The following is a 57,671-nucleotide window of genomic DNA, read 5'->3' on the forward strand; positions in this document are numbered from 1 at the left end:
GTCCAGACGCGAGCGAAGTGGTGTTGTAACTTGCCCATAGGTCAGCAAATGCCACAACGTAAACGCCGAGCTTGAAGTCGGCGTGCACTTTGGCGCTTGTATGCTCTACCTGTGGAGCGAGTGACTGGGCTTTGGCGCCGTTCTGGGAGCACACCGTGCCGGGCGTCTGGGTCTGCAGGTTATTTGCCGCAGATGTCATCAGGCCGGTCGGCCCGCATGGACTCAGTGCCTGCGGGCCCGAAGCTGTCGTGAAGAAAGAACTGGGCTGAGCGAAGAGGCCGCCAGGCAGCTCAGCGTAGTTTTCATTGCTCGTCATACCCCGTTGCGCGAGGGTGACGCCGCTGGCGTGATAGACATCAAGCGCCGCCGTCACATTGAAACGGTCCACATTCAAATCGCCGATGCCACCCAGCAGGCTGAAGTTCGTCATACCCTGGCCACCATGCTGCGCGCCCCCAAGGCTGCCACCGAGCTGAAGGCCCTGGAAATCCTTCTTTGTGATGATGTTGACGACGCCGGCAATCGCGTCCGAACCGTATTGCGATACCGCACCGGTTTTGACAATCTCGATGCGGTCGACCGCATTGATCGGCACCGTATTGATATCGAAAAATGTATCGGTGCCTCCAACTCCAAACGCGTAGGGCGCGGCACGCTGACCGTCTATCAGCACGAGGCTGTATTTCATGCTCATGCCGCGCAGCGCGATTCCTGCGCCGCCTGGCGCCTGGTTCATCAGCACCGTGTCCTCGCCCCAACTGCTAGCAGAATTGGCGCTGATGTCTCGAAGAAAATTCGACACCGTGGTGGCGCCGCTACGCTGGATGTCATTCTGCGTGACCGACTGAACCTGGTTGAAGCCAGTCCTGTCCGAACTGCGGATGAGCGAACCGGTCACCTCGACCCCTTGCAGCTGGGTAACCTTATCGCCGGATGGTCCCGTGGTCGCAGCGCCGGAAGGCACGGCCAAGGTCGACGCTGCCGCCGACACGCTTGCGGAAGCGCCCTGCAGGCTCTGCGCCAACACGGGCGCAGCAAATACGACCGATGACGTCAACTGGGCCAGGATCATTTTCTTGATGACTGCCATCCCCTTTTGCTCCATTTTCGACTCATCGCTTCTCAAGGATTAAGGCGGCGAATGCCGCTTCGAGAGCCGCGCCCACGTCGAGGCCGCGTCGGTGGAAAGACCTGACAATCCACGGGTTCGCGCTATCTCACGAACTGATGCTGCCGACGCGGTTGGCGACCTTCATTGCGGACTGAAAGGCTGCTTGCGCGGGTGTCACCACGCTAACCACTCGACCGACAGGGCGCGTCATCCTTTCGAGGAGGCGGCAATCGTTTCGAAGGAGGTGTGCCAGCTACCCCTGAAGGGCTACGCCTTGGTGTTGGTCTGGTCCGTATCGACCGCTGCTGCGTATTTCATCGATACCAGGGGGAGCGCTTTATAGAAGCTCACGCCGCGATACACGGGCGGAAGATCTCCAGCTACCGAGGAAAATAGGCCGCCCGCGTGGCTTCAGCCATCGAAAACCGTTCCAGCGTCAAGAATCGCTTTAACGCGCAAGAACTGGCATGAACTCTCCGGGACTCTGGCTACGTCGGCCTTTTGTCATGGCCAGCTACCTACCCGGCGAGCGTTTCAGCCACCCAACGGCAGCACCGCGCCTGATGGTCCGTGCTTCCACAGGAACCCTTCGTGAGGGAGGTAACTGCGCACGTGAAGCCGCCAAAAATCGCTGGTGAAGCGTCCACGAGCAGAAGCCCAGCCTTGCGCCAGGGCTTGCCTTATGGCGCCGTGATGGCCACCGCCGGCGCATCGAGCATGGCTGGTCGGTGCGGGTTGCCGAGTCTGGTTGCGCCACTGCTCGCGCTGGCCGTGCTGCAGGCAGTGTGGATACCGGTAGCCGGCACATTGCGGCATCGGGCCGAGTTTCGTTGTGGATGGGCGTCCTGGCTGGAGATCGGCCCCGCAAGCGAGCACACGGGAATCCACACCGTGCCGCTTGGCATGGCGGTGATTACCAGCGGAATGTCCGGGTTGAACTCCAGCCTCGCTGCATGGCCATGGTTGCCACCACCATTTGCGTGGCTGGTCGCGACATGGCTGTTGACGGTCGCGGGGGGCGGCCGATTCGCGTGCTCGCTGGCAGTCCATGGCTTGCAACTGAAGGCGATGGATGGAACGTGGTTCCTGGTGCCGGCCACCCTCCTGGGTGCGGCGATAGCCACGGGCGATGTCGCCACATTCATGTGGGGACATGCATTCGCCACGCTGGAAATACTGGCCCTGATGAGCGTCGCACTCGGCTGGCTCGGTTACTGCGCGGTCGCCGTCGTGGCGTTGGCGCGATTGCGGCGCTTCGGTTTGGAGAACGCGCCGCTGGCGCCGTGGTGGATTGCCATGGGTTGCGCGGGCCTGGCAGCGGCTGCGCTGGGCCGGGTGTCCCACATCGTTGCCGGTGAGGTGCACCTGCGGACGCTACTTTCGGAAACCATGGTGGCAACCAGCATCTTCTCCATCGCCTTGTGTGTGCCAGTGCTACTCGGCAGCGCACGGTTTTTACTCCGCTACTGCCGGTTTCGTAACGCGGCTGTCTGGACACCCACTTTTTCGACGGCGGTATTCGCACTGGGAAGCTTTCAAGTAGGGAGCGACCTGCCCTCGGCGTTCTTTCGGTCGATCGGGTTCGCGGCAGGCCTGGCTACGCTCGTGTTCTGGACGGTCACGGCAGGCTGGAACCTTCCAAGGCGTATGAGCATGTGTTGATTGCACGCTGCCTACTCCTTTCGGATGTGGCGACTCGCGGCGAGCCACCTTTATAACTGCCGCATGAAAGCAGGCATGACTCGCATACCAGGTGCCGAACTCGGCAGCATCGTCTTTATCGGTGTTATCGCGGCGGCTGCACGAATGACGGGTTTTGACCTTCTGATGTTTCCGGAGTTCGGAGCGCTCTCCAACGACATCATGAAGCGCCCGTACGGCACCTGGGCGACGGCGCCCGTCATGCTCGTCATTACGCCGCTGGTTACTGCAGTGGCGGGACTCTGGATTACCGATCACCTGGCGTTCGGAGTGGCGTCCGTGTTGCTCGACGTGGTCGTTACCATGGGCGTGATCGAGTTGATTCAGTCACCGATCGCTCCGGGCATTTCCGCCGGTCTGCTGCCGCTGGTTCTTCAAGTGCACAGCTGGTGGTATCCCCCTGCCATTACGGTGGGCACGGGCGCGCTGGCCATCACCGGCATCGTCCATCGCAGGTTTCAGCCGAAGCCTGCGGTTTCCCTGGCGCGCGATGAAGTGGACGACGACTTGGAAAAGGCCGCAGCGAAGCCAGTATGGCTACTGCCCTTTGCACTCGTATTGACTGCCCTCGCTTATTTGGCAACGTGGACCGGGCGGCACTTTTTGCTGTATCCACCGCTGGTGGTCATTGGCTTCGAGATGTTCGCGCACCCGCTCGTATGCCCGTGGGCAGATCGGCCTTGGCATCTTCCTCTGGCCTGCACCCTGAGCGCGTTGATCGGGGTGAGTCTGGTTACCTGGCTCGGAGCGGGCGTGCTGGCGGCGATGCTGAGCATGGCTGCCAGCGTGGTGACGCTGCGGGTACTCGCTTTGCGCGCACCGCCGGTGCTTGCCGTAGGCCTGCTGCCGATGGTGCTGAACTCGCCCGACTACAGCTTTGCCGCCAGCGTCCTGGTCGGCACATTGATCCTCACCATCTCATTCCGTCTTTGGCAAGCCACCTGCTTGCGCTTTATGGGACTTCACCTGCCGGCAGACCGTTGATCGCCCACAAGCTCAGCCATCCTGGCCAACCAGCATCTCCCAGGCCCCGCTGCAAACAGGGATGTCAAGGATGGCACCGCGCCTCGGCGCCGGTCACGTCGCCCCATGGCGCCGAAAGGAAGCCGGGCTCGTGCCTATCCGACGCTGAAAGGTCTTGATGAAGGCCGACACGGATTGGTAGCCCACCTGCTCGGCCACCGCATCGACCGACAGGTTGCCGGTAAGCAGCAGATCGCAGGCCAGCTGCATGCGTATCGAGGTGAGCAGGTCCATCGGCGACGCATCCGCTTTCTCGGTGAAGTGCCTGGCGAAGGTTGCGCGCGACATGTTGGCCTTGTGCGCGAGCGACTCGACCGTCCAATCGCGACCGGGCTCCTTCATCATGGCCAGCAACACGGCGCTAAGGCGATGGTCGATCAGCAAGCCAAGCAGCGAAGGGGCGAGTCCCTCCTGCGAGATGTAACGGCGCAGCGCAAGCACGAACAGCACTTCGCTGAGTGCCTTGGTGATGGCAAGCGAGCCCTGATCCAACCGGGCGGCTTCCCGGCGCAACGTGGTGACGATGCTGTCCAGCAAGGCCATGCCTTCCAACTCGGCCATCGGGACATACAAGGCGTCCGGCAAGGTATTCATCAGCAACTGCGCGCCGCCGTGGCCGTAACTGAAGTGGCCGCACAACAGATCCATATCCACGGGACCCGCGGTATTGCTGCGCTCCGGCAACGGCCCGTCGTTGTCCACGCCCGCTTCCGCGGAGGCGCCATGGCCGGTGCCTTGCACCACGTGAGCCGCGCCACGCGGCAACAACACGAAATCGCCGGTATGCAACTCCAGCATTTCACCCTTGGGCAACAGCAATTGCGCCGTGCCCCGCAGCATCAGATGGAACGGTGCCTTGCCGGGTTCGAGCTGCTCGTGATCCAGCGCGAAGCTGCCCGCCATGCGGCAGCGCAAGTCCAGGCTGCCTTGGACACCGGACACTGCGATCAGCTTGCTAAGCGCATCCATGAGACGATTGAGCCACTTATTGAGATAAAGACATGCTAACACTCTCCGCATGGCGTGAAAAACTATCCACACCTGAGAGGCCGAAGGGTCGGTCTCCACCTGATAGAGGGCATAGCCATGTTGGATTGGAAGAACTACCGCAAACAGCTCGTCGCCCGGATCGGCGAAATCGGCGCCAGCAGCCCGGACACGCTGGCCGGCTACCAGACGCTTTCCAAGGCCGGCAACAAACACAACCTCCTCGGTGCCAAGACGCGCGAGTTGATTGCGCTGGCGGTGGCGGTCACCACCCGCTGCGACGGCTGCATCACCGTGCACGTCGCCGAGGCGCTCAAACACGGTGCGACCCAGGAAGAGATCACCGAAGCGCTCGGCGTGGCGGTGGCTCTCAACGCGGGTGCCGCGATGGTGTACTCGGCGCGGGTCATCGACGCCGTCAAATCGCACGAAGCGGCGTGACCGGGAATCCGGAAACCCGAATCGTCAATTCGCATCCTGATCGTCCTATCGGCCAAGGATGGCCGGTACGACACTCCAGAAATACACCATCAACCTGGGCTTCACCATGGCAAACGAGATGTCCATGCGAGCGGCGGTGCTCGAGCAGCACAACGCACCGTTCAAACACGCGCAGATCGCCCGGCCGACCATCGCGCCCGGGCATGTGCTGGTCCGGGTCAGGGCAAGCGGCGTCAATCCGCTGGACCTGAAGATCCGCGCCGGAATGGCGGCCCATGCCAAGCATCCGCTCCCGGCCATCCTCGGCATCGATATGGCCGGGGTTGTCGAGGCGCTCGGCGAAGGCGTGGCGTCCTTCAATGTGGGCGACGAGGTCTACGGCATGACCGGCGGCGTCGGCAACGTGCAGGGCTCGCTCGCGCAATACGCCGTGGTCGATGCGCGCCTGCTGTCCGTCAAGCCGAAATCGCTGAGCCTGCGACAGGCAGCCTCCATGCCGCTGGTCTACATCACGGCATGGGAAGGCCTGATGGATCGCGCAAACGTGCGCGAGGGGCAATCGGTGCTCGTGCAAGGCGGCGCCGGCGGTGTGGGCAATGCGGCAGTCCAGCTTGCCAGGGCCGTGGGGGCACGCGTGTTTGCCACCGGCTCGCCGGGCAGCGCGGACATCATCCGTCATTACGGCGCCATCCCGATCGACTACACCAGCGCCACCGTCGACGAGTACGTGGCCCGACACACCGACGAGGTGGGCTTCGATCTGGTGTACGACACCGTCGGCGGCAGCAGCCTGGACGCTTCATTTTCCGCCGTGCGCCGGTTTGGGCACGTGGTGAGCTCGCTGGGATGGGGCAGCCACGCATTGGCGCCGCTTTCATTTCGCGCCGCGACCTATTCCGGGGTTTTTACGCTGCTTCCCTTGCTGAGCGGACAAGGCCGCGAGCATCACGGGGAGATCCTTCGTGAAATCGCCAAACTGGTCGACGCAGGGAAAATTCACCCACGCGTCGACGAACACCGCTTCGGCCTGGACAGCGTGCACGACGCACACGCTCTGCAGGAAAGCGGCAAAGCCGCTGGAAAGATCGTGGTCGACATCGACTGACATTCGGGGAGCCGGCTCTTCGGGCACCTCGCCGTCGGCCGCCCCGCGAATGAAGCGTAGCTGCGTAGAGATACCGCACACCTGCTCCACTCTGCCCTGGGGAAGCCTGGCGGCATCCGTTATCCAACCACAGGGGTAAATTCCATGCCGTTCGTCAACGTAAAGCTCGTCGATGGTGTGTTCACCAGCGAAGAAAAGCATGCCATGGCCAAGGACCTCACCGACGTGATGGTGAAGTACGAGGGATCCGAGGCCTTTCGCGAGGTCGTATGGGTGCTGATCGAAGAGCTCCACACGGATGGCTGGCATATCGGAGGCCGCCCATTCGCCGGACCGAAGTCGCTGATGGAAAACCTTGGCAATTCGAAGAAAATCTACGAGATGATCGACGGCAACCCTGCCAGCAGGGAAGAGTTCTCCGCGATCCTTCCGCCGCACAAAAAATAGGCGCATGCGCACCTGGCCTCGCTGCCGCATCGGAAACAGGCAGCGAGGTTCGCGCCGACGCTCAGCGCTCGATAATGCCCCGCCTTTGGGCAATCTGGACTGCCTGCGTGCGCGAGATCGCGCCAAGCTTGCCCAGGATGTTTTTCATGTGGACCTTGACTGTCGCTTCGGAGATGCGTAGCAGCTCCGCCACGTTGCGGTTGGGCAGTCCGCTGGCAACGTGCTTCAGGACCGTGGTTTCCCGCGAAGTGAGGTCCTCGTCGATGGCGTGGTCGGCAATCGCGGCCGCTATCTCGCGCGGGATCACTCTCTTGCCGGAATGCATGGTCCGGATGGTATCGATCAGGTCGTGCCGCACCGAGCTCTTGAGGAGATAGCCGCGCGCTCCCGCCTTCATGGTGCGGAGCGCCTGCGCGTCGCCGCGAAACGTCGTCAACACCAGGATGACGACGGCAGGAAATTCCTCGTGCAGGGTGCGGATGGCTTCTTCACCCGACATGCCCGGCAGCTCCAGGTCCATCAACACGATGTCCGGCCGGTGTTTGCGGTATTGCTCGATCGCCTCTTCGCCTGATCCCGCGGTCGCGACGAGCTTCATGTCCGGCTCGATCTCGAGCACCGCGGCAAGACCATCCAGCATGATCGGATGGTCGTCGACCGCGAGGATGCAGATGATCGGATCAGGCGAGCTCATGGCAATTCCCCACTTGACGTCCAAGACTAGTCGGGGGCATCCGGTTTGCTATCCCGCCCTTTGTTTTCACGCCGATGTTGCGCCCGATCGAGACCTTTTTCCAGCCATTGCTCCGCCCGATCCAAGGCCTCGGCCAGCTCCTTACGGATGGGGTGGGCCGGCGGCAATCGACGTGCGATGGCTTCGAAGCGAAGCAGCATGCCCTGCCCGGACTGAAGCAGGGACTCCTGTTCCGCGTTGGCCTCGCATTTCAGCGCAGCCTGCTCGGCGCGCGATTGTGCCTCAAGCCGCGCGTGCCGGCGCCGCCAGCGGATCAGTGCCCCAAGCATCAGCAGCATTCCCAGAGCACCCAGCAGACTCGCTACAACCCACCACGCCCCAGGACAGGTCCACGTAATGGCATGCATGCTGATACTCCTCTCGCTCCCGTGCTTGATACCTCTCGCCACTCAAATCGGGATCACCCGGAAGTGGTAGCCGACGTGCTTTCCGGCCAATGGCCGCGCATCGCCGCACGATCCCGGCAACGGTAGGCACCGGGGCTCAGGCCCAGTGTTTTCAGAAACACATGACTCATGTGGCTCTGATCGCAGAAGCCGCATTCGGCGGCAACAGCCGCCAGACTTCGACTGGCGTCGCGCAACAGCTGCTGCGCCCGCTCCAGGCGCTGCATCACTATCCATCGGTGGGGGGGCATGCCTACCGAACGCCGAAACGCCTTGCCAAAATGCGATTTCGACAAGCCGCAGGCCGCGGCGACATCGGCAAGCAAGGTCGAGCCGTCCATACCCGAGATCAACATGTTCTTGGCCAGTGTTGCTTGCCAGGGGCGCAAGCCCCCACTTTCTGTTTGGGAGTCGCCGGCGACGGCGTGGGCCTGTCGCAGGGAACACAAGGCAGTCACCAGGTGGCGGACGAAGGGTTCGGCGCCACGGCATCCTTGCGTCAAAGCCGCCAGGATGGCGCTGCCGAGCACACGCTCCGCGCCTATTTCCTGCACGTCAGGCGGCAGCTTGCGCGCCACCTCGAGGCAGACCGGAACGTGCAGATAAATCGCGCTGCAGGACGAGGCGTCGGCCGGTGTACGCGCGGGGATATAAGCCACCGCCAGGCCACGCGCCGTCCGCGCCACGTTGATGCGGATGGATGGTGCGCCATCCGGCGTCGGGCGCTCCCGCTCCGACGCGGACTCCACAGCTCTCTCGAGACACGAGTAATGCATTGATGACGACCCTCTCCTCAGCCGGTGCAATTGCCGATGGCATGCTGTGCTTCCGTGCATTCATCGCGCCGGCAAAGTTAGGTCAAGGTCTGGACGGCCAAATCGCCGGAAAGATCGAGACAGCGCTACCTCTTCCGGGTAGCCGTGACATGCGGCCGCGCGGATACCACCAAAGTGCTAGTGATGACACCGCTTCGGAGGGATGCCGGCTTCCAACCCGCTTGAGTAAATTGACGCCGCAACTTAGGACGTACCCGATTTGGTCTCCTCGGAGGTTTCGATCCCATGGCTGACGGCAGCGACTTCTACGCCTCTTCCTTGAACGAGGGCGTCATTGCCTCGCTGCATGGGGTGATCCAGGACGCGTCCCGGCATGCTGGGGGCTACGAAGACTTGATCAGACACCTCGAGCTTGCCTGCGCTGCCTTTGAGACCGAGCGGGCCAAACGCCATTCGCTGGTTTTCCGCGAGACGCGTGGCGCGCTAAGTACGCGCCAGTTGGCCGTCGCCAAACACGAGTTGGCAGAGATGGCATTCAGCAGCCATGTGTCGGCCCGGGTAGCCCGGGCCCTGTCGATGTCAACGGGACATTTTTCCCGGCTGTTCAAGGCATCCACCGGACTTTCCGTGCATCAATGGGTCATCGACCTGCGCATGGATCGCGCCAAGACACTGCTGCTCGAAAACTGTGACCCTATCGCAGAGATAGCGCTGTGCTGCGGCTATACGGAGCAATGCCATTTCACCCGTACCTTCACGCGGGAAGTCGGCGTCAGTCCAGGATCATGGCGTCGAATGTTCACCGCCCTTCCCTGCGAGTAAGTCGAGAATCCCTCGCTCGGTCTCGCAGACGGCGCGTGGCCAGCCAGATCCGAATGCCGTCCCGAGGACGATCGGCACCGGATGTCGGCCCACAGCGTACTGCTTCGTCGCTGCGATCCACGGTGCCCACCGGCGCGCGAAATGGGCCCGCGCGGAGCGTGAGAACCGATTGCGTTGAAGTGACGAACCGTTGAGTTGAACTAGCGCGGCGCCCGCCATCCCCAACCCACCATAGGAAATGCCATGTCAACCTGGTTCATCACGGGAATCTCCCGCGGCTTTGGCCGGACCATGACCGAAGAACTGCTCCGCCGCGGACACACCGTCATCGGCACCACGCGAAACGGCAAGGGGCCGTTCGAGCACAACAACCTGCGGGTGTTCCGGATGGACGTGAATGACCCGAGCGAAGTCACCGCCATCATGCAAGCGGCCGTACAGGCCGCAGGGCGCATCGATGTGGTGGTCAACAACGCAGGTTACGGATTGGTAGGCGCCGTCGAGGAAGTGTCAGACGCCGAAGTGGATCACGTCATGGCGACGAATTTCGGCGGCACGCACCGCGTCATCAAAGCCGCGCTGCCCTTTCTTCGGGCCCAGGGCTCCGGGCACATCGTGAATTTCTCTTCCGTTGGCGGCTTCGCGGGGTCGGCAGGATTCGGCATCTACTGCGCCTCGAAATTTGCCGTGGAAGGCATGTCCGAAGCGCTGGCGATAGAGCTGAAGCCGTTGGGCATCAACGTCACCATCGTCGAGCCAGGCTATTTCCGCACCGAATTTCTTTCGCGCGACTCGGCCGTCGTAGCCGCCACACACATTTCGGCATATGCCGACACGGCGGGTTTGACGCGCAGCAATGTCAGTGTGGTGGACGGACGTCAGGCGGGCGACCCGGTCAAGGGCGTCGCCGTGATCATCGATGCCGTGGAATCAGGCAAGCCGCCCTTTCGTCTTCCGCTGGGCGCAGACAGCATTGCCCGTATTGAACAGAAGATGGCCCAAGTGCAAGCCGACATCGCGGCTTGGCGCGATCGAACGACCGCGACAGCGTTTGATGACTGACGAACGCCATGCGGAAGCAGGCGAGGCGCAGCTCCGTGACTTCAGATTGGAGTGCATTCGCGCATCAAGAATCGCCTAGGACCCGCCTGCACACGTACCCTCGATAACGGTCGCTAATCATTAACTCCACGCAGGTAGCTAGATTGCGAGCACAAGACATCGCTTGCCACTTTCGTGATCAGTCTCTCTGATGAAAGTTTTACGAACCACAAGGCAACCGCGTCTACCTCCCCACTTTCTTTGCGGGAGGTAGACGCCATAGTTGTCACCGCATACGTGCTCCGAACCCAACCAGTCACCTCTGGCTGGCCTAGGATCGGCCTTAGCCGTCTGATATCGAAAGCGTGCAGATCCGGTAAGACGGGCCGATTTAGGGCGTGGCAACGAACCCATGCCGCGTGCCGGCATTGTCGAAGTACTCCCCTGCGATCACGCCGAGATTGTTGATGGCAGTCGCGAGGGTTGCTGCAGCTCCAGGCACGTCCAGGTTCTGAAACTGCCCTCGCGTTTCAATGAAACCATGGATATCGCCGGAAGCGTCTACGTAATAGCCGACGGCCTGCCCTGCGTCGTTGATCTCGAAGATGACCGTGGCTGCGGCACCCGGCACGTCGATTGTCGAGAACTGCCCATCTGCACTGCGGTAGAAGCCGTGCGTCTGGTCTGGATCCGTATCCCAATAGCCGACGATCTCGCCTTTGTCGTTGATGCCGAGCGGATAGGTTTCGCGTGCGCCGGCCACATCGATGGGTGTGTCGTGCCCCCCTTCACGAAGTACGCCATGGTAGGTTCCGTCGGCATCCCAGTACACGCCGGCTATCGCACCGAACAGATTGACTTGGTCCACATTCGAGTTGAGATGACCCGGAAAGTCGACTGTGGAGAAATGCCCGCGCTGAATCAGGAAGCCGTGCTGAAGTCCCGTTGCATCCGCATAGGCGCCAAACGTCGTACCGAAGTCGGTGGGCCCCCCGGCGGCGCTGAAATAGTCACCCAATACCCCCGGATCCAGCGGTTCAAAGTGTCCATGGCGATAGACCATGGCGTGAGCTGCGCCAGTGCCCACCGAATATTGACCACTCAGCTCGTTCAGATCGTTGATTCCCCATAAGGTCGTCTGCGACGCGCCCGGGTAGTCGAACGTCTGATAGCTGTAGGTCCTCGAACCGCTTGTCGAATCAGCGGCCGATGTACCATGCCGGCAAGGGGCCATGGCGGCGGCGTCCTGTACACGGGCGTGGGCATCGGCACAGGCAGCCGCTATCGTGGTGGGTGCAAATGGGGTTGTATCGTTTTCGGTGCTTGTCGCAGCGCTGCTGGAGCCGGCAAAGACCAGGGTGAGCAGACCGGCCGCCGCGATGAACCGGTTACGTGAAGAGTGATGGCTTGACATGACTTCAATCCTTGTTTTGGGGAGATGGGCGATGGCGTGCCGACAGCTTGCGGTCACCTCGAATGGCGCCATCCCTCCTTACAGCGCAAATGGCTCGCCTCTTCCGACATGGCCGGAACACTTCCCGGTAACAGGCCAATAGCGCACATGACCACCGAGGCCCGAATCAGTGAAATTCTTGCGGACGGCGATCCGGTTGCTATGGATGCGCTGATCCCGCAGGTCTATGCCACGCTGCGCCAGCTTGCGCACCGGCAACGGGCGTACGAAGCCGCACACACGCTACAGACGACTGCGCTGGTCAACGAAGCCTGCCTGAAGTTGCTTGACAGCAGCGGCACCACCTTCGCGGATCAAGCGCACTTGTATGCGTACATGAGCCGCACGATGCGTCACCTCCTGATCGACCGCGCAAGGCGGAAGATGGCGCAGAAACGGCAAGCACCCGAGATGACGGAGGGCGTGTCGCCATCGAACATCATCGACGTACTGGCACTCGACGAGGCTTTGACGAAGCTCGCGGCGTTGGATGAGCGTCTTGCACGCGTTGCCGAGCTGCGATTGTTCGCCGAGCTTTCGAGCCCGGAAATTGCCGACGCCATCGGCGTCAATGCGCGTACTGTCGAACGCGACTGGTTGAAGGCGCGCACGTTTCTTGCAGCCTGCCTGGCTCCGGAAGTATGAGGCGATGTCGGTAGTCGCCACTCGATTGCGCTATATGGGCATATAACCGACTAGAAGCCGCCGATGAGCATCGACTTCATCCAGCGATGGCACGAGGCCGAGCCGCTGCTCGACCGTCTATTGGAGTTGCCTGCTACCGAACAGGCCGATTGGTTATGCAGAAACTGCGAAGACGCGACGCTCCGCGTGCTCGTTACACAGGCCCTCAGTCAGGTACCCATCGCGGAGGTGCTCGAGCGAGGCGTGGCGCAATGGATGCCGGCGTCGGTTGGCTACTCGGCCGATAACCTGCCTGTCATTCCCGGTTACCGTCTGCTTCGGTTCGTGGGTGCCGGCGGCATGGCCAGCGTATTCGAGGCAGAGCGCGAGCTACCAGGCGCCCCCCAGAAGGTCGCCCTCAAGCTGTTGCGTATCGATGTCCACGATGCCGAAGAGCAGAGACGCTTCCTTCGTGAGCAGAGCATCCTTGCGCGACTCCAGCATCCACACATTGCTCAGCTGCTCGACGCTGGATTCACACCAACCGGCACACCGTTCCTGGCACTTGAATTTGTTGCAAGCGGCAACCTTGTCCAATATTGCGAAAAGCGCGGCATCGACGTGCGAGGACGCCTCGCGCTGTTTATAGACGTGTCCAAGGCCGTCGAACATGCACATCGCAGCCTGATCGTGCATCGCGACCTTAAGCCAAGTAACGTGCTCATTGGCGAGGATGGCTGCGTCAAGCTCGTCGATTTCGGCATCGCCAAGCTCATCGCCGGCGAAGGTGAGAGTGTGCAGACGCGCACCGAAATGCGACGTCTGACACGCGCATATGCGGCGCCGGAACAAATCATCGGCCACGCCACGACAACCTTGGTCGATGTGTACGCACTCGGTGTTCTGTTGGCTGAGATTCTATCGGGTCTTCAACCACGCAGACTTGACAACTACGTCGTTGCGGCGACGCCGGTATTCGACGATGGGCAATTGCGGCAAAGGTTGGGCGTCGACCTTTACGCGGTCGTGCACGAAGCGACACGGCCGGACCCCACTCGCCGTTATGCGAGCGCTGCGGCACTGCGTGAGGATATCGAGCGCTACCTCGATGGCAAACCGTTGCATGCCAGGGCGGATACTTTTGCGTATCGCGCGCTCACTTTCACAAAGCGACATGCTCTGGCTGTCTCCGCCAGCATCGTCATGGTAATGCTGCTCGCCGGCGCAACAGCAGCCGGCCTGTATGAATCGTACCTGGCGCGCCATGCCGCCAAGGATGCGCACGCGCAAGCACTCGCGGCCCAAAGCGAGGCGCAACGCGAGGATGCGCTCAAATCGTTCATGGAAGGTCTTTTCGACAATGTGTCGCATGGGGCAGAGGCGAGTGCCGAGGTCTTGCTCGCGCAAGGACGGGATCGCGCCGATCATGATTTCGCGAAACAACCCGCGCTTCATGTTGAAATTCTTGCATTGATCGGTGACCTCGAGCGGCGTAGTGGTCACGCGGATCGTGCGCAACAACCGCTCGAAGAAGCGGCGTCACTGGCACAAGCACAGTTTGGCGCTACTGACAGACGAACCTTGCATGTCGAATACCTGCTCGCCGAAGAAGCCGATGAACTCGGTCACGTTCGCAGCGGCAGATTGCGTTTGCAGAACGCAATAGAGGCGTTCCAGTCCGGCCCCGACCACAACTCGCCGGAAGAAGTGCAGGCTCTTGCGTGGCTTGCCGGTCTTGACGAACGTCTGGGCGAGTCGGAAAAAGCTATCGATATCGGCACGAAGTCCGTTGCGCTCGCGCACCGGATACTTCCAACCGGCAGTGATGCCCTGACCGAGGCAATAACGAACCTGGGCTGGATATGGATGGACGCCGGCCACCCTGACCGAGCTGAGCCATTGTTGCGCGAGGCACTCGCGCGCAAGCGCGCTCGATTCGGCGCCAGGCATCCGCAGGTCGCTGATGCAATGACGCTTCTTACAACGGCGCTGCTCCCGCTTGGCCGCTATGGCGAGAGCGAAATGCTCATGCGCTCTGCCCTCGGCATTGACGAAAGCGCATACGCAAGTCCCAATGCCCATGTCGCCGGCGACCTCAACAACCTTGCGAATGTCCTCGTACGCGAAGGCAAATTTTCCGAGGCAGGCGCATTCTATGAAAAATCACTGGAGCTCGATGGAAAGCTCGCAGCGGCATCATCGCTGGGCGAGGCCATAACGCTAGGCCACCTGGCGCATGTCCGCTTCAGTCAGGGTTCTTACGCAGATGCAGAGACGGGCTTGCGCGATGCCATCAACCGGAAGCAGCGTCTCCTTGGTAAGGATTACGGCGACAACGGTCAAAGCGGCGATAGCGCGAGCCTGGCGGAAATCCTTATGGCGCGCGGGCGGATCGGCGAAGCCAAGGGAATGGCCAGCCACGCATTTGCGGAATCAAGGCAGCGCCATCGTGGTGCGCATCCAGATGTCGCGTTCGCGCTTACCGTAGAGGCAGAGATTGCCGCAGCAGGCGGTGCCCGCGAACGTGCTGCCACCTTCGCTAGCGAAGCTGCCGCGATGTATGCCGCACTTGCGGATCAAAGTTCGGAAAATGCTATCAGGGCACGCATTCTGTACGGTGAAACACTCCGATCGCTCGGCCATTGCATGGAAGCAAAGCGGGAATTTGAAGGTGCGTTCGCGGCAGCCAACATGATCACGCCGAAGAAGGCCTCGCTTATCGCGCACATCGATGCGGACCTCGCTGGCACGGAAGCTTTGCTGGGTGATCGAACTGCAGCCGAGCGGTTACACACGGAGGCAGAGACATTGCTCGCAGGAATTGGCAATGAGCAGAATAGTGAGCGCGACGCGACGATCCGCATACTCGCAGCCAATCGTGAGCCACCGATCAGATTCGCATATTTGCCACTGTAGATCAGGGCTTGGCACGCGAATATTCGCCGAGGAAAGCCATTGACCACGTAGAACCGTGGTCGGTGGATTTCTCCCATGTCTGCTCGACTTTATTGGCGCTGATGCGAACGATCCTTACGCGGTTAAGCACCATGGTGCCATCTGCTCCGGTGCTGGGGCCTGTGAATTCCGCCTCGCCTGGCGAGGCTTTCCCATCCGTGAACACGTGCACGCGTCCTTCGTTGTCGACAAACAAACCGTGCCAGCTTTTGTCGTCGGCGCTGTAGGCGAACATGTTTTCGCCACGGTGGCCGCGCCCGCCGTCCCAGCTTTCGATCACCATGCATTGGTCGAGGGTTAGGGATACCCGGCTGCGTGACGCCGGTGACGATCCGGCTGCACCGACGTCCCAATTGCCCAGCCAAAAATCCAGTTGGCGGCTTGCGCTGTCGGAAGCACATGATGGGGCCGCCGTCGTGCCGAATACATGCGGCGCCAAACAGAACATCAGGGCCGCCATGGTGACGGAAGCAAAGTTGCGCGCTTGCTTTGCCATAAAGTGCTCTCCTCTGGTTGGGGGCGAATGGATGCCAGCATAGTCATCGCCGGGCGTCGGAAATTTCGATAACATGCCAATAAATGTCGAAAAATCGACAAGCTGCCGTATTCGACCACCTTGTGGGCCACGGTGATGCCATCGTGACGCTCACGCGCAACTACGCCGTAAACCACGTCATTTCGCTGCACTTTCACGATCGGGATCAGTTGGTCTACGCCACACGTGGCGTCATGACCGTGCAAACTGAAGAAGGCACCTGGGTCGTACCCACGCATCGCGGCGTCTGGATACCTAAGAGCATTGTGCACACGATCACCATGTCAGGACCGGTCGCCATGCGCACGCTTTATCTCAAGCCGCGCATGGCGAAGGACTTGCCTCGATCATGTTGCGTGATAAACATTTCACCGCTGCTGAAAGAGCTGATTGTCGAAGCATGTGCGGCGGGCACACTCACGAACCGTGTGCTCAGGCAGCGACATCTGGTCGACGTGATCGTCGATCAGTTGCGGGTTGTGCAAGCGGTGCCGTTGCAGCTTCCCAGTGTTTCGGACCCACGCGCCAAACGTGTGGTTGAAGCCTTGTCGGCGGATCCCGGCAATCGTCGATCGCTGGCGCACATCTGCGAAACCAGTGGCGCCAGCCGCCGGACCATCGAACGGATATTCCAGGAGGAAACTGCGATGACAGTAGGCAAATGGCGCCAGCAGCTGCGCTTGATGCATGCGATGCGCTTGCTTGGCGAAGGGATGAAAGTCACCTACGCCGCACAAGAAGCCGGCTATAACGCCCCGAGCGCGTTTATCGCAGCGTTTCGCAAAATGCTGGGCACCACGCCCACGCTTTATTTTGAAAGAACCGCAGATGAGCACGCCTCTTCGATCCGCCGTTCCCGCGCCCAGCGATCACGATAGCTTGTGAGGAGCTATAGCCTTCGGGACCTTCGGCCATGAGCAGTCGCGCAAGAAGTCCACTTCGGTGTGTCCCTGCGAGACGGCCATATCGATTGACCTGCTTCAATCGATTACCAAGGCTTAGCCCTTCGGCAATGGGCGCAGGTTGGTTGCCCTCCCCTGCGCTCGGTTAGCCGGAAATCCGATCCCAGATCGCGTCTGAATCAACATCGGCGAGGATGTCGTAGCCCGTTTTCCCGTCGAAGTGCTCCTACGACGCCCCCCGTTTTCAGTAGTGCAGGATTTGGAGCTCGGGTTTCGTCATAGTGGTTGGCGAGGCTGGTTGCCCGGTACGGGCGACTGCCCCGCCCTTGAGGGATTCCTTGGCCGTTGCTCGTCGTTTTCTCCCCGCCATGGTGAGGCTCAGACGATCCAAGATACCCGCGATAACCCTTCCCAATCGCAAAACATACCTAACTGCAGACTATTCGGTACATTGCCAGGCAGTGGCCCTGCCGCATGTTCAATCACACGCCCAAGCTTGCCTGAGGCGACACGGCCCCCATCTCGAGAGCTTCGCGCCCCGTCACGCGCTTCATGACACCTCCCCTGTGCCGCCTCACGCAGCCCCTGCCGCTCCACCGAAAGAACTCGCCCGCAGTTTTCTGGGCGTGTTCCGGTACAGCGGGCGTGCGCTGGAACTGGTCTGGAGCACCAGCCGCGCGCTGACCATCGCACTGGCCCTGCTCACTCTCATTGCCGGCCTGCTACCGGCTGGCATTGCCTACGTTGGCGCACACATCGTCGACGCCGTGCTCGGTGCCAGCAAGTTGTGGGCAGCACACGGGACAGCCCCGCTGCGATCGGTATTCGAATGGGTGGTGCTGGAGGGCGTGCTGGTGGCGGCGATGGCCGGTGCGCAGCGCGGCCTGTCGTTGTGCCAGTCGCTGCTGCGTGCGCAACTGGGCCAACGCGTCAATGTGTTGATCCTGGAAAAGGCGCTGACGCTCGAACTGGCGCACTTCGAGGATTCGGAGTTCTACGACAAGCTCACCCGCGCGCGACGCGAGGCGTCGAGTCGGCCGCTGTCGCTGATCACCCGAACATTCGGCTTGGGCCAGAACGCGATCTCGCTGCTCAGCTACGGCAGCCTGCTGTTCCGGTTTTCGCCATGGGCGGTAGCGGTGCTGCTGCTGGCCGGCTTGCCGTCATTCTTCGCCGAGACGAAATTCTCCGGCGACGCGTTCCGGCTGTTCCGCTGGCGCTCTCCGGAAACACGCATGCAGCTGTATCTGGAAACCGTGCTGGCGCGCGAGGACCACGCCAAGGAAGTGAAGCTGTTTGGCCTTGGCCCCTTGTTCCTGCAGCGCTATCGCGACATCTTCCACATGTTGTATCGCGCCGATCGCGATCTGGCCGTGCGTCGCGACAGTTGGGGCTTCGGCCTGGGCCTGCTCGGCACGTTTGCGCTATACGGCGCCTACGCATGGATCGCCGCCAGCACCGTGATGGCGCGCATCACCCTGGGCCAGATGACGATGTACCTGTCGCTGTTCCGTCAGGGCCAGTCGGCGGTGTCGGCGATGCTGTCGGCGATCGGCGGCATGTACGAAGACAACCTCTACCTGTCCACGCTGTACGAGTATCTGGAAACGCCCGTGCCCGCAGCCACCGGCACCGTGCGGCATGGCGCCACACCCGAGGACGGCATCCGCTTCGAGCGGGTCAGTTTCACCTACCCTGGCGCCGGCGAACCGGCACTGCGCGACATCGACCTGCATATCCGTCCCGGCGAATCGTTGGCCCTGGTAGGCCAGAACGGTTCGGGCAAGACCACCCTGATCAAGCTGCTCACTCGCCTGTACTCGCCTGACAGTGGCCGCATCCTGCTCGACGGCACCGATCTGCGCGAGTGGGATGAATCCGTCCTGCTGCAGCGCATCGGGGTGATCTTCCAGGACTTCGCCCGCTATCAGATGCGCGTGGGTGAGAACGTCGGCGCTGGCGATGTCACCCATTTCAATGACGAAGCGCGCTGGCGCGAAGCCAGCGACAAGGGCATGGCCAGCGACTTCATCGACAGCCTGCCGGCAGGCTTCGAGACGCCACTGGGCAAATGGTTCAACGACGGGCGCGAGCTGTCCGGCGGGCAATGGCAGAAGATCGCCCTGGCCCGCGCCTTCATGCGCTCACGCGCCGACATCCTGGTGCTGGATGAACCCACCGCCGCGATGGACGCGCAAGCCGAAGCCACCATATTCGAACACTTCCGCGAGCTCTCCGGCGGCCGTATCGCCATCCTCATATCGCACCGCTTCTCCACGGTGCGCATGGCCGACCAGATCATCGTGATCCAGGACGGCCGCATCATCGAGCGTGGCAATCATGCGCAGTTGATGGCCGAGGAAGGCCACTACGCACATCTGTTCTCGTTGCAGGCACAGGGATATCGGTAAGCTGTCACTTGGCAAGTCGTGGCAAGCCGTAACGACCGGCGACTTGGCAGGCAAACCTCGAAAAACCTCCCACGCTGTCATTCCCGCGTAGACAGGTGGTGAAGCTCCCGCTCTGAGTAGCGGACGGATTTAGCAGACTTCTTGAGAAGACGACGTCGGCTCTGTCAATGAGCAAACCTTCGCGTTGCTTCAGGGGTCGTTCCCGTCCAGTCCTGGAAGGCGCGGAAGAACGAGTTGGGATCCTCGAAGCCGAGCAGGAATCCGATCTCTCCGGCGGAGAGTTCGGTCTGCATCAGGTAGTGCCGGGCAAGCGCCTCGCGGGTGCCGTTGATCAGGGAACGGTAGTTCTCGCCTTCCTCCTCCAGTCGGCGCTGCAATGTCCGCTTGCTCATCGAAAGGCGAGCAGCGACCGCTTCGATCCCCGATTGCCCGCCCGGTAGCAACTCAAGCAGTGCCGAGCGAACGCGCTCGGCGGTGCTGGCATTGCCGTCGAGTTCGCCCAAGCGCTTGCGCAGATCGGGTTCGAACACCTGCCACATCGCATCGTTGGCGGTGAGGAACGGCCGCTTTGCATCGGCGGCCGTGAATCCGATGCTTGCGGCAGCGCCTTGTCGAGGCGCCACGCCAAAGAACTTTGCGTAAGCCTTGGCCTGCGCGACGGCCGGAAGCTGCGGCATGATCACACGCAGTGCCGCGACGGGTTCGCGCGTGGCCAGACGCGCAAGCCGCAACAGGAATGCAAGCTCGCTGGCCACCACTACGAACGGCACCTGCGATTGCGCCTCCAGCCAATGCGGCGTCAGGGTCAGCGTGCCATCGCGGCCCACGTCCACCGTCAGGCTCATCGGCGCGATCAGCTTCTTGTATGTCGAAAGCCGCTGCCCCGCCTGCAGCAGGTTCGCGCTGCAAAGCGCCGCGAAAATCGGCGGACTGAAAGACTCGGCCTGGATCGCCTCCACCAGGCGCAGCGGCAGCAACGGGTCACCTGCTTCGGCCTGCAGGCTCTCCCAGAAGCGGAAATACTCCGCCGTGGTCAGACCGCTGTTGGGGCGTGCCAACAGTTCCTCCGTAAGGCCGGCGCGGCGCAACAGGGTATCGCTGCGGATACCCAGATCCTTCAGTAACGGACGCCAGCCTGGATCGACCGGAAAGGTGCTGTTGCGTGCCATGTCAGCGGAACTGGCTCATGATCAGGCGATCATAGACGCGGTCGCCAAAGTATTTGCGCACGAACATCAGGGGCCGCGCCAGGTTGCCGGCCACGTAGCGTGTCTTCGGGCGACGCGCCTGCACGGCACGGCTAATGGCCTCTGCCACGACGCTCGGTTGCGACATCGGCGCCTTGGATCCGGCGATGGCGTGCGCCAGCTTGCCATAGGGGCCACCCCCAGAGCGATCCAGCATCGGCCGGGTCATCACATCACCGAACTCCGTGGCAATGATGCCCGGCTCGATCACCACCACGTCGATGCCAAATGGCTCCAGCTCGATCCGCAGCGCATCGCTCCAGCCTTCTACCGCGTGCTTGGTCGCGTGATACCAGGCACCCAGCGGGGTGTAGATCTTGCCGCCCATCGACGAGACGTTGACGATGGTCCCGCGCCCTCGCTCTCGCATTGCCGGGATCAGCAACTGGGTCAGGCGTGCCAGACCGAACAGATTGACCTCGAACTGCGCCCGCGCATCGTCCAGCGCGGTCTCCTCGACCGAACCGTAGATGGCGTAGCCGGCATTGTTGACCAGTACGTCCAACGCGCCGTGCTTCTTCTGGATACGCTCGACCACGGCTGCAACGTCGGTCTCCTGGGTAATGTCCATGCGAAGCGGGATTGCACCCTGTGCCTCCAAATCCTGCATGGCCTCCACGCGCCGCGCCGCGACGTAAACCGTATGACCCTGCTGCAACAGGCTACGTGCGGTGGCGTTGCCGATGCCGGACGATGCACCGGTGACGAGGATGATGCTCATGGCTGGAACCTTGGGCTGCGCCCGTTGGGAATGTGATGCCACTTTGAGCTGCATCACGCGCCACGAAACTAGCGGACAGCGCCAATCCGCTCGCTAAAGGTGCCAGAGCGATCCTAGTCTGGATCACAGCCATTCAGTGTTCAGCCGCCCGGGTTGGGTGGTCGAGAGCGGACGTTCACCCTGCCCCCGATAACACGGGCTAATCGCTTTACCCTGATCGAGCAGCCGGCCCCGCTGCTGGATCAGGTTGCGCCGTTCATCCGTGCTCAAGGAGGCTTAGTGGGCACTCGCAAAGACGAGGCACGCGTCCGGTTTGCCGGAAGCCTCCACCCATACGTGGGTGGTGCTGCGAACGAACTGCTTCGGGACGCCGATGTCTTCGTTTCGCAAGAACGGCGCATACACCATCACGTGAGGTGGATACAGCACCGTCGCCCTCCCCGTTTTCGGGTCCAGCCGCACGAAGTCGCGGGAGAGCATATAGGCGATACCGGGCTTTGCGGGTGGCCGCAAACGTCCGGCGTGATATTCGGCGTCGATCATGCGATCGACATCCGGGCCGGCCGTGCCGCTCGCCATGATTCGCGCGCGTTCGAGGCTTGCCTGGAGCGTGGTGCGCGAACCCTCGGCGTCATAGCAGACCGGCGCGGTCACGTGAGTATCGCGTTCGACGAGGCAGTTGAACCCGTTGTGGCTGGCTCGGACCAGGACGAATCCGGAATGCTCCAGTACATAGACACCGGCGTCCGCCTGCAACTCCTGCGGTGCTGCGCTGAGTGCCATGGTGATTTCCTGGTTCCGGTCGAGCTGCGGAATATCCATGGGTAACGTCTCCGCCATCGCGTTGGTTGCGGACAGCAACAGCGACAGGGTGGTGGCGAAGCCAAGCATGCGATGAATCATCAGATAGCTCTCTTGCAGTGTTGATATTTGAAAGCGCGCAGACAGGTGCGGCCACGATCCGGTCATGTCGCTTTCCATGCGAAGCCAGGCCGCCACTTGAGGTTCACGCCCAGCGTGCCCAGCACGATCAGCAGGACACCCGTCACCTGGACCACTGCAAGACGATGCCCGTACAGCAGATAGTCCAGCAGCAGCGCCACCAACGGATAGATAAACGACACAACGGCGATGGTCGCCACCGGCAGGCGTGGGTAAGTGGAATAGAACAGCACATATACGATGCCGCTATGGATCACCCCAAGGCCCAGCAACCACATCCAGTGAAGCCCCATGTGGAACACGCTGCGGCTGCTGAATCCGGCGAGCATGGCAACGCCGACCCAGCACTGGATCATGACCAGTGCGAACGGACGTTCCTTGCCGACTTGGCGCGACATCAACAGCGATGCACCACATAACAGCGCTGCGAGGAACGCCAATCCGACACCGACGAGATAGGACGATTCGGCATCGCGGAACAGATGGAGAGGGTCACTGGCGCAGACCACTCCGACGAAGGCAAGTGCGGTCCACGCCAGATCGGCGGGCGGCGTACGTTCGCCCTGCATCAACGCGGCGAGGACCAGCATCACGAACGGGTAGCACTGATAGATCAATGTGGCGACACCGATCGACGAGCGCGCCATGCCGCCGAAGAATGCCACCCAGTTGAGTACCAGCAGCACCCCGCTCAGCACCGCGCCACGGAGCAGCGCACGCTCGCGCCACAGTCCCCGCAGATAGCCCTTGGCCAGCCCCCAGCCGAGCAAAAACAAGCCGCCAAACAGACAGCGGTAGAACACTGCGGTAACCGCGTCCTGGTGGCTTTCATGCACGAACACGCCCACCGAGCCGATCAGGCACTCGGCGAACACCAGTTGCAGGACGACACCGCGCGTTTCGTTGGACCGGGATGAGGGAACCATGGTCGGCTGGATCTTCCGGAGCGATGAAAGGCAGCGTAGGACCTTCGATGCGACAGATACAGATTCAGATAGAATCGAAATAGACAAGTACAGATGGGGTGTCCCCTTGCTTCTCTATGAACGCGTTGCGACGGCTCTGCGCACGCAAATCGCTCACGGCACGCTGCGGGCAGGCGAGCGCTTGCCGTCGATTCGGCACCTGGCGCAGGGACACGGTGTCGGTGTCGCCACGGCGGTCCAGGCGTACCTGCAACTGGAGCGCGAAGGCCTCGTTGTTGCACGGCCGCGCTCGGGGTATTTCGTCCGTGCATCGACGACACTGCCGCCGGCACCGCGGCCCGCAAGGAACCGCGCACCGGGCGAAATCAAGAACCCCGCGTTGCTCGATGCCACGGAAGCAGGTGCGCATGGCGCCCTGCTACCGCTGCACAGTGCGACACCAGCCTTCGATCTGCTGCCGCAAGCCGCGCTGAAAGCATCGGTGTCGCGCTGCCTGCGCCGTGCGCCCGCGGCGGTGTTCGATTACGCGCCGGCGCAAGGCCACTTGGCGTTGCGACGCCTGATCGCCCAGCGTTATGCCCAGGTAGGTGCGCCGGTATCGCCCGAGGAAATCGTGATCACCGCCGGTGCGATGGAGGCCATCAACCTGGCGTTGCGCGTGACCACTTCTCCGGGCGACGTGGTGCTGGTGGAAACACCGACTTACCACGGCATCCTTCAGACCGTCGCCGCATTGCATCTGAAGGTGCTGGAAATTCCGAACCTGCCGGGTCGTGGCATCGATGTAGCTCGTCTGGACCACCTGCTGCAGCAGAACGCGGTGCGCGCGGCCGTTCTGGTGCCGAACTTCAACAACCCACTGGGCAGCCTGACGAGCGACGCCGACAAGCAAGCCTTGGTGAGCCGTTGCGCCCGGCACGGCGTCATCATCATCGAGGACGATATCTATGGCGAGCTGGCCTGGTCCGGGCAACGCCCCTCGCCGCTTCGCCGGTGGGACACCCACGGCATCGTGATCAGCTGCGGCTCGTTTTCCAAGATGCTGGCGCCTGGTCTGCGCCTCGGCTGGCTGGCGGGCAACCCGTGGACAGACGCTTTGGTGCGTGCCAAGTTCTTCTCCACCATGGGAGGCACCAGCCTTACCCAGCTGGCCATGTCGGACTACCTGCAGCGCCACGATCTGGAGCGGCATCTTCGCCGCCTTCGCCGAACGCTGGCAGACAACGGGCAGCGCCTGCTGGAAGCGATCGCGCGTTTCTGGCCTGCCGATACGCGTGTATGCGAGCCACAAGGAGGCATGTCGTTGTGGGTGCAGTTGCCCGAGCGCAGCGACAGCCGTGCGCTGTTCGAGGCAGCCTTGTCGAAGGGGATCCGTATCTCGCCTGGCGTGCTGTTTTCCAGCCGTGGCGACTACGTCGATTACGTGAGGCTCAGTTGCGGCCTGGTGTGGGATCAGCGACTGGACCGGGCCATGAAGGAACTCGGCATGTTGGTGGCCAGACTCGGCGGGTCGAAGGTCAAGGCTCCGTAGCCTGCCGCGTCGAGGATCGGAAATTGTTTAGTTGGCACCGACGCCCAATTGGACAATGCCCTTTTGCTTCCACAACCGTATCTGGGCAAGTTGGGTCATGGCGACATCCTTCGATCCAGGAGGGGAGTTTCATCGGGAGAAGCTGGCTCGATACCGGAACCAGAATGAAACGATCGCGATGGATCGCATTGATGCGCTCTCCTAACCTACTGCCTTCATTGCAGATCCAAGGAAGCGTTGGACGATCTCCGGCAGCATCGGATCGACGGGGATCGTGTAGTGGGTGGTGTTCGGCACGATGGCGAGCTGGTTTGCGGGTCGCAGGGAGCCATCGATCCCGGCATCGCGCTGGCCGCCTCCCAGCGCCTTCCAGAACTCCACCATGTGTTCGGGCCGGATGGCGTCTGCGTCGGCATAGACCAGCAGTGTGCGTGCCTGAAGCTTGGCGACCTCGGCGCTCCAGTCGAAGGGACGTTTGGTCATGTCGCCGACCTTCCTGAAGAGGTTGGTCCAATCGACATCGGGATAGGCTTTCCCTAACGGGGATGCCTTGACGCCAGGGCCGAGCGTGGCGGCGTTCGCCTCCAGCTGTTTGAAGGCCTCCACCCCTTCCGGATAAAAGCCGTCCTGCTTCATCGCCGTGGACACGAGCACGAGCCGGTCGACCACGTCCGGATGGCGGATAGCGGTCTGCAGTGCGACGCTGGAGCCCAGCGAGTAGCCCATGACGTCGGCCTTGCCGAGGTTCAGATGGCCGATCAGGGCGGCAATGTCGTCACCCATCGTTTCACTGCGCAGTGGCCTGGCGGTGTCTGGCGTGCGCCCGTGTGCCTGGAGATGGGGGGCGATCACCTGCCGACCCTTGGCCAGTACGGCCAGATTGCTCCCGAAGCTGTCCGGGTCGATGCCGCCGTGGAGAAGAATGAGCGGCTTGCCGGCGCCATGCACGCTGTAGAAGAGATGCTGGCCATCGACGTCGGCAAAATGCTCGTTCGACATGGTGGGAGTCTTCCTGGCTTGAATGGGAAAGACCGCAGTCAGTACTGCGGTCGCCATGGCAGTCTTCAGGAAATCGCGTCTGAGCATATCGTCCTCACATGGCGCCGAACGGGTCAGCGCCGTGGTGATCGTGCGTTTTTATCGCCATCCCTTCCATACACCGGCGACTGCGGCGTGGTCACGATCTGCCAGCGAGCAACTCATCCAACTGCGCGAACTGTTCGGGCAGGCCTTCCGCCGAGCCGGCGAGGGCTTCGTCGAGGGCCGCTTCCGTGGGGTAGATTTCGTGAAAGGTGAGCAGCGTCTTGCCGGCGTTTTCTTCGAACGTTACCGTGGTCACGGCACCCTGGTCGCTGTCTTCGTTCGTCCATACGAGACGCTTGTGCGGCGTTACTTCTTTGTACGTGCCGAAGAACGCCATCGGTTGATCGAAGTCCGGATGGCTGAACACGAGGCGATACGTACCCCCGGTGCGAATATCCATGTCGCACGAGACCAGCGACATGCCCACCGACTTCGGAACCCACCACTGCTTGAACAATTCGGGTTTGCTCCACGCTTCGAAGACGATGCGCGCGGGGGCATCGAACGTTCGCGTCACGACCAGTTCGCGGTTGGACTTGCGCTCCACAGTGGTGCGGTTCATGGCGGCGGAACTACCTTCTTTTGCTTCTGGCATTTGCCTTCTCCTCGCGTTTCAAGTGGTCGACAAGCTCGTCCAGCGCGTCGAAGCGCGCGCTCCAGAGTTCGCGGTGCCGCTCGATCCAGGCGGTCTCTTCTTCCAGCCGGCGCAGTCCGAGCTTGCAGGTTCGTACGCGCCCGACCTTCTCCGTGGTCACGAGTCCCGCCTGCTCCAGGATGCTGACATGCTTCTTCATGCCCGTGAGGGTCATGCGAAACCGTTGGGCGAGGTCGGTGACTGAGGCATCTGCACGCCCGAGCTGCTCCAGCACGCCGCGCCGGGTGACATCGGAGAGCGCGGCGAACGTTGCGTCGAGGCGGGCTTGATAGTGAACCATTTGGTTCACTGTAAGGTGCGCTTGGGTGATTTGCAAGCGGATGACCTTACGGGCGCAAATCGCATGTAGCTCCCCTGTCGCTCCGAACCCAAGCTGCGTATGCCGAGCTTGGGTAACGTTCCGAGCGTCGGCTTTATGGCAGCCAGATCAAGACATCGGGGTCCCTCAGGGTTGAAAGCAGATGGCGGCCCCGCCCCGATTACCGTTACTAACCAGGGAAGCACTGCTTCACATTGGCTCAAATCAACAAAGACGTTTCAGAGGGCATTGAGGGGCCTCCAATCGATGTCCCGCGTGTTGCCTAGAATTGCTTGGTGAAGCCAACACTCAACGCGTTGTCGCTCAGGTGATTGGAGAACTGCCCCTGGTAATCCAGGTACAGACCCCACGATGCAGCCGCCTTCGCGGTGATGCGTGCGCCCACCGTGGCCATGCCGCGGCCCAGGTTGTCGGCGGGCATTGCGAACACGGTGCCGTCTTGCGAGGTTTCCTGCACCACCGGCGTATTGTCGCTGCGTGAGTTGTAGCGATAGCCGACGTCGAGCTGCGGCACGTAGCTGACACCTTGTGCGACGAATGCATGCGTGAAGGAGACCTGCGCATACGGCTGCATGGTGTTGTACGTGGTGCGTGCGCCGTTGACCGCGAAGACGTAAGCGAGCGGGTTGTTGCTCGGCACGGTTTCACCAAAGGCATTCATGGTCTGGTGCTGATAAAGCGCACCCACGACCGGCGTGACTTGCCACTGCGCGGCCGTCAGCGGCCATGCGGCCTGCAGCGCAGCCGATGTGATGCTGCCATCCGGATCGGCAATCGCGTGACCGATACCTGTTGCGCGATTCACCCCATAGCTGCTGTGCGCTGCGTCGAGCACGCCCGAAAGCACGACGGGGCCCGCATCGCCGAACACGTACAAGCCGCCATGCACATGGTCGATGCTGCCGTTGCCACCGTCGTGATCGTTGCCATTGATGCGGTCGTAGCCCGCTTCCACACCAATATGCACCACGTCAGCCACGGCGTGATCCCAACCACCCTGCAGGCCGAACGTTGTGCTGTTCAGACCGTTGCTGCCCGAGAGCGAATCGGTGCCGCCGCTGTATTGCATCCACAAGCCACTGTTGCACGAGGAGGTGACGGCGTTGGTGTGCGCCCCGTTTGCCGTACCGCATGAGGTGTCGGCCGGACGCAACGTTGCCCCCATCACGGTGACCAACGATTGTTGTCCGACCAGATCGACGCTACGTATCAGGTTCGCGTATACGTCGCCGTCGTGCGGCTGGACAACGGTCGGCGGCGCTATCGGTGTTCCCGGTGCCGCCAGCGTCAGCGCGACCGCCGTTGCGCCGTACGACACCTTTGCGTCAAGACCCGTGGGCACCGAGCCCGTCGCGTTTGTCGTCGCGAAGGTTCCGCTCACTGCGTCGGCCCGCAACAACGTATACGTCGCACCGGTGTAGGTACCTGGCGCGTAAACCAGGCTCAGCGTGCCGGCAAGCATGGCGTTGCCGTTCACTACCAACTCGGAGGCTTGCGTCGGCGTGATATCGATCTGCATCGATGCATCGCCGTTCTGCGTGTAGTTGCCGTTGATGGTCAACACGCCCACCGAACCACCCGGCCATACCGTGCCGTCGCTCGTGACATTGCCATCGATTGCGCCGTGACCGCGCAGGGTACCGCCTGCGTCTACCGTTACGCTGCCTGCAATGGATGCACCGCTGTGCGCGCTGTCGCCTACTTCCAACGTACCTGCTTGTACGGCCGTGCCGCCGGTGTAAGTGTTTGCACCATCAAGAATCAGCGTGCCGCTGCCGATTTTCGCGAGGTTGCCCGAGCCGCTGATCGCACCGTTGTAGATGCCGCTGGTCGACTGGTCGAGCGTGAGGTTGGCGCTGCCGCCACCTACCGGCGAGAACGTCACGTTGCCGACGATGCTGGCGGTGTTACCAACCAGCGTGCCGTCGGTGATCGTCCACGACTGGTTCGCGTTGCCGGTGCCGCTCAACGTCCACGTGCTGCTGCCGCTCTTGCCAAGATTCGCGAAGCCCTGAATCGCTGCGCCGCTGCCTACCACACCCATTGCACCCAGATTGAAGGTTGCGTTGGCGCTGCCGCCAAGCACGAAGACGTCGCCGCCATTCGTGGTGCCGCTCGTGCTCACCACATTGCCGGTGAACACATAGCCCGCTTCCACGATCAGCGTATTTCCGCCGCCGCTCAGATCCACCGCATCCGCCTGAGCGCCGCTTGCGCCCGAGCCACCGGCGATATGGCCGCTGTTGATGACGGTCGAGCCGCCGGTCGAGACGACGCCTACGCCGCCATACGCACCTGCGCCTCCGCCATTGCCACCGTGCACCGAACCGGCATTGGTCAACGTGAAGCCGGTGCCGGACACGCCCACGCCACCGTTGCCGCCATTGCCGGCGATGGCGCCCGTACCGCCAATACCGCCATTGCCGCCAAGGATCGAGGCGTCGGCATCGTTGGTAATCGTGTCGCCCGTTCCGGCGCTAATGCCGGCGCCCCCCACTCCGCCCGCGCCGCCAACCCCTTGCGCTCCGGCCAAGCCATTGGATGCGCTGAAGGAATAGCCACCACCACCGCCCGCACCGCCGTTGCCGCCGGCACCGCCGTTGCCGCCGGTGACGGTAGTGCCGAGACCCGTGTTGGTGAACGAGCTTGCGCCGATGAGGACGACGCCCGTACCGCCGGCGCCGCCCGCGCCGCCGGCACCGCCGGCCCCGCCGTTGCCGCCGGCGTGCCGATACGAATAACCACCCGCGCCACCGGTGCCGCCCAACCCGCCTTGACCACCCAAGCCGCCCTGCAGGGCCCCGCCATTGGTTAGAGTCACTCCCGCGCCCACGATCGCCGCACCGCCGTTGCCACCCGCACCGCCCGCACCGCCCGTGCCACCGGCGCCGCCAGCTCCAGCCACCGCTGTCCCTCCGTTGGCCGACTCAGACCCCATCCCGCCGATGCCGCCGGCGCCGCCGTAACCACCCAAGCCGCCGGTGATGGTGCCCTGGTTGGCAAGCGAAATCGTGCTGCCGATGACGGCTGCGCCGCCATTCCCGCCGCCGCCGCCGGCGCCGCCGTAGCTGCCGCTGACACCCACGGTCCCGGTGCTCGCCATACCACCAAAATTCCCGGCGCCACCCGTGCCACCTGAGCCGCCGCCGCCGCCTTGGAGTATTCCTCCGGCACTGTTGGTCACCGTGGCGGCGTAACCGCTGACCGCCGAACCGCCGCCGCCACCGGCACCGCCTGCGCCACCCGGCCCGGTGGAACCCAGCGTGGACGTGTCGTCGCTGGACGACGATCCGCCGAATCCACCGTTGCCGCCCATGCCACCATTACCGCCGGTACCGCCCTGGATGAACGCGGAGTTGGTAGCGGTGAAGTCACCACCCTGCACGCCCGAGGCGCCATAGCCGCCCATGCCACCCGCGCCACCGGCACTGCCGGCGCCGCCGTGATTGCCGCCGTAGCCGCCATTGCCGCCCACGCCGCCAGCGCCACCGACTCCGCCGTAGCCGCCGTAGATCCTCGCGTTGTCGCTGTTGGTCAACGTGAATTGGCTGCCGGATACCGCGGCGCCGCCGGCGCCGCCCTGACCGCCGAGCGCACCGGCGTAGGTGCCGCCGCCATTTCCGGTCGAGTCGGTACCGCCGTCGCCAGCACTCCCGCCGGCACCGCCCAGGCTGCCGGCACCGCCGGACAAACGGCCCCGGTTGGTGAGCGTAAAGCCGGTGCCCGACACCGCATATCCACCCGCACCGCCGGCACCGCCCTCGCCGCCGGCGCCCCCGTGATAATTCGTATAGCCACCCGAGCCGCCACTGGCCCCATTGCCGCCGGCGCCGCCGATGCCACCTACGCCACCGAGGATCGAGCTGCTGTTGTTGGTCAGCGTGAAGCTATAGCCGCTGACCGCCGCCGCACCGGACACGCCAAACTGGCCGGACGTGCCGCTGAAACCACTGTAGGTGCCATTGCTGCCGTGCGAGCCGTTGGCGCCCGAGGTACCGGCCACGAAGACGCCACCGCTGCCCGCGCCGACCGTCAAAACGGTACCGGAGGACATTTGGAAGCCGCCCGTGAAGGCACTGCCGAAGCCGTCTAGATCCAGTTCGCCGCCTTGAACCGACCACGCCCCGACGGTGGTGACGTTCCCGACACTATCGAGCGTCCAGGTTCCCGAGCCGGTCTTTTCGTAATGGTTGAAACCCTGGTACTGCGCACCGCTACCGTAATCGCCGATCGAACCAGAGAGCGTCGCGTTGGCGCTGCCATCCAAATCGAGCGTGTCGCCGCCATTGGTGGTACCGCTGCTGCTGACCACATTGCCGGTAATGCTCGAACCCGATTCCAGCACCAGCGTGTTGCCGCCGCCGCTCAGATCGATCGCGTCGGCCTGCGCGCCGGAAAAACCAACACCGCCGGCGATGCTGCCATTGTTGATGATGGTGGAACCGCCCGTCGCCACAACGCCGACACCACCCGCACCGCCCAGATAGCTGGTACCGGCTGCGCCACCATTGCCACCGACGATGCTCCCGTTATTGGTCAGTGTTGAACCGACCAACGCTACGCCAACACCACCCCCGCCAGCGATTCCGCCTGTGCTGTTGCCGCCGGCGCCGCCAGTGATCGTTGCACCGGCGCCATTGGTGACCGTACTGCCCGTGCCGGCATACACGCCCGCGCCACCACCACCACCGCCACCGCCATAGCCCGGCGAGCCAGAGAGGCCGCCATTGCCCCCCCTGCCGCCCACGATGCTGCCCGGATTGGTGAAGGATGTACCGCTGACGGACTGGCCCACGCCACCGCCGCCACCACCGCCACCGCCGCCGTAAGTTGGACCAGTAAGGTCGCCACCGCCACCGCCGCCCCCACCATTGCCCAGCGTGCCCAATCCGCCGCCAACACCTGCCCCCCCGGGTCCTGCGCTACCGGCTCCACCGGTGTTGTTGGCACCCTGGCCCGCTGAACCCACGCTACCGCCCGAACCACCTGCGCCGCCACCGTTGGCGTAGGCACCGGATGTGACAGCCCCGGCACCGCCTGCACCCGATTGACCGCTGGCAGTACCAGCACCACCGTCCCCGCCATTCGCACCGCAAACCGCGGTCGTGCTGGGCACGCAAGTCTGCGCCATCGCCGGCGTCGTGATCGCCGCCAAGGCTGCACTCATCGCGATCGCCAACAGGCGCGACTTCAACTCCCGTTTCGAAGACACGCTCGCACCGTTGACCACGCCGCCTTGCGGCGCGTTTGCCAACTCCGACGCAACTTGCATGACGCAGAGTGTGCGGTTGAAAACAAGGTGGTAAATGCGATTCACGATGTGTCCCCTGTTGATTTTTATTCGTTTGATTTATGCATCTTGGTTAGCCGATTGCCTTGTGCATCCCAGTGCAGCGGGCAAGCGGCCATCGATCTGAAAAAGTCGTCAATTGCACGTACGTGCGCGCTTCAAACCACCCGCACCTGGCGCGGATTCAGCGCGAGATCGAGCCAGAAGGCATCGCTTTCGAAACGACGAAACACATCCGGCGGCAACACGCTGGTGCGCTCGCGTACAGCGATTTCTTTGCGCGCGGCATGCAATCCCGGCGCGCAGGTCGAATTCATCGGCGTGATAGCTGATGTCGTCGAAGCCGTGCTTGCAGGCGGGCTCGCCGATGAAGTCATAGATTGAGGCAATCGCGCGTGCCGGATCGCTCGTCGGCGTTTCGTAACGCAGCAACATCAGCTTGGAGGCTTCATCGCCGTAGAAAGCCTCTTTCAAACCGTTGTACGCGCAGCCAACCATGCCTTCGCCGTTGGCCAACCCTTCGACGCGCGAATACACGGTTCCGCCAGGCACATAGTTGAAGATGGACGAAGGCTTGAAGGCGTCCTTGCGGATCAGCCGTTCGATGCTGTCGATGATCCATGACACGTGCCGTACGCAGGCGATGCCCCTGCCGTGCTGGAACAGCTCTTTCAGATGGCGCATCTTGGTGCACCACGCTTGGTGTCGAACACTACCTCGGCGCCGTATTCGGGGCCGTAGTAGTTGTCGAACAGACCCTTGAGCATCCGACGGCGCTGCTCATCGGAGATGAAGACCGAATAGTTGAAAGCACTCCCGATTGGGCCGCCCATCCCCCCATGGAATCGCGGGTTCTGGCTCAAGATCGCTGACAGCAGCGTGGCCCCGGACCTGGGAAGGTCCGAGACAAAGTGAACAGATCGCACATGCATCCCAAAGACATGTAGTCGCGAAGCACAGCAATGACCGTGCCACCGTCAACAAAAGTGAGACCTACGGCACATATGGCGGCTCAGCGAGGCCGCAAGTAATTGCTATCGACCGGGAGCACTCTTCGAGTCATCTTGTGACCCGGCGCGACATGTGACCAATCGAGCGCCTGCACCTCATGTCCTCGAGCAAACCCCTTTTGACACGGTTCTGTTCTTGGGTAACCGGTCTCCGTCATGGGTCGAACGCGGTCCTGCTCTAGCCCCCGATAACAGTCCCTGATCGCCCTGCCCTCATGCCTCACGCAAGGGCTCCGGCCGCGAACCCATATTCTTCGGCCCAGGTGCATGGCTGGCTGGCGCCCAGTCCCTAGGGCTGTGTCGTGGCGTGTTCCAATCTTCGTACCTGAGCGGTACGACGATATCGAGCTGCAGACTCTTCACCGTGACTGGATAGAACCTGTTGGGCCAAGAGCATTCGTGCCAGTTGTCGCAGGAGCGTTGACAGTCGTGTCTCGCGGTTTGCGGGTAGGCGCATACTTTTGGATTAGGCAGGCTGGCTTTGTTGCCCTCGGAGAAAAAGGACAGGCGGTAGCCGACCGACTCGCCAATGATCGTGACCCGATCGCCGCCGGCGTCTTTGACGAATGCGGCAGCCGTGATGGCGGCGGAAAAGGCTTGCGCGTTGGTGAGTACGAAGATGCGACCGCCTGGCGCGAGCAAGTCCGACAGCGCATGTGCGAAATGCCAGGTGTCGATGTATTCGCCACCGCCATCGCCATCGCCACGCAGGTCGAGTATCACGGCGCAGGGCGGGTTTGCGCGAAGCGTTGCCTCCGCCGCGACGAGAAACGGCACAATCCGGTGGCTACCGACGTCCACGCCACGCGGATCTCGACGCTAGCTATGCGGTAGATGTTCCGCTTACGACAACACGGGTGAGTCGCCCTGGATTCAATGTGCGGTCATGGTTTGATCAATCCACCCTGCATAAAAGCCCACCCGCGCCGCCGCAAAGCGCTGCCCGCATACGCCCATGCGGAATGAACCATCCTGCATTTGCCGCACGACGCGCTCCACTTCGCTGGCTGTCCCATCCAGGCCGTGAGTGACGCCGGCCAGGTAGGTGTGACCAGCCACGAGGACGGTGACTGGGCCGCCGCTGTCGCCGCCCGCTGTGGCGCCGCTGAGGGCCGGGGCGCCGGCACTGCAGTCGAATACGTAACGCAGCCAGGGCCCATCAGTCTGGGTCAGGCGATTCTGTGCGCGCCGCAGTTGAGTGCGATGACTTTCACTATCCGGCGCACCAGTTAGCTCGGTGCCGGTGGCGCCCGCGCCGTAAACCGTGCTCAGCATGCCGGGCTTGGCGTTGCCGCGATCGATCGGCATCGGCGCAACGTCGGTCACGGGCTCGGTGAGTTCCAGCAGGGCAATGTCGTGCATGCTGGCCATCGCCGCCATGTACTGGTGCACAAAGATGTCGGGTTTCGCCGTTTTGACCTGCTTGAACATCTGCTGCCAGGCGATTCGCGCAGCGGGGTAATCAGGGTAAACAACGATGCGGCTCACTGCCCGTCGCCTTCCGTTCACGGTCACGAAATGCTCTTCAGGCATGATTTGCATCATGTGCACCGCATGGGCCGCAGTAATCACCCAGCGTGGGGCAATCAGCGTGCCGTGACCTTCGTCGGGCAGATCGACCAGCGCGGGCATGGTTCGCGGGTCGACGCGGTAACGCGCATCGGGCTGCTCGTGGCGTGTCACGATAGCATTGGCGCTTGTACTGAGCAGCAACAGTGGAAGAGCGAGACGCAGGATGATCTTCACGTGGTTCCTTCGGTTGGCGTGATTGATTCGTTTGGCGCAACGGTTGGTCATCCGTGGATGGCTTCAGAGACGCCGTGGATGGCTCCGGTCTTGTGCATGCGCAGCTTGGTGTCCTGATCCGCAACATGCGCGTCCGCCACGCCGGGTCTACTCGCTGCAGGCAGCAATCAATGCCACGGCACGCGCGATGTCTTCGTACGTCGTGGGTGCGCCAACGGATAGGCGCAACGCACCCACGGTGGCAGCACGTCCCGTACAGCGCCGGAACGCGTCAATGCTGAAGTTGCCTTCGAGTTTGTCGAAGCAGTGCTCCACGCCTATGGCATCGAGTCCGAATGCTTTCTCGGCCGTCCCGGGATTGCAGAAGCAGCCGCCCCGAATGGCGACGCCGTGTTCTTGCGCCAGCTGTTCGACGTGCTCGTAGCGCAGCACGCTGCCGTCGTTCTGCAATACGTTGAAGGCGACGATGCCGCCCCGCTGCTCCATATCCGGAGGGCCATACAGACGCACCAGCGGCGCGCCATTGCTGTGCCGTAGCGTCGCTGCCAGTGCCAGGAAATGTCGCACGAGGGACTGAATATGGGCGCGCAGGCACGGGCGCGGCATGCTGGCGAGAAAGGCGAATCCGGACTCGATGGCGGCGAGGTCGAGGAAGTTGGGAGTTCCGTCCTCGAATCCCCCGTATCCCGGCTTGAGAGCGTGCCGCCCGTGCGCAATGGACACGAACTCCACCGTTCCACCCGAGAACCACGGCCTCCGAAGGCGACCCAGAGCCGACCTTTTCGCTATCAACGCGCCGACACCGGTCGGCAGGCCGAATAGCTTGTAGAACGAACACACGACGAAGTCCGCGGAGTGCTCCCTCAGGCTGAGTGCGCCGGACGGCCCGGCCGCCGCCGCGTCGACCAGAACATCGCATCCGAGTGCCTGGGCCTCTTCGACGAGCGACAGGTCGTGGAGCACGCCGGAAAAGTTGGACTGCTGCGGGAATGCGAACAAGCTCCTGCCTTGTCGTTCGATGCTCGCTCGCAGGTTCGCGGATCCGTGGTCGAGTCGGAGTTGCGCATCCAGCGGCAACACGCTGACGGTTGCCTGTGTGCGCCTGGCAAACTCCCGCATGCCGGTGACGGAATTGTGGTTGTCGGCCGAGAGAATGAGCCCGCGGCGCAGCGAAAACGGATAGCTCTCGGCGACGAGCTTGATGGCTGCCGTCGCATTGGCGGTAAAGCAGACGTCGTAGATGTCCGGATCGGCATCGAAGAAGGCCAGTGTCGCGGCACGGGCGGCCGCTTGCGCGGCGGCGCTGTTGCGTGATGCGAGATGCTCCGAATGGGGATTGCCGAAAATCCCCTGCGCCAGCCGCTCGCCATGCGCTCGTGCCTGCGAGGCACCGTACAGCGCGCTCGCCGCGTAATCGAGATAGGCGATGCCGGCAGCATCCAGGCGTGCGAATTCGCTGGCGCGAAGCGCGGCGAAGTCGAAGGCGTCGGCCGCATCGGTGGATTCCATGGCACGCGTCAGCATCCGCGCCTCCGCGAGCCATGCCCGATCCGCGTCGCACTCGCAACGTTGCCGCCCTGCTCCGCCCCGATCCGGGGAGAGCCGCCGAAGTAATGGCTCAATGCCTCGATCCGTGAACGCTCCGCGGGCGAGGCATTGGGCGGCAGCAGTGGATACAGAACCTCGTCGCGCCAGTCGGCAAGGCCGCCCGGCACGAACACCGCCTGGGTCACGCCGAGCGAGCGCAGCATCACCCAGGCCTGGCCCGCATGCGCCCCTTCCTGCGAGTAAAGGACGATGGTCTGGCCGGGCGCAAAGTGCGACTTCGCCAACTGGTCGATCGGCACGTTCTCCGCCGTCGGGATCGGGTCATCGCGAAACTCAGCGGGCGAACGCACATCGATGACGCGGAGCCCGGGCCGGCGATCGCGTATCCACTCCGCAAGCTGGCGCGCACTGACGTGGTCGGAGCCTTCATCGATCGCCCGCGCGATTGAATCCAGATCCAACCCTCGCGGCTGCGTGCGAAAGAGACTGCCTGCGAAAGGCGCTCCCAAACCCAATGCAAGCGCACTGATGCCCAGTTGTCGCACGAGTTTCATGGTCCTGCCTCCCGCTTTGCGATCCATGTCAGCACCGAAACGGCGACCACCGTGACCAGCGCCACCATGACTCCGTAAGGCAGGCCCGTGAGGCGTTGGAGTGTCAACGGGCCATACGGCGTCGAGCGATAGAAAGGTTCGATCGCGGGAAAGGCCATGCCGACCAGCAGCACGCCTGCGAACAACCCAAGCATCGTCGCGGCACCTTCGACGCGGCCGCTGGCCAACGCTACGCAGGAGGTGCCCGGGCACAGGCCGCTCAGCACGAAGCCGAGCCCGAAGACCAGTCCGCCGAGGAGTTGCGGAAGCAGATACGTATCGGGCACGTAGAACGCTGCGGAATCAAACACGCCCAGCCGGCCGCCCCAGAAGGCACCGAGCATCGCGGTCAGCATCGCGCTCAGCATGACCTTGAGTACGGTGAAATCCCGCAGATAGAACTGGCCGGCGAGCTTCGGCGGATCGCCCAAACCGGCGCATTCGAGTGCACAGCCGAATGCCACGCCGATACCTCCCGCGACCAGCAGATCGTTCATGGCCAGAGCCTGCGCACGAGTGGTGCGGCGAGGAAACCTGCCAGGAACAATGCCGCCATGAAGATCCAGGCACCGACACTCAGCACCGCACCGCCGCTCAATGCGAGGCCGCTCGTGCAACCGCGTGCCAGCGCCGCCCCGATGCCCATCAACGTGCCGCCGGCGACTCCGGCGAACAGCTTGCCGGCGGACGGACGGATGGCGTGGACGGACGTCAGTCGCGTTCGCCCTGCCAGCGCCGCCGACGCGGTGGCGCCGATCAGCACACCGATGATTTCAACGACAATCCAGGCAGTCCACGGCGATCCGTCCTGGAGGTAGCTGAGGAAGTAGGCACTATGTGCCGCCGCTTCCGGCGAGACGGTGCCGACGACACCGCTGGCCACGCTCGCGAATGCACCGGACGCGCCCAGTCCCTGCCCCGTCAGTGCGAAGCAGGCAAGCAGCAGCAGGCCGAGGCAAACGCCCGTCAGGTGAGGTTCGGCATAAGGACGGCGTGTGCGCATCGTCAGCGCTCGACCGGCAGATTACGCATCGTCCAATCTTCGAATGAGCCGTCGTACAGCACGGCATCGATCCCCGCGGCACGCGCTGCGAACAACACCGCCGTTCCCTGCTGGCCGATGTGGCAATAGGCAATCACCCGATCGCCCGTCTTCACCCCGGCCTTGCGGAACAAGGCCAGCAGTTCGGCCGGTTTCTTCAGGGTGAGATCGTCGTTGGTGATGTCGGTGTACGGCAGGCTGTGCGCGCTCGGAATGTGGCCGCGGCGGAGGTGACCATCTGCTCCGCTCTCTTCCAGGCCGTCGTAGTACATCGCGGCACGCGCGTCGATCAGCACGTAACCTGGTTTGCGGGCGTGTGTCTGCACAAACGCCGCATCGACGACGGTTGGCTGAAGATTGAAGGGTGCCAACGTTCCTGGCGTAACTGCGACGGCCCGGTCAGTAACGGGCCGGCCTTCGCGGCGCCACTTCGGCATGCCGCCGTCGAGCAGGTCGGCGCGCGCGCCCAGTCCGGCCGATTGCAACGTGAACCATACTCGCGTCGACGCGGAGACCTGGTCGTTGCCGAAGTACACCACGACGCGGGAACCGTCGGAGATGCCCAGGTCCTGCAGTCGCTGGCGCAATGCCGGTGCCGTCGGCAATTCCAGCGAAAGCTTGCTCGACGTGGCGGCGACGTCGTCAAGATGGACGAAGCGCGCGCCGGGGATATGCATCGCCTTGTCTTGCGACGCTTCGCCAACCTGCAGCAACACGAGGTTGGGGTCGTGCAGGTGACTGGCCAGCCACGCGGTGGATACCCATGGCTCGGTTTGCGTGGCGTCCTGCGCAGCGGCTTGCGCGTGCAGGCAGTACGGCATGGCCGTTGGTCCGACGAGGATCGCGAACGCTATGGCAGCCTTCGCCAGAATCTTGATCTGCATGGTTACTCCCGATGTCGTGTGTGCCGCAGATATAGGGCACGCCCGAGCGCAGCGGGATGGACATGCGACGGAACCGGTCGACGATGCGATGAAACGGCCCTGCTGCGGATGGTTCGTGTGCGCACCGGCGCATGCTTTGCTAACGTGTCACGCATGGATTTTCCCAACGACGACCTGCATGCCCGAGTGCCGCAAAGCGTGATGTCGGACCTGGATGGTTGGGCGCTCTATCAACGCTTCCGCACCTTCACCTGGCCCTGGTTGCTGCGCCGGGGAATCGTGCTGTGGCCGCTGGCAGTCGTTGCCGGTTGCACGTATGGCCTCTGGCATGCGTCGGGCACGGGGGCATGGGGCGACTGGCCCGGACTGGCACTGCGGGCTTGCTCCGCATCGCTGATCACGGTCTCGACTGGCCCCTTCCTCGCGACGCTGATTCGATATCGGCGCTTTCCGGTCACCTTGGAACGCGTGCTGGTGGTCCTGGCGATCCTGCTGGGGCTCTGGCTCGGGGCCGTCGCCCTGAACTGGGTGGGCGCCTATCACGCCCATCTCATGCAGGCCTATGCCGGGCACCACATGCGAATCAACTGGCTAGGCATGGCCGTTTCAAATTTTCTCGGCTCCACCGTCAATGCATCTGTGTTTGCCCTGATCCTGGCTGGCGGCGGTTACGCAACGCTCTACTATCTCGGCGAGCGGCGGCGCATCGCCCAGTTCGCAGCCGCCCGCCAGATCGAGAACCTGCGTGCGGAACGGAATGCGGCCGACATGCGGCTGGCCCTGCTGCAGGCGCAGGTCGAACCGCATTTCCTCTTCAACACGTTGGCATCGGTGCGGTCGCTGATCGCCAGCGAACCCGGGCGCGCGGCGACAACCATCGATGCGCTTGCGGCCTATCTGCGCATCGCCTTGCCACGCATCCGCACGACGGGCATCGAAGAAGCCACGCTCGGTCGGCAGATCGATCTTTGCCTGGGCTATCTCGAGATCATGAAGGTCCGCACGGCTGGCCGCATCGAGGTTCGTGTCGATGCGAGCGACGAGATCCGGGCCATGTCCTTCCCCCCATTGATCCTGCTGACGCTGGTGGAGAACGCGATGACCCACGGCATCGAGCCGAAGCTCGGCCCCGGCAGTATCGAGATCATCGCCGGCGCCGCGGACGGCTTCCTGAGCGTGCACGTCCAGGACGATGGCCGAGGCTTGCAACCCGGCACCACACCCGGCCTGGGCCTCGCGAATGTTCGCGCCCAGCTTCACGACCGTTTCGGAGCGCGTGCGCGCTTCGAGATCGCATCACGTACCGGAGGCGGGGTGAGTGCAAGCATCCACATTCCGCTCGCGTCCCCATGACCGCACCCATCACGGCCCTTGTCGCCGAAGACGAAGAACCGCAGCGAACGGAGCTGCGCGGCATGCTGGCACGACTGTGGCCGGAACTGGTCGTCATCGCGGAATGCGACAATGGCGCCACCGCGCTCGATGCATGGACATCGAAGAAACCGGACGTCGTCTTCCTCGACATCCGCATGCCGGGACTCAGCGGCCTCGAGGTGGCGCAGCAGGCCGTAAGCCCCGCCCAGGTCGTCTTCATCACCGCGCACGACGAATTCGCGATAAAGGCGTTCGATGCCGGCGCCATCGACTACCTGCTCAAACCGATCCGCGCCGACCGCCTCACTGAAACGGTGGCACGCTTGCGCAGTCGTCAGTCGGCCACGCAGGTCGATCTGACGGCGTTGATCGACAGCCTCGCGGGCCGGTTGAAGCCCGTGGAGACGATCAGCTGGATTACCGCCAGCATCGGCGACACCCTCCGGATGATCCACATCGGCGATGTCATTCTTTTCCAGTCCGAGGAAAAGTACACCCGCGTCGCCACCGCCACCGATAGCGCATACATCCGTACGCCGCTGAAGGATCTGATACCCAAGCTCGATCCTGAAGTCTTCTGGAGGGTCCATCGCAACGCCATCGTCCGCGTGTCGGCGATCCGGCAGGTCAAGCCGGACGGGGATGGCCGCCTGGTGGTCTGGCTGCACGGCATTGCCGAGCCGCTTCGCGTGAGCGACGCATTCCGCCACCGCTTTCGCGCCATGTGATGTGGTGTACGGAACAGAGATCGGCCATCGAGAGCCCGGACGTCTCAATGGCTTGGCCTGCAAGCACTGCGGCCAAACGAGTAACAGGTCCACGGCCCTGAGCCGCTCCGGACAACACGCTACTCGCGATAACACGGGCTAACCGTTGGGGTGGCCGCTGTTGCTGAATCTCATGATGCTGTTTGCGCCAGTCCGCGTATGACCAACACGCATGGCCTTGCTTCAAACAGCGTAAGAGTGATGCGTCCGCCGCCGCGGCGTGGGCTGCGGCGGCGCAAAGAACTCCGGAGTTGATCAGTCAGGGAAACACTGGTGTCCATGAGGACCCGGATGACTACCTGGCGGACAGATCAGTCCCGTCCTTGCATCTTCGACACAGCCGTTCAACGCAGCAAGCATCAGGACGCAAAGAACGAGCAGCATACTTTGCTTAAAAGTTTTCATAATTAGTCCTCCCTCTTTCGTTGATAGCCAACCGCTCCGTTACGCGAACGGCATGCCTACAAAACGCGACTAATTAGCGCAGGCCGACCGCCGTCATGTTGCTGAGTAGCTGACTGTTCAGCGTAGAGCCCAAAATTCAAACGTTGCAGCCTGCCCAATGGCAGCGGCGCGGGATCAAGCTGCACCAGCAAACAACCGCAGCACCTCCCGCCACATATCGGAAGGGCACTCGGTTCGACGTTCGTCTCACTCCAAGGCGACGTTAGTGAACATCTGATTTCGGGAAGACTGTTGGGAACGTCCTCGCCAAATTTCAACCTACGCGCTCGCCCGACATCTCATCGGACGGTACGACGTAGCCTCAGAACTTCCAGTCGAGGCTGATGCGCGCGGCCTGGTCAGAAGCACGATGCCCGAACTGTCCCTGATAGCTGGCGTCCGCCGATACCGTAGGCGTGATCGTGAAACTGATGCCGCCGCTGATGGCCGCTGCATCCTGCGCCACCGGCAGCCCGGCGACCTCGAAGCTGTCGCCGCCGCCGGCGAAGCGCTCGGTAGTGGTGGGCAGCGTGTCGCCCCACGCTCTCTGCCAACCCAGGCTGGCGTGCGCATGCAAACCGTGGTTGGGCGCACCCAGGTCGAAGGTGGCGCGCAGACCCAGCGTGGCGTAACCCACGCCGCTGTCCTGCGATGCCACGTCGAGCGCGGCCGGCGTGCCGCTTTCGCCAAATGCCGGCGTGTGCAGGTTGTCATAGGCCAGGTTCGCGAACGGCGCCAGCATGGCGTTGCCAAACGCGATCGGCCAGCTCGCATCGACATAACCCTGCGCGGCATGGGCGTGGTAATCGCTTTGCGCCGTTCCCGCGAACGATCCGAAGCCGATGAAGCGGTTCGTGTCGACGTGTTGCAGGCCGTAGATCGCACCGCCCTGCCATTGCAGCGGGCCGGTTTGTGCCATGCCATAGATGCCGATGTGCTGGTCGAGTACATGCGAGGACGAGCCCAGCGTGGCGATGCGCGTCGTGCCCTGGCCGGAGCCGATGATCGCGCCCAACCTCGCATCGTCACCCACCGGCAGATCGGCGCCCACCAGCATGCCGCTGCCATTCGCGCTGAAGCTGGATGCATTGCCGTCACCGTCATGGCTGCCCCAATGGCCCCACACCGAGGTCCACGCGGTGACGCCATGATCGTCGGTGACATTCAGCCCGTTGGCGTTGTTGGTCATCCCGGCGAGGTGTTGGCCGATCGCATCGCGCACGTAGCGATCGTCGTCCTGGATCGCCGTGCGCGTGGAAGCGTGGATTTCGCCGTTCAACTGGTCGAAGGCGCGACGTGCGGCGGGCGCGTCCAGCACCACCAGCGCACTGTAGGCTGCGTTGGCGAAACCCAGCATGTCTGCCGCTGTCGCGACTGCTCGCTGGTTGGGTGTCTGCGCCACGGTGCTGAAGTTGATGTCATTGCGCTGCAGCGACAGCGTCACCGTAGTCGTGCCGTAGGCCAGCATGGGTGTCAGGAACGGCAGGCTGCTGCTTGCCGAGGCGAATTGTCCGTTGATACCGCCCGCAGCGGTGAGCACGGTATAGCTGGTACGCGACATCCAGGTGCCGGCATCAGCGAGCACCAACGCCGTGCCTGCCAGGTTGGCCGTGCCGCCGACGCTCAGCAGACTGGCCTGGCCAGCGGGCGTGGCTTCCACTTCGAACACGCCGTCGGACGCCTGGGTGTAGTTGCCCCGAACCGTCAACGTGCCGATCGAGCCGCCTGCCCACAGGGTGCCGTCGTTGGTGACGTTGCCGCCGATCGTGCCGTGGCCACGCAAGGTACCGCCGCTTGCTACCGTAACGTTGCCGCCAAGCGTTGCCAACGGCGTGCCGGCATCGCCGACTTCCAGCATGCCGGCCTGCACCGTGGTGGTGCCGGCGAAGCCGCTGCTGTTGCCGTCCAGGATGAGCGCACCAGCACCCTGCACCACCGTACCGCTGCCGGAAATCGCACCCGTGAATTCGAACGCGTCGCTACGGAGAAACGCGAGCACGCCATGGACGCCGATGGTCACGTTGCCCGCGATGGTGCCTGTGGTGCCGTTGTTGCCGATCTGCAACGTGCCTTGATTGACCGTGGTGCCACCAGCGTAGGTGCCGGTGCCAGCAAGTACCAGATAACCTGCGCCATCCTTGATCAGTGCACCCGATCCGTCGATGTTGCCCGACACAGTGAGGTTGCCGACGGTGTCGAACGTGCCGCCGCCTGCCAAGGTGATGTTGCGCGCCGTGTTGAACGAGGCCGTGTTCGCCAGCGTGCCGCCGTTGAAGGCGAGACTGCCCGACGAGTCGCCCAGATTGGCATCGCTAGACACCGACAGCGTGCCACCGGAGATCGTGGTGCCGCCAAGATACGTGTTGCTGCCCCCGAGGGTCTCGGCCCCGCCGGCCAGCGTGATGCCACCGTTGCCGGTGATGGTGCCGCTGAAATTGCCGGCTGCATTCGTCAGCGTCAACACCTGGCCGCCGAGGCTCACCGTGCCGTTGCCGTCGAGTGAAACGATCGACGCGCCGTTGCTGGTGCTCGTGATATCGAAGATGGCGCCGCTGGCGACATTGACGTCAGACGAATGGGCCAGTGCGCCGCCGCCCGACAACGCCAGCATGCCGCCATCGATCACAGTGGCGCCGGTATAGAGATTGGAGCCGGACAGCGTTTCGTTGCCGCTGGCGAGCGTGAGCCTGCCGGCGCCAGAGATCGTGCCGGCAAAGTTGCCGCTGGCCTGGGTCAGCGTGAGCGTCTGGTTGCCGAGACTGACGACGCCACTGCCGTCGAGCGACACGATGGACGCACCGCTCTGGGTATTGCCGATATCGAAGGTGGCGCCGGTGGCGATACTCACGTCCGCGGAATGGGAAATGTTCCCGCTGCCCGACAGGGAAAGGGTACCGGCGCTGATGGTGGTGTCTCCGGCGTAGGTATCGGCACCGGTGAGCGACAGCACGCCTGCGCCGCTTTTCGCCAGGCCACCGCTACCCGTCAATGCCTGCGCTACCGTGAACACATTGGCGGCATTGTCGATATCAAAGCCGCCACCTGGATTGCCCCAGACCATGCTGCGCGCCGTCTGGTTGAAGGTGGTGCCGGTGACCTCCAGCGTACCGCCTTCGAAATCCAGCGGGTTGGTGCTCGCGCCGAGGTTGGCATCGGAGGACACCGACAGAGTGCCGCCACTCAGTACGGTCGTGCCCGTGTAGCCATTGACGCCATTGAGCACCAGCGTTCCGCCATCGGTCTTGTTCAGGCCGTTGACGCCGTCCAGTACGTTGTCGATGGTGGCGGTGTCGCCGCTGCTCACGCGAAGGACCGGCGCTGCGCCGCCCTGCCCCACCAGATCGATGGCGCCGCCCGTCAGGTGGTAGCCGTCACTGACGAACTGCATGCCGGTGGCGCCGACCGTGCCGTTGGTGTCGTCCACGGTGACCGTGCCGGATGCGCCACCGAAGATCGCAAAACCCGGCTGTGGCGACATCGGGCCGACATACTGGCCGGTGGTGTCGGACCAGGTGTTGGAAGACAACGACCACGTACCGCTGCCGCCGCCCAGCTGGGTCGGGCTGGCCAATCCGTTCGCATCCCACTCGTTCAGTGTGACGCCAAGCGTGTCGACCAGGTTGATCTGCTTGCTGACGGTGAGTATCTGCAACGTCATGCCGCTCGGCGGCGCAAAGCCGCCGCCGGTGATGCTCAACGAGCCGCCCCATTCAAAGAGGTTGTACAAGCCCGGCCCCATGCTGCCGAGATTGTTGACGTTGAGCGTGGAACTGCCGATCGACAGATTGCCGTTCACCATGACGTGATCGCTCTGGCCGGGCGTGCTGAAGTTGGGGCCGGGCGAGCCGAAGTCGAAGTTCAGCAGCGAGCCGGCGCCAATGGTGAGATCGCCGTTGACGGTCAACGTGCCCGCGGCGAGCGCACTGCCCGGCGTGAGCGAGGCGCCATTGGCAAGCATGACGCTGCCCTGCACGGTGCCATAACCGCCAAGCGTGCCTCCGTTGACGCTGACATCGCCGCCCACGGTAGCCGTGCTGTGCGAGCTGTCGCCGATGAGCAGCGTGGAACCGGATGCCACCGTGGTAAGACCGTTGGCGGTGTTGACGCCATTGAGGGTCAGCGTGCCGGAACCGCTCGTGGTCAGCGTACCGGTACCGGAGATCACGCCATCATAGATGCCGCTGCCGGTCTGGTTGAACACCAGTGCGGCGTCATTGACGATGTTGCCTTGCAGGCTGTTCGCATCGCCTTGCAGCGTGCCGGCGCTGATTGTCGTGCCGCCGCTGTAACTGTTGCCTCCGGCCAGTGTTAGCGTGCCGGTGCCGGTCTTGGTCAACGTGCCGCTGCCAGAGACTGTGCCGACATAAGTGCCATTGGCGGCCTGGTTGAATACCAGTGCGGCGTTGTCGGTGATGTCTCCCTGCAGGCTGTTCGTATCGCCCTGCAAGGTGCCTGCACTGACTGTCGTGCCGCCGATGTAACTGTTGCTTCCGCTGAGTGTCAGCGTGCCCGTACCCGTCTTGATCAACGTACCGTTGCCGCTGATATTGCCCGACACCGTCAGGTCGGCATCCGTCTGCAACGTTCCGGTGCCGACCAGGCTGATGTTGCGGGTGGTCACAAACACACCGTCGTTCTCCAGCGTGCCCCCGTTGAAAGCCAGCACAGCGGTACTCTGTCCCAGGTTGGCATCCGCCGAGACGACGAGCGTACCGCCGTTGAGTGTCGTCGCCCCGAGATAGGCGTTGGCACCGGAGAACGTCTGAATGCCGCCATTGAGCGTGACGCCGCCCGTGCCGGAGATCGCTCCGCTGAAATCGTCGTTCGCGGCGTTGTCGATCACCAGCGTATGCGTGCCCAGCGTCACCGTGCCGTTGCCGGAAATGCCGGCGACGGTAGCCGTCGCGCCACTGGTACCGCTGACATCGAGTGCGCCGCCATCGGCAACCTCAGCACCTTGAAGGTTCCCGTTGCCCGTCAGCAACACCGAACCCTGATTGATGGTGAACGCCCCGCTGAACGTGGACAGGTCACCCGAAAGCGTGAGCGGGCCCGCGCCGTCCTTGATGACCTGACCCGTGCCGCTCACCGAGCCGGCGAAGCTGCCCGCGGCAGCCTGGTTGAAGTCCACCACGGGCGTTCCGATGCCATTGCTCGCGAACGTCAGGTTGCCTTCGAAGGCGCTGGCGCTGCCGGTCAACACGCCCTGCTGGACGGTCCAGTCGGTGCCTGCGTTGCCTGTGCCGGTCAACGTCCAATTGCTGTTGCCGGTCTTGGTGTTGCTGGCAAAGCCATTGATCAGTGCAGCATCGAGGGAACCGTTGACGTCGCCCGCCAGCGTAAAGATGTCGCCGCCGCCGGTGCTGCCGCTGATGCTCTGGATGTTGCCGGTAAACGAGGCACCCGACAGGACCACCAGCTGGTTCCCGCCGCCGGAGAACAGCAGCGAGTCCGCCTGCATGCTGCCGTTGCTGCCGCCGGCAATGCTGCCGTCGGTGACAACCGTGACTCCACCCCAGCCGCGCACGCCGACACCCGGCGTACCGTCCTGTGCGCTCGGTATAGCGGAGGCAGTGTTGGCGTTGCCGCCGATGATCGTGCCCGCGTTCTCCAGCGACGAACCCACGCCCACGAGGTTGACGCCCGCGCCGCCGCTGCCGTAGCCGCCTGGCAGGTTCCCGCCATCCTGGTAAATCCCGGCGTTGCCCCCCAGGCCGCCGATGATCGTACCGGTGCTGTTGTTGGTAATCGCAGCACCGACGCCAAGTACCAGCAGGCCATCGCCGCCACCGCCGCCACTGCCGGCATACCCGCCATTGCCTCCGGCCCCGCCAGCGCCGCCAAGCAACCTGCCGTTGTTGATGAGGGATACGCCACCCGCACCCGCGGCAATGACCGCACCCGCGCCGCCGCCGCCACCGCCGCCGGGGTCGCCATTCGTGGCATTGCCGTTCGAAGCCGAGGCGGTCGCATCACCACCCCTGCCGCCCGCGCCACCGGCGATGGTCGTGGTAGTCCCCACAATGGGGGACGAATTGCCGTCGTTGATGTAAACGCCAGCCCCGCCACCGCCACCGCCGCCGCCTACGATGCTTGATCCGGACTCCGCCTGACCGGCGCCGCCGGTACCACCGGTGACGGACGAAACGACGCCCGGCGAACCGATCGCCCCTGCGCTGCCGCCCGCTCCACCGGTCGCAGTGATATTGACCGAACCTACGTCAAAGACCCCATCCGCGCCATTGCCACCCGTGCCGTTGGTGGCGGTGCTTCCCGCGCTTTCGCTGGTGTTGGGATTCCACACGATCGCGTCGCCGCCGGTGCCGTTGCCGGCGCCGCCATCCGGACTGCGGCCGGGGCGTCCGCCAATGCCACCCGACGCGCCGCAACCCGACGGGTCGCTCGACGTACAGGTCTGACTCCATGCCGGCGCGGTCACGCAAGCCAACGTCATGGTGGCGATTGCCAGCGCAAGCGGACGGCGGCGCAGGACGCGTGTTGCGGATGCGCCCGAAGACGAACCTTTCGTTCGCGTCAGCTCGGACGTCACCTGCACGACGGCCAGCGCCCGATTCCATATGAGTCGATACACACGGTTCATTCGATTTTCCCTGTCATGCGCCGCATCGCACGGCCGGCATGTAATAGCTATTGAGATTCGCGGCCGTTCAACGCCGCCGAAAGAGCCCTTCGCGCGAAAGGCCTTCGCGCACCAACGTTCACTGGAACATGCGCATGCCCCGCCTGTGCGCACTCACGCCGACGCGCTAATCGTGATCCATGCCGGACATAGCATCAACCACGATCCAGAAGGCGTCGTTTTCGAAGCACCGGAAGATATCCGGGGGCAATACCGTCGTGCGTTCTTGCCCTTGCACTCTTCCGCCAATCGTGTGAAAGCGGCGCCACCGCGGTCCAGCGTTTTGAAGTATCGGCAAACGCGTCCGCGATATTGAAGAGGCGCCGGACGGCTCGCTCTGGATGCTGGAAGATGCCGAACCCGGCGGCCTGCCACCTCACACCGGAATAATTCGGCGAATCAGCCGCCGCTTCGGGCACGCAATTGAAAAGAATCATCACACCGGGACGGCATTCGGAGCGCTAGGATGTTCGGGGTCACTCATTCGGGTGCAAGGAAACATGCAGATGATGAAGCTGGCATCCGGGGTCTTTCTTGCAGCTCTGCTGACAAGCGCCGCCCATGCGCAAACCAATGCGGGCGAACAGAAGTCCGACCCCAACCTTCCCTTCACCGTCACGAAGGTGGCGAGCTTCGATCTGCCTTGGCGCATCGCGTTTTTGCCCGATGGCCGCATGCTCGTGACCGAGAAGGTCGGCCGCGTCGATCTGGTGACTCCGCAGGGCGCCAAGACCGAGATCGGTGGCGTCCCGCCGAGCTATGTCGAAGGTCAGGACGGCATGCTGGGTGTCTTCCTCTCGCCGCATTACGCCATCGACCACAATGTGTATCTCACGTATGTCGCACCGGGTGACTACGGCGGCGGCGTAGCTCTGGGCCGTGGTCGGCTCGTGCTGGATGGCAAGCAGCCCCGGCTGGACGGTTTCCAGGTGTTGTGGCGGCAGATGCCCACGGGCAAGGGCGGTCAGCCCGGCGGCCAGATCGCGTTCTCGCCGGACGGCAAGTACCTGTTCCTCACGCTGGGCGACCGCCAGCGCTTCACTCCTGCGCAGGATCCCAACCAACCGGTGGGCAAGATCCTGCGGCTGACGCTGGACGGCAAACCCGCGCCGGGCAATCCGTGGGCAGGAAAGGTCGGTGCCCGCACCATTCCGCTGATCGATCCGGCAGCCGATACCGAGAAAGCCAAGGCCGCGCCGGTAGTCAGCACCTATACGTTCCCCGGGCCCAACCTGACGCCGGCGGAAACCTGGACCACCGGCCACCGCACCCCTTATGGCCTCGCCTTTGCTCCCGATGGCCAGCTGTGGGAACTCGAGCATGGCCCGCGCGGCGGCGACAGGCTGAACCTGATCGAGCGTGGCAAGAATTACGGTTGGCCGCTGGTCTCCTATGGCATCAACTATGACGGCGTGCCGATTCCCAGCCCGGATACGCGACCCGATCTCGCCAAGGCGGTGATCTATTGGACGCCGGTGATCGCGCCGGGCAATCTCATGTTCTACAAAGGCAACCTGTTCCCGCACTGGAACGGTAGCGCCTTGCTCAGCGGCCTCGTCAGCGAGGCCATCGTTCGCGTCACGTTTGACGGCAAGGGCGGCGCCACCGCGGTCCAGCGCTGGAGTATCGGCAAACGCGTCCGCGATATCGAAGAGGCGCCGGACGGCTCGCTCTGGATGCTGCAAGACGCAGATCCTGGCGGCCTGTTCCATCTCACACCGAAATGACTCGGCGAATCAGCCGGTGCTCGGGCACACGGACTGACACGAAGTCCAGGGACGCCGATACAGCGACAGGACGGATGAGGCGACAAACGTGACCGGAATACGATCGGGCGACATTCTCGCGGCCAGTCGCCCTGCTCCTGATAACTCGGTCCAGTCATCTGGCTCACCATCATGCCTTATCCCAGAACTGTCCCGAACCAGGTCTGGAAGCTGACGCGTCCCGGACCGACTCAGACAACCGATCGCACCACGCCGCCGTCCACGCGCATGGCGGCACCCGTGGTCGCCGAGGCCTGCTCCGAGGCGAGATACACTGAAAGGTTTGCCACTTCGTCCACGCTGGCCAGCCGCTGGATCAGTGAACTGGGACGGTGAGTGGTGATGAATTCCTTCTCTATCTGCGCCTGCGGCACGCCGCGCTCGGCAGCGATCTTGCCGAAAAATTCGCCCACGCCTTCGGACAGGGTCGGGCCGGGCAGGATGGCATTGACGGTGACGCCGGTGCCGGCGAGGGTCTCGGCCAGGCCGCGCGACACCGCGAGCTGGGCGGTCTTGGTCACGCCGTAGTGCACCATCTCGGTCGGAATCTGCACGCCCGACTCGCTGGACACGAACTGGATGCGTCCCCAGCCGCGCTGAGCCATGCCTTGTGCGTAGTGCCGCGACAGCCGCACGCCGCCCATTACGTTGACCTCGAAGAAGTGCTGCCAGTCGGCATCCGGAATATCGAAGAAAGCCTTGGGCTCGAAGATGCCCAGGTTGTTGACCAGAATGTCCACATCCGGCACCGAGCGGATCAGCACCTCCGCACCTGCAGCCGTGCCGAGGTCGGCGGCGACACCGTCAAGCCTCGCCTGCGGCAGTTCCTTCCTGACTGCGGCGAGAGCCGCATCGACACGCGCCTGCGTGCGGCCGGTAATGACGACGCGCGCGCCGGCGCCGGCCAACCCCTTGACGATGGCCAGGCCTATGCCGGCAGTGGAGCCGCTGACGATGGCGGTACGGGTGGAGAGATCGATATGCATGAGGGAATCCTTGGGTGCGTACAGATGATTCACTGAGAGATGTTCATGGAACGTGGCGGCTCACGTATGGCTGCAACCCGCATGCGGCATATCTGCCCGACGACGCCGTCCTCTTCACGTTGATATTGAAGGTGGTGTCTACATGCGTCTCGCTCAACCCGCCCGGCGCATCGACTTCGTAGAAGCCGGCGTTGGCGCAGAGCACGCCAGGACGAGCGTGGTCGCGGTCGATGCACTCGCAGACGAGACGGGTGTCGTCAAACCGGTCGCCTGAGGCCCCAACGGAGCTAGGTGGGCGAGGCCGAAGACATCGCCGAACTGGTTTCATATCCGGCCAGAGCGTCGCCCCGATATATGACGGGCTCAAGCCTCACCATCGATGGCGGGATGACGCTTTGATCCCGTGATGAAACAGGCAGCGGAAAAAAAAGCAGCCAGGGTCCGCGTATTCAGTCGAAAGCCCATCCTCGTCGTGCCCTCGATCCCTTCACCTGATCGCGCACCGGGCTTCAAGGTAGAGTTCACGTCCGGCGACAGGCGGCGACAGGCGGCGACAGCGTTGACCAGACCATCCTCCATCGGCCATGACACCGCGCTCGTATTGTTCCGGCGCGACCTGCGCCTGGCCGATCACCCGGCGCTCGACGCAGCCTGCGCCGGGCACGAACGCATACTTCCGCTATACCTGCACGCGCGGGACGAGGAAGCACCGTGGCAACCCGGGGGTGCCAGCAGCTGGTGGCTGCATCATGCGCTCGAGGCGCTGCAGCAACGCCTTTCGGCGCAAGGCGCGACCTTGCATATCGCCGGCGGCGACAGCCTTGCCAGGTTGCGTGCGCTGATCAAGGCCAGCGGCGCGCGCGCCGTGTACTGGACCCGCCGATACGAACCGGCCGCCATCGCGCGCGACACCGCACTCAAGGCGGCTCTACGCGCCGATGGCATCGCCGTCCATAGCTTGCCCGGCAATCTGTGGTGTGAGCCCTGGCAGCTGGCCACGGCGGAAGGCCTGCCCTATCGCGTATTCACTCCGTTCTGGCGCAAGTTGCGCGCGCAGTTGCCGGCCGAACAACCGTTGCCGGAAGCCCATGCCCGCCAGTGGCTGCAACTGTCTGGCAGTCTGCCGCTGGATGCGCTGGAGCTCCTGCCGCGAATTCCCTGGGCCGGCGGATTGGCCGCGAGCTGGAAGCCTGGCGAAGCGGGCGCGCAGGAATTGCTGGAAGTGTTCGTCGACGATGCCCTGGCCGACTACGCGAACGGTCGCGACCTGCCGGCGCGCCACGGCACCTCGCGCCTTTCGCCGCACCTGCATTTCGGCGAAATCACCCCGCGCCAGATCCTGCACGCCTTGCAGGCGCGCACCCAGCGCATGGATGCGCGACGCCGTCCCGATCTCGAACCCTACCTGCGCGAGTTGGGCTGGCGCGAGTTCGCCCATCACCTGCTCTACCACTTCCCGCAGACACCGACCGAAAACTTCAATCCGCGCTTCGACTCGTTCCGCTGGGCGGATGACAATCCTGCGATCTTGCGCCGCTGGCAACTGGGATGCACCGGCATCCCGCTCGTGGATGCCGGCATGCGCGAGCTTTGGCATACCGGCTGGATGCACAACCGCGTACGCATGATCGCTGCCAGCTTCCTTACCAAGAATCTGCGCCTGCACTGGCAGCACGGCGCGCGCTGGTTCTGGGACACGCTGGTGGATGCGGATCTCGCCAACAACACGCTTGGCTGGCAATGGGTCGCCGGTTGTGGCGCCGATGCCGCGCCTTATTTCCGGGTGTTCAACCCCCACACGCAAGCGGCGAAATTTGATCCGGAGGCGGCTTATCTGAAGCGCTGGCTGCCGGAGTTAGCCAAACTGCCCACGAAGCTGTTGCATGAGCCGTGGCGCGATCCGGATGCACTCACCAACTGCGGCTATCCCGCACCGATCGTGGATTTAAGCGCCACACGGGAAGCAGCGTTGCGTCAATGGCAGGCGCTTCCACCGCGCTGAGCAAACCTCCATCGCGCCGCATCCAATACTGCGTATATCCCGTATGCATCCAAAGGCGGCTGATCATGCCGCGCAACTACCGGGTGCCTCACATGAAACGCATGCGAGTCATGATCACCCTGAGCTTGCTGGGCATGCTGTCGCTGGCGGCCTGCGCAGGGGCGACCGATCCGATCCAGCCGGTGCAGGGTGTGGATCTTTCTCGCTACATGGGCCGCTGGTACGTGATCGCTTCCATTCCGACACGCTTCGAGCGAGGCGGTCACAATTCGGTCGAGACCTATAGCCGCAACGCGGACGGCACGATCTGCACCTGGTTTCGGCAGCGGCCCGGCAGCTTCGAAACGCCGGTCAAGCTGTTGCATTCGACGGCTAGCGTAGTAAAGGGCAGCGGCGATGGTGAATGGCGCGTGCGCTTTTTCGCCTTCCTGAGTACCCAGTACCTGATCGGCTGGTTGAAGCCGGATTACGGCCAGGTGATGGTGGTGCGCGATGCGCGTGACTACCTCTGGTATATGGCGCGCACGCCGCGGGTATCCGATGCCGACTACCAAACCATGCTGGAGCGGGCCAAGGGCATGGGCTACGACATCGCAAAAATCCAGAAGGCACCTCAGCAGTGGCCTGAGCAAGCTACGGACAGTCAGACCTTTGTCGGAGCCTGTCCATGAAATATCTCGTCGCATTTTTGGCCTGTGCCGTGCCAGCCCTTCGCCTGGTTGTCCAATAGTGGCGTGTGGTGCCGACCAATGACGCGATTTCCGCGCGGCACCCGAATTTGATCGAGGCCGCAGGCTATCCCTTTGCAAACCGGGGCCTATCTTCGTGCTTGGACTGACGGTAGCGGATTTCGCGATGGTCTAGTGTGGATTGCATTACAGGCCGACCAGCGGCTGCAGCTTGCGCGCCAGCCAGCCAGGGAAACGCAGCGGCGCATCCAGCGCAGCAACGCACACACAAGGTACGCCTGGCGCGGTGATCGGCTGGTGTTCAATCTCATTGTCGAGATCGGCCACGTCACCGGGAGCAAAATGACCAAGCGCGTCGTTGTAGGCGCCTTGCAGAATCTGGGTAAGTTCGGTGCCTTGGTGGCTGTGCATCGGCATGCTCTTGCCCGGAGCGATCTTGAGCAGGATCAGGGTATCGCCACTGCCACGTGCGGCCCGGATCATGTGCACGCCCGGCGCCATCCAACGCCAGCGCAGCGCTCGCCATGAGCGGCCGAAATACGGCTGCAGCGGCGATGGCAGGCAATCCGCGGCAGGGGCATCGTTCGACGACGCGGGCGCAGCGGCCTGGGATGCTTCGATCTTCGGTTCCTCGTCGAGCAGGCCTAGCATCGCTTCGCGCAGACGGGCACCGCGCGCGGTGTCTCCCACTGCGGGTTGCTGCTGCCCCAGCAAGGCACCTCCGATGCGTTCGGCGCCGGACAGTCGTTCGCGGCAGAGTCCGCATACTTCCATGTGCGTGGCCGCCACGGCGACCATCTCCGGCGACAGCGCGCCGGCGGCGAAACTGAGCACGGTGGCCTCGTCGAGATGATGGCGCGGGTTCATGCCTGCCCCCTCACACCGAGCTGCAGGCGCAGGAACGCGCGACGCAGGCTGGATTTCACGGTGCCCAGCGGCATGCCGAGTTCCTCGGCGATTTCCTGGTGCGATTTGGCTTCGAAATAGGACATGCGGATCAAGCGGGCCTGGATGGCCGGAAGGTGTTCAATGCGTTGCTGGAGTTCGACCTGCTCGGCGTGGCTTTCGGCCGAGGAAAAACCGCTGGCGTCGTCCTTGTCCACCCACCCAGGTTCGTCGTCCATCGGTACCCAGTACGGCTCGCGGCGCACCCGGTCGATGTGCAGGTTGCGCGCGATGCGGAACAGCCAGGTGGAAAGGCTGCTGCGCGTGGCATCGTAGCGTCCCGCGGCCTGCCATAGGCGCAACAAGGCTTCCTGCGCCAATTCCTCGGCCACCGCCTCGGGGCAGCCCAACCCCTTCAGGTAAAGCCGCGTACGCGGCGCGAAGTGGTCATAGATGCGCATGAAGCTGTCGCGGTCGCGCCGCAGCGACACTGCTGCCATCTGCGCGGACCAATAGCCTGCATCGCGCACTTGTGGGTCGCTGCTCGACATGGCCCTCGCCACCTCGAATGGCGACAAGCTTGCTAGATGGGATTCGGGTTTCATCTTAGGGCATGGCAACGATGGATGCTCTCGGGGACTCATACGCATCCGGGCGCCTTTTGGATGCAGCACCTATCCGGTGATGGCGTGCATCCATTTGGCGATCACGCTCGTATGGATAGACAACCTGCCATTGGATCGCCGCCATGCCCGCCCGTCCCGTCCTAGCTGCAAGCATGGCCGCTGCGTCTGTCCACCGTCGGCACAGGCTGCGCCAATGGTTCGATACGGCGGAAACATCGGAGGCGATGGATGATGCACGCGCCGACCGTATCGACTGGCTGCGTGCAGCGCCGTTCGTAGCTCTCCACCTGGCTTGCTTCGGCGTGATCTGGGTAGGCGTGTCGCCGACGGCGCTGGCTGCGGCTGCGGTGCTGTATGTGTTGCGCATGTTCGCGCTCACCGGCTTCTATCACCGCTACTTCTCGCACAAGACCTTTCGCACCTCGCGCGCAGTGCAGTTCGTGTTCGCCGTGATCGGCGCCACCTGCGTGCAGCGCGGCCCGCTGTGGTGGGCCGCGCACCACCGCAATCACCATCGCCACGCCGACACCGCGCTCGATCCGCACTCGCCCAGTGTGCACGGCTTCCTATGGAGCCACATGGGCTGGTTTCTCACGCCGCGAGCATTTCGCACCGAACTGGAGCGCGTGCCGGACCTGGCGGCGTATCCGGAGTTGCACTGGCTCGACCGCTACGACATCGCCATGCCGGTGCTGCTGGCAGTGGCGCTGTACGTGCTGGGCGCCTTGCTGCAGCACGTGGCGCCGCAACTGCATACCAGCGGCGCACAATTGCTGGTATGGGGGTTCGTGGTATCCACGATAGTGCTGTTCCACGCCACAGTGACGATCAATTCGCTGGCGCATCGCTTCGGCTCGCGCCGCTTCGCCACGCGCGACGACAGTCGCAACAATCCGTGGCTCGCCCTGCTCACCTTCGGCGAGGGCTGGCACAACAACCACCATTACTTTCCCGGCAGCGCGCGACAGGGCTTCCGTTGGTGGGAAATAGACCTGACCTGGTACGGCCTCAAGCTGATGGCGCTGCTCGGCCTGGTACACGACTTGAAACCGGTGCCCGCATGGGTGCTTGGCAAGGCGGAGCACTGAGATGCGCATCGCCGTGATCGGATCGGGCATCGCGGGTCTGGCCTCGGCATGGCTGCTGTCGCGCCGCCACTCAGTGACGCTGTACGAGGCGAACGACTACCTCGGTGGCCACACGCACACGCACGATATCGAGCTCGCCGGCCGCCATTACTTCGTGGACACCGGCTTCATCGTGCACAACCCGGTGCATTACCCGTTGCTGACGCGGTTGTTCGAGGAACTCGGCGTGGCCTCACAACCCACCACGATGAGCTTCGCGGTGCACAGCGAAGCTAACGGGCTGGAATACAACGCCACCTCACTGGATACGCTGTTCTGCCAGCGGCGCAACCTGTTGTCGCCGCGCTTCATCGGCATGGTGCGCGACCTGTTCCGGTTCTACCGCGAGGCGCCTGCCCTGCTCGATGGCTCGCACCAGGGGCCTACGTTGGGCGACTGGCTCACCGAACACCGCTACGGCGCAGCGTTCCGCGACGAGCATCTGGTGCCGATGGCCTCGGCGCTGTGGTCGTCACCGCCTGCGCAGATCCTGTCATTTCCGGCACGCTACCTCGTGCAGTTCATGGCGAATCACCAGATGCTGCAAGTGGCCGAACGACCGGAATGGCGCGTGGTGCGCGGCGGCTCGGCCACCTACGTGCAAGCTCTACGCAGGCGCTGGAAAGTGGACGAACGTCTGAACAGCACCGTGCGCGGGATCCTGCGCGGTACGTACGGCGCAACCGTGACAAGCGGCACAGGTAGCGAATGTTTCGACCACGTAGTGCTCGCCTGCCACAGCGACCAGGCACTGGCTTTGCTGACCGACGCCACCGACCGTGAGCGCAGCATTCTTGGGGCGATTCCCTACCAAGCCAACGACGTGGTGCTGCATACGGACGCCACACTGCTACCCAGGCGGCGAAAGGCCTGGGCCGCCTGGAATGCCTTTATTCCACGCAAGCCGGAAGCCCCATGCACGGTGAGTTACTGCATGAACCTGCTGCAGGGGCTCGATTCGCCCGAACCGCTCGTAGTCACGCTCAATCGCAGTGACGCGATCGATCCGGCCAAGATCCTACGCCGCCTGTGCTATCACCATCCGGTCTACACGCACGCCTCGGTAGCCGCGCAGGAACGCAAGTCGGAAATCCAGGGCGTCAACAACACCTGGTTCGCCGGCGCGTACTGGGGATGGGGCTTTCACGAAGATGGTATTCGCAGCGCGGTGGAACTGGCTGCCGCGTTTGACGTGCGCTGGAACGACGCCGGGCTCGCCGAGCCGCCGCGCCCGGCCAGGGAAGCCGCATGAGCGAAACACTGCACAGCGCGGTGTACGAAGGCACGGTATGGCATCGCCGGATGACGCCGCACCCGCACGCCTTTGCCTATCGCATGGCGCAGCTGTACCTGG

Annotated in this window: 48 protein-coding genes (2 of these 48 only partly in view); 20 read left to right on the forward strand and 28 right to left on the reverse strand. The window is 63.3% G+C overall.

What is annotated here, in order from left to right:
* Positions 1-1,090, reverse strand: the 5' portion of a protein-coding gene (locus ISP25_RS04020) for a TonB-dependent receptor (RefSeq protein WP_404611841.1). 1,502 nt of this gene lie to the left of the window's left edge; the window shows 1,090 of its 2,592 coding nt (coding positions 1-1,090); it begins with the start codon at positions 1,088-1,090; the stop codon falls past the left edge of the window.
* Positions 1,091-1,774: 684 nt separating this feature from the next.
* Between ISP25_RS04020 and ISP25_RS04025 the strand changes: the two genes are divergently transcribed.
* Together ISP25_RS04025 and ISP25_RS04030 are read left to right on the forward strand one after the other, a co-directional pair.
* Positions 1,775-2,773, forward strand: coding sequence for an SLAC1 family transporter (locus ISP25_RS04025; protein ID WP_404611842.1), 999 nt, complete (start codon positions 1,775-1,777; stop codon positions 2,771-2,773).
* A 63-nt stretch (positions 2,774-2,836) separates the two neighbouring features.
* Positions 2,837-3,796: a hypothetical protein gene (locus ISP25_RS04030; RefSeq protein ID WP_404611844.1), complete on the forward strand. Its 960-nt coding sequence runs from the start codon at positions 2,837-2,839 to the stop codon at positions 3,794-3,796.
* Between the two features lie 93 nt (positions 3,797-3,889).
* On the opposite strand, the gene ISP25_RS04035 is transcribed toward ISP25_RS04030, so the two are convergent.
* Complete coding sequence (locus ISP25_RS04035; RefSeq protein ID WP_404611845.1) at positions 3,890-4,804, reverse strand: cupin domain-containing protein; 915 nt, start codon at positions 4,802-4,804, stop codon at positions 3,890-3,892.
* A 117-nt stretch (positions 4,805-4,921) separates the two neighbouring features.
* Between ISP25_RS04035 and ISP25_RS04040 the strand changes: the two genes are divergently transcribed.
* The 3 genes from ISP25_RS04040 (at position 4,922) to ISP25_RS04050 (ending at position 6,815) form a co-directional block, all read left to right on the forward strand.
* Positions 4,922-5,263, forward strand: a complete 342-nt coding sequence (locus ISP25_RS04040; protein WP_404611846.1) for a carboxymuconolactone decarboxylase family protein — start codon at positions 4,922-4,924, stop codon at positions 5,261-5,263.
* Between the two features lie 124 nt (positions 5,264-5,387).
* Positions 5,388-6,368 carry a zinc-dependent alcohol dehydrogenase family protein gene (locus ISP25_RS04045; RefSeq protein WP_404611847.1) on the forward strand — a complete coding sequence of 327 codons (981 nt, stop codon included), beginning with the start codon at positions 5,388-5,390 and terminating at the stop codon, positions 6,366-6,368.
* Positions 6,369-6,512: 144 nt separating this feature from the next.
* Positions 6,513-6,815, forward strand: coding sequence for a tautomerase family protein (locus tag ISP25_RS04050; RefSeq protein ID WP_192157425.1), 303 nt, complete (start codon positions 6,513-6,515; stop codon positions 6,813-6,815).
* 61 nt (positions 6,816-6,876) lie between these two features.
* Here the strand turns inward: ISP25_RS04050 and ISP25_RS04055 are convergent, their stop codons facing one another.
* From ISP25_RS04055 to ISP25_RS04065, 3 genes are all read right to left on the reverse strand, one after another.
* Positions 6,877-7,509, reverse strand: a complete 633-nt coding sequence (locus tag ISP25_RS04055) for a response regulator transcription factor (protein ID WP_192157423.1) — start codon at positions 7,507-7,509, stop codon at positions 6,877-6,879.
* A gap of 26 nt (positions 7,510-7,535) precedes the next feature.
* Positions 7,536-7,847 carry a hypothetical protein gene (locus ISP25_RS04060; protein WP_192157421.1) on the reverse strand — a complete coding sequence of 104 codons (312 nt, stop codon included), beginning with the start codon at positions 7,845-7,847 and terminating at the stop codon, positions 7,536-7,538.
* Positions 7,848-7,969: 122 nt separating this feature from the next.
* Positions 7,970-8,533, reverse strand: coding sequence for a helix-turn-helix domain-containing protein (locus ISP25_RS04065; RefSeq protein WP_404611850.1), 564 nt, complete (start codon positions 8,531-8,533; stop codon positions 7,970-7,972).
* A gap of 483 nt (positions 8,534-9,016) precedes the next feature.
* Here ISP25_RS04065 and ISP25_RS04070 point away from each other — a divergent pair, with 483 nt between their 5' ends.
* On the forward strand, positions 9,017-9,553 hold the full coding sequence (locus tag ISP25_RS04070; protein ID WP_404611851.1) for a helix-turn-helix transcriptional regulator: 537 nt from the start codon (positions 9,017-9,019) through the stop codon (positions 9,551-9,553).
* A gap of 243 nt (positions 9,554-9,796) precedes the next feature.
* On the forward strand, positions 9,797-10,615 hold the full coding sequence (locus ISP25_RS04075) for an SDR family NAD(P)-dependent oxidoreductase (RefSeq protein WP_404611853.1): 819 nt from the start codon (positions 9,797-9,799) through the stop codon (positions 10,613-10,615).
* Positions 10,616-10,985: 370 nt separating this feature from the next.
* On the opposite strand, the gene ISP25_RS04080 is transcribed toward ISP25_RS04075, so the two are convergent.
* Positions 10,986-12,008, reverse strand: a complete 1,023-nt coding sequence (locus tag ISP25_RS04080) for a hypothetical protein (RefSeq protein WP_404611855.1) — start codon at positions 12,006-12,008, stop codon at positions 10,986-10,988.
* A 24-nt stretch (positions 12,009-12,032) separates the two neighbouring features.
* Between ISP25_RS04080 and ISP25_RS04085 the strand changes: the two genes are divergently transcribed.
* Both ISP25_RS04085 and ISP25_RS04090 read left to right on the forward strand, forming a co-directional pair.
* Positions 12,033-12,692, forward strand: a complete 660-nt coding sequence (locus ISP25_RS04085; RefSeq protein ID WP_404611857.1) for an ECF-type sigma factor — start codon at positions 12,033-12,035, stop codon at positions 12,690-12,692.
* Between the two features lie 63 nt (positions 12,693-12,755).
* Positions 12,756-15,587 carry a protein kinase domain-containing protein gene (locus tag ISP25_RS04090; protein ID WP_404611859.1) on the forward strand — a complete coding sequence of 944 codons (2,832 nt, stop codon included), beginning with the start codon at positions 12,756-12,758 and terminating at the stop codon, positions 15,585-15,587.
* A gap of 1 nt (position 15,588) precedes the next feature.
* Here the strand turns inward: ISP25_RS04090 and ISP25_RS04095 are convergent, their stop codons facing one another.
* A complete protein-coding gene (locus ISP25_RS04095) occupies positions 15,589-16,122 on the reverse strand; it encodes a hypothetical protein (RefSeq protein WP_404611860.1) in 534 nt (177 codons plus the stop codon).
* Between the two features lie 83 nt (positions 16,123-16,205).
* Between ISP25_RS04095 and ISP25_RS04100 the strand changes: the two genes are divergently transcribed.
* Both ISP25_RS04100 and ISP25_RS04105 read left to right on the forward strand, forming a co-directional pair.
* Positions 16,206-17,039: an AraC family transcriptional regulator gene (locus ISP25_RS04100; protein ID WP_404611862.1), complete on the forward strand. Its 834-nt coding sequence runs from the start codon at positions 16,206-16,208 to the stop codon at positions 17,037-17,039.
* A gap of 650 nt (positions 17,040-17,689) precedes the next feature.
* Positions 17,690-19,474, forward strand: coding sequence for an ABC transporter ATP-binding protein (locus ISP25_RS04105; protein ID WP_404611864.1), 1,785 nt, complete (start codon positions 17,690-17,692; stop codon positions 19,472-19,474).
* A gap of 164 nt (positions 19,475-19,638) precedes the next feature.
* On the opposite strand, the gene ISP25_RS04110 is transcribed toward ISP25_RS04105, so the two are convergent.
* From ISP25_RS04110 to ISP25_RS04125, 4 genes are all read right to left on the reverse strand, one after another.
* A complete protein-coding gene (locus tag ISP25_RS04110; protein ID WP_404611866.1) occupies positions 19,639-20,643 on the reverse strand; it encodes an AraC family transcriptional regulator in 1,005 nt (334 codons plus the stop codon).
* A 1-nt stretch (position 20,644) separates the two neighbouring features.
* Positions 20,645-21,442: an oxidoreductase gene (locus ISP25_RS04115; RefSeq protein WP_404611868.1), complete on the reverse strand. Its 798-nt coding sequence runs from the start codon at positions 21,440-21,442 to the stop codon at positions 20,645-20,647.
* 276 nt (positions 21,443-21,718) lie between these two features.
* Entirely contained in the window at positions 21,719-22,411 is a 693-nt protein-coding gene (locus tag ISP25_RS04120; protein WP_404611869.1) for a hypothetical protein, read from the reverse strand.
* The gene (locus ISP25_RS04125) at positions 22,408-23,310 is read right to left on the reverse strand and encodes a DMT family transporter (protein ID WP_404611871.1); all 903 of its coding nucleotides are present in this window, start codon (positions 23,308-23,310) and stop codon (positions 22,408-22,410) included. The genes ISP25_RS04120 and ISP25_RS04125 overlap by 4 nt, the downstream gene beginning before the upstream one ends.
* A gap of 106 nt (positions 23,311-23,416) precedes the next feature.
* Between ISP25_RS04125 and ISP25_RS04130 the strand changes: the two genes are divergently transcribed.
* Positions 23,417-24,841 carry an aminotransferase-like domain-containing protein gene (locus ISP25_RS04130; protein ID WP_404612080.1) on the forward strand — a complete coding sequence of 475 codons (1,425 nt, stop codon included), beginning with the start codon at positions 23,417-23,419 and terminating at the stop codon, positions 24,839-24,841.
* A 201-nt stretch (positions 24,842-25,042) separates the two neighbouring features.
* Here ISP25_RS04130 and ISP25_RS04135 read toward each other — a convergent pair whose 3' ends face one another.
* The 13 genes from ISP25_RS04135 to ISP25_RS04195 form a co-directional block, all read right to left on the reverse strand.
* Entirely contained in the window at positions 25,043-25,897 is an 855-nt protein-coding gene (locus tag ISP25_RS04135; protein WP_404611873.1) for an alpha/beta fold hydrolase, read from the reverse strand.
* 121 nt (positions 25,898-26,018) lie between these two features.
* Positions 26,019-26,486, reverse strand: coding sequence for an SRPBCC family protein (locus tag ISP25_RS04140; RefSeq protein ID WP_225578338.1), 468 nt, complete (start codon positions 26,484-26,486; stop codon positions 26,019-26,021).
* Between the two features lie 10 nt (positions 26,487-26,496).
* Positions 26,497-26,895, reverse strand: coding sequence for an ArsR/SmtB family transcription factor (locus tag ISP25_RS04145; protein WP_225578337.1), 399 nt, complete (start codon positions 26,893-26,895; stop codon positions 26,497-26,499).
* A 265-nt stretch (positions 26,896-27,160) separates the two neighbouring features.
* Positions 27,161-32,215, reverse strand: a complete 5,055-nt coding sequence (locus ISP25_RS04150; protein WP_404611875.1) for an ESPR-type extended signal peptide-containing protein — start codon at positions 32,213-32,215, stop codon at positions 27,161-27,163.
* 108 nt (positions 32,216-32,323) lie between these two features.
* A complete protein-coding gene (locus ISP25_RS04155) occupies positions 32,324-32,872 on the reverse strand; it encodes a hypothetical protein (RefSeq protein ID WP_404611877.1) in 549 nt (182 codons plus the stop codon).
* Positions 32,860-33,021: a hypothetical protein gene (locus tag ISP25_RS04160; RefSeq protein WP_404611879.1), complete on the reverse strand. Its 162-nt coding sequence runs from the start codon at positions 33,019-33,021 to the stop codon at positions 32,860-32,862. Before ISP25_RS04160 ends, ISP25_RS04155 begins: the two co-directional genes overlap by 13 nt.
* Positions 33,022-33,411: 390 nt before the next feature.
* Entirely contained in the window at positions 33,412-33,975 is a 564-nt protein-coding gene (locus tag ISP25_RS04165; RefSeq protein ID WP_404611881.1) for a hypothetical protein, read from the reverse strand.
* A 96-nt stretch (positions 33,976-34,071) separates the two neighbouring features.
* On the reverse strand, positions 34,072-34,944 hold the full coding sequence (locus ISP25_RS04170; RefSeq protein ID WP_404611883.1) for a S1 family peptidase: 873 nt from the start codon (positions 34,942-34,944) through the stop codon (positions 34,072-34,074).
* Between the two features lie 147 nt (positions 34,945-35,091).
* Positions 35,092-36,468, reverse strand: coding sequence for an aminotransferase class V-fold PLP-dependent enzyme (locus tag ISP25_RS04175; protein WP_404611885.1), 1,377 nt, complete (start codon positions 36,466-36,468; stop codon positions 35,092-35,094).
* Entirely contained in the window at positions 36,462-37,073 is a 612-nt protein-coding gene (locus tag ISP25_RS04180; RefSeq protein WP_404611886.1) for a rhodanese-like domain-containing protein, read from the reverse strand. Before ISP25_RS04180 ends, ISP25_RS04175 begins: the two co-directional genes overlap by 7 nt.
* Positions 37,043-37,582: a YeeE/YedE thiosulfate transporter family protein gene (locus tag ISP25_RS04185; RefSeq protein WP_404611888.1), complete on the reverse strand. Its 540-nt coding sequence runs from the start codon at positions 37,580-37,582 to the stop codon at positions 37,043-37,045. The genes ISP25_RS04180 and ISP25_RS04185 overlap by 31 nt, the downstream gene beginning before the upstream one ends.
* Complete coding sequence (locus ISP25_RS04190) at positions 37,579-38,088, reverse strand: YeeE/YedE thiosulfate transporter family protein (RefSeq protein ID WP_404611890.1); 510 nt, start codon at positions 38,086-38,088, stop codon at positions 37,579-37,581. Before ISP25_RS04190 ends, ISP25_RS04185 begins: the two co-directional genes overlap by 4 nt.
* Before the next feature lie 2 nt (positions 38,089-38,090).
* Positions 38,091-39,011, reverse strand: a complete 921-nt coding sequence (locus ISP25_RS04195; RefSeq protein WP_404611891.1) for a sulfurtransferase — start codon at positions 39,009-39,011, stop codon at positions 38,091-38,093.
* Between the two features lie 153 nt (positions 39,012-39,164).
* On the opposite strand from ISP25_RS04195, the gene ISP25_RS04200 reads away from it, so the two are divergent.
* Both ISP25_RS04200 and ISP25_RS04205 read left to right on the forward strand, forming a co-directional pair.
* On the forward strand, positions 39,165-40,364 hold the full coding sequence (locus tag ISP25_RS04200) for a sensor histidine kinase (protein WP_404611893.1): 1,200 nt from the start codon (positions 39,165-39,167) through the stop codon (positions 40,362-40,364).
* On the forward strand, positions 40,361-41,113 hold the full coding sequence (locus ISP25_RS04205) for a LytR/AlgR family response regulator transcription factor (RefSeq protein ID WP_404611894.1): 753 nt from the start codon (positions 40,361-40,363) through the stop codon (positions 41,111-41,113). Before ISP25_RS04200 ends, ISP25_RS04205 begins: the two co-directional genes overlap by 4 nt.
* 805 nt (positions 41,114-41,918) lie before the next feature.
* On the opposite strand, the gene ISP25_RS04210 is transcribed toward ISP25_RS04205, so the two are convergent.
* Positions 41,919-48,197, reverse strand: a complete 6,279-nt coding sequence (locus ISP25_RS04210; RefSeq protein WP_404611896.1) for an autotransporter-associated beta strand repeat-containing protein — start codon at positions 48,195-48,197, stop codon at positions 41,919-41,921.
* A 380-nt stretch (positions 48,198-48,577) separates the two neighbouring features.
* On the opposite strand from ISP25_RS04210, the gene ISP25_RS04215 reads away from it, so the two are divergent.
* Positions 48,578-49,963: a PQQ-dependent sugar dehydrogenase gene (locus ISP25_RS04215; protein ID WP_404611898.1), complete on the forward strand. Its 1,386-nt coding sequence runs from the start codon at positions 48,578-48,580 to the stop codon at positions 49,961-49,963.
* Between the two features lie 230 nt (positions 49,964-50,193).
* Here ISP25_RS04215 and ISP25_RS04220 read toward each other — a convergent pair whose 3' ends face one another.
* Positions 50,194-50,988, reverse strand: coding sequence for an SDR family NAD(P)-dependent oxidoreductase (locus ISP25_RS04220; protein WP_404611899.1), 795 nt, complete (start codon positions 50,986-50,988; stop codon positions 50,194-50,196).
* A 559-nt stretch (positions 50,989-51,547) separates the two neighbouring features.
* Between ISP25_RS04220 and ISP25_RS04225 the strand changes: the two genes are divergently transcribed.
* On the forward strand, positions 51,548-52,990 hold the full coding sequence (locus tag ISP25_RS04225) for a cryptochrome/photolyase family protein (protein ID WP_404611901.1): 1,443 nt from the start codon (positions 51,548-51,550) through the stop codon (positions 52,988-52,990).
* Positions 52,991-53,055: 65 nt separating this feature from the next.
* Positions 53,056-53,661 (forward strand): lipocalin family protein, encoded by a 606-nt coding sequence (locus tag ISP25_RS04230; RefSeq protein WP_404611903.1) that lies wholly within the window; start codon positions 53,056-53,058, stop codon positions 53,659-53,661.
* Positions 53,662-53,865: 204 nt separating this feature from the next.
* Here ISP25_RS04230 and ISP25_RS04235 read toward each other — a convergent pair whose 3' ends face one another.
* Complete coding sequence (locus ISP25_RS04235) at positions 53,866-54,546, reverse strand: ChrR family anti-sigma-E factor (RefSeq protein WP_404611905.1); 681 nt, start codon at positions 54,544-54,546, stop codon at positions 53,866-53,868.
* The gene (locus ISP25_RS04240) at positions 54,543-55,115 is read right to left on the reverse strand and encodes a sigma-70 family RNA polymerase sigma factor (RefSeq protein ID WP_404611907.1); all 573 of its coding nucleotides are present in this window, start codon (positions 55,113-55,115) and stop codon (positions 54,543-54,545) included. Before ISP25_RS04240 ends, ISP25_RS04235 begins: the two co-directional genes overlap by 4 nt.
* A 197-nt stretch (positions 55,116-55,312) precedes the next feature.
* Between ISP25_RS04240 and ISP25_RS04245 the strand changes: the two genes are divergently transcribed.
* The 3 genes in view from ISP25_RS04245 to ISP25_RS04255 are tightly spaced (at most 1 nt apart) and all read left to right on the forward strand, a layout consistent with a single transcriptional unit that may run on beyond the window.
* Complete coding sequence (locus tag ISP25_RS04245) at positions 55,313-56,278, forward strand: acyl-CoA desaturase (protein ID WP_192157347.1); 966 nt, start codon at positions 55,313-55,315, stop codon at positions 56,276-56,278.
* Position 56,279: 1 nt separating this feature from the next.
* Positions 56,280-57,569, forward strand: coding sequence for an NAD(P)/FAD-dependent oxidoreductase (locus ISP25_RS04250; RefSeq protein WP_404611909.1), 1,290 nt, complete (start codon positions 56,280-56,282; stop codon positions 57,567-57,569).
* Positions 57,566-57,671, forward strand: partial view of a DUF1365 domain-containing protein gene (locus ISP25_RS04255; RefSeq protein ID WP_192157343.1) — the 5' end (the start) only. 671 nt of this gene lie beyond the right edge of the window; 106 of the gene's 777 nt are visible here — the first part of the coding sequence; the start codon lies at positions 57,566-57,568; its stop codon lies beyond the right edge, outside the window. Before ISP25_RS04250 ends, ISP25_RS04255 begins: the two co-directional genes overlap by 4 nt.

It is taken from the genome of Rhodanobacter hydrolyticus (assembly GCF_044904645.1).

Coding starts and splice junctions, on each gene's coding strand:
- ISP25_RS04030 (WP_404611844.1), top strand. CDS start 2,837: ATGAAAGCAGGCATGACTCGCATACCAGGTGCCGAACTCGGCAGCATC.
- ISP25_RS04035 (WP_404611845.1), bottom strand. CDS start 4,804: ATGGATGCGCTTAGCAAGCTGATCGCAGTGTCCGGTGTCCAAGGCAGC.
- ISP25_RS04040 (WP_404611846.1), top strand. CDS start 4,922: ATGTTGGATTGGAAGAACTACCGCAAACAGCTCGTCGCCCGGATCGGC.
- ISP25_RS04045 (WP_404611847.1), top strand. CDS start 5,388: ATGCGAGCGGCGGTGCTCGAGCAGCACAACGCACCGTTCAAACACGCG.
- ISP25_RS04050 (WP_192157425.1), top strand. CDS start 6,513: ATGCCGTTCGTCAACGTAAAGCTCGTCGATGGTGTGTTCACCAGCGAA.
- ISP25_RS04055 (WP_192157423.1), bottom strand. CDS start 7,509: ATGAGCTCGCCTGATCCGATCATCTGCATCCTCGCGGTCGACGACCAT.
- ISP25_RS04060 (WP_192157421.1), bottom strand. CDS start 7,847: ATGCTGCTGATGCTTGGGGCACTGATCCGCTGGCGGCGCCGGCACGCG.
- ISP25_RS04070 (WP_404611851.1), top strand. CDS start 9,017: ATGGCTGACGGCAGCGACTTCTACGCCTCTTCCTTGAACGAGGGCGTC.
- ISP25_RS04075 (WP_404611853.1), top strand. CDS start 9,797: ATGTCAACCTGGTTCATCACGGGAATCTCCCGCGGCTTTGGCCGGACC.
- ISP25_RS04080 (WP_404611855.1), bottom strand. CDS start 12,008: ATGTCAAGCCATCACTCTTCACGTAACCGGTTCATCGCGGCGGCCGGT.
- ISP25_RS04085 (WP_404611857.1), top strand. CDS start 12,033: ATGGGCGATGGCGTGCCGACAGCTTGCGGTCACCTCGAATGGCGCCAT.
- ISP25_RS04090 (WP_404611859.1), top strand. CDS start 12,756: ATGAGCATCGACTTCATCCAGCGATGGCACGAGGCCGAGCCGCTGCTC.
- ISP25_RS04095 (WP_404611860.1), bottom strand. CDS start 16,122: ATGGCAAAGCAAGCGCGCAACTTTGCTTCCGTCACCATGGCGGCCCTG.
- ISP25_RS04100 (WP_404611862.1), top strand. CDS start 16,206: ATGTCGAAAAATCGACAAGCTGCCGTATTCGACCACCTTGTGGGCCAC.
- ISP25_RS04110 (WP_404611866.1), bottom strand. CDS start 20,643: ATGGCACGCAACAGCACCTTTCCGGTCGATCCAGGCTGGCGTCCGTTA.
- ISP25_RS04115 (WP_404611868.1), bottom strand. CDS start 21,442: ATGAGCATCATCCTCGTCACCGGTGCATCGTCCGGCATCGGCAACGCC.
- ISP25_RS04120 (WP_404611869.1), bottom strand. CDS start 22,411: ATGACCGGATCGTGGCCGCACCTGTCTGCGCGCTTTCAAATATCAACA.
- ISP25_RS04125 (WP_404611871.1), bottom strand. CDS start 23,310: ATGGTTCCCTCATCCCGGTCCAACGAAACGCGCGGTGTCGTCCTGCAA.
- ISP25_RS04135 (WP_404611873.1), bottom strand. CDS start 25,897: ATGGCGACCGCAGTACTGACTGCGGTCTTTCCCATTCAAGCCAGGAAG.
- ISP25_RS04140 (WP_225578338.1), bottom strand. CDS start 26,486: ATGAACCGCACCACTGTGGAGCGCAAGTCCAACCGCGAACTGGTCGTG.
- ISP25_RS04155 (WP_404611877.1), bottom strand. CDS start 32,872: ATGCGCCATCTGAAAGAGCTGTTCCAGCACGGCAGGGGCATCGCCTGC.
- ISP25_RS04160 (WP_404611879.1), bottom strand. CDS start 33,021: ATGGGCGGCCCAATCGGGAGTGCTTTCAACTATTCGGTCTTCATCTCC.
- ISP25_RS04175 (WP_404611885.1), bottom strand. CDS start 36,468: ATGCTGACGCGTGCCATGGAATCCACCGATGCGGCCGACGCCTTCGAC.
- ISP25_RS04180 (WP_404611886.1), bottom strand. CDS start 37,073: ATGGATCGCAAAGCGGGAGGCAGGACCATGAAACTCGTGCGACAACTG.
- ISP25_RS04185 (WP_404611888.1), bottom strand. CDS start 37,582: ATGAACGATCTGCTGGTCGCGGGAGGTATCGGCGTGGCATTCGGCTGT.
- ISP25_RS04190 (WP_404611890.1), bottom strand. CDS start 38,088: ATGCGCACACGCCGTCCTTATGCCGAACCTCACCTGACGGGCGTTTGC.
- ISP25_RS04195 (WP_404611891.1), bottom strand. CDS start 39,011: ATGCAGATCAAGATTCTGGCGAAGGCTGCCATAGCGTTCGCGATCCTC.
- ISP25_RS04200 (WP_404611893.1), top strand. CDS start 39,165: ATGGATTTTCCCAACGACGACCTGCATGCCCGAGTGCCGCAAAGCGTG.
- ISP25_RS04205 (WP_404611894.1), top strand. CDS start 40,361: ATGACCGCACCCATCACGGCCCTTGTCGCCGAAGACGAAGAACCGCAG.
- ISP25_RS04210 (WP_404611896.1), bottom strand. CDS start 48,197: ATGAACCGTGTGTATCGACTCATATGGAATCGGGCGCTGGCCGTCGTG.
- ISP25_RS04215 (WP_404611898.1), top strand. CDS start 48,578: ATGCTGGAAGATGCCGAACCCGGCGGCCTGCCACCTCACACCGGAATA.
- ISP25_RS04220 (WP_404611899.1), bottom strand. CDS start 50,988: ATGCATATCGATCTCTCCACCCGTACCGCCATCGTCAGCGGCTCCACT.
- ISP25_RS04230 (WP_404611903.1), top strand. CDS start 53,056: ATGCCGCGCAACTACCGGGTGCCTCACATGAAACGCATGCGAGTCATG.
- ISP25_RS04235 (WP_404611905.1), bottom strand. CDS start 54,546: ATGAACCCGCGCCATCATCTCGACGAGGCCACCGTGCTCAGTTTCGCC.
- ISP25_RS04240 (WP_404611907.1), bottom strand. CDS start 55,115: ATGTCGAGCAGCGACCCACAAGTGCGCGATGCAGGCTATTGGTCCGCG.
- ISP25_RS04245 (WP_192157347.1), top strand. CDS start 55,313: ATGCCCGCCCGTCCCGTCCTAGCTGCAAGCATGGCCGCTGCGTCTGTC.
- ISP25_RS04250 (WP_404611909.1), top strand. CDS start 56,280: ATGCGCATCGCCGTGATCGGATCGGGCATCGCGGGTCTGGCCTCGGCA.